Origin of the sequence: Niastella yeongjuensis (assembly GCF_900110245.1) — a bacterium.
Classification (GTDB): domain Bacteria; phylum Bacteroidota; class Bacteroidia; order Chitinophagales; family Chitinophagaceae; genus Niastella; species Niastella yeongjuensis.
The window spans coordinates 115343-173013 of the sequence record NZ_FOCZ01000015.1 but is presented as its reverse complement, the minus strand read 5'-3'; the positions used below and the strand labels follow the sequence as shown (position 1 = coordinate 173013).

Annotated in this window: 53 protein-coding genes and 1 tRNA gene (2 of these 54 running past the window's edge); 27 read left to right on the top strand and 27 right to left on the bottom strand. The window is 45.4% G+C overall.

Going from position 1 to position 57671, the window contains the following annotated elements; all coding sequences use genetic code 11:
* The 4 genes from BMX95_RS29015 to BMX95_RS29000 form a co-directional block, all read right to left on the bottom strand.
* Positions 1–550, bottom strand: partial view of a YhdH/YhfP family quinone oxidoreductase gene (locus tag BMX95_RS29015; RefSeq protein ID WP_081199956.1) — the 5' portion only. It extends 452 nt beyond the left edge of the window; 550 of the gene's 1002 nt are visible here — the first part of the coding sequence; it begins with the start codon at positions 548–550; the stop codon falls past the left edge of the window.
* 338 nt (positions 551–888) lie between these two features.
* Complete coding sequence (locus tag BMX95_RS29010; RefSeq protein ID WP_081199958.1) at positions 889–1413, bottom strand: O-acetyl-ADP-ribose deacetylase; 525 nt, start codon at positions 1411–1413, stop codon at positions 889–891.
* 133 nt (positions 1414–1546) lie between these two features.
* The gene (locus tag BMX95_RS29005; RefSeq protein ID WP_280517384.1) at positions 1547–2035 is read right to left on the bottom strand and encodes a methylated-DNA--[protein]-cysteine S-methyltransferase; all 489 of its coding nucleotides are present in this window, start codon (positions 2033–2035) and stop codon (positions 1547–1549) included.
* A gap of 32 nt (positions 2036–2067) precedes the next feature.
* Positions 2068–2403, bottom strand: coding sequence for a tRNA-binding protein (locus tag BMX95_RS29000; RefSeq protein ID WP_081199962.1), 336 nt, complete (start codon positions 2401–2403; stop codon positions 2068–2070).
* A gap of 37 nt (positions 2404–2440) precedes the next feature.
* On the opposite strand from BMX95_RS29000, the gene BMX95_RS28995 reads away from it, so the two are divergent.
* From BMX95_RS28995 to BMX95_RS28985, 3 genes are all read left to right on the top strand, one after another.
* Positions 2441–2851: an OsmC family protein gene (locus BMX95_RS28995; RefSeq protein WP_081199965.1), complete on the top strand. Its 411-nt coding sequence runs from the start codon at positions 2441–2443 to the stop codon at positions 2849–2851.
* A gap of 173 nt (positions 2852–3024) precedes the next feature.
* Positions 3025–4437: a Gfo/Idh/MocA family protein gene (locus BMX95_RS28990; protein WP_081199967.1), complete on the top strand. Its 1413-nt coding sequence runs from the start codon at positions 3025–3027 to the stop codon at positions 4435–4437.
* A 759-nt stretch (positions 4438–5196) separates the two neighbouring features.
* Positions 5197–6633, top strand: coding sequence for a Gfo/Idh/MocA family protein (locus BMX95_RS28985; protein WP_081199969.1), 1437 nt, complete (start codon positions 5197–5199; stop codon positions 6631–6633).
* Positions 6634–6720: 87 nt separating this feature from the next.
* Here BMX95_RS28985 and BMX95_RS28980 read toward each other — a convergent pair whose 3' ends face one another.
* The 3 genes from BMX95_RS28980 to topA form a co-directional block, all read right to left on the bottom strand.
* Positions 6721–7632: a transglutaminase family protein gene (locus tag BMX95_RS28980; RefSeq protein ID WP_081199971.1), complete on the bottom strand. Its 912-nt coding sequence runs from the start codon at positions 7630–7632 to the stop codon at positions 6721–6723.
* 88 nt (positions 7633–7720) lie between these two features.
* Positions 7721–8269 (bottom strand): YcxB family protein, encoded by a 549-nt coding sequence (locus BMX95_RS28975; protein ID WP_165758901.1) that lies wholly within the window; start codon positions 8267–8269, stop codon positions 7721–7723.
* 137 nt (positions 8270–8406) lie between these two features.
* Entirely contained in the window at positions 8407–11010 is a 2604-nt protein-coding gene (gene topA, locus BMX95_RS28970) for a type I DNA topoisomerase (RefSeq protein WP_081199975.1), read from the bottom strand.
* Positions 11011–11429: 419 nt separating this feature from the next.
* On the opposite strand from topA, the gene pxpB reads away from it, so the two are divergent.
* The 5 genes from pxpB to BMX95_RS28940 all read left to right on the top strand — a co-directional run bounded on the left by pxpB (position 11430) and on the right by BMX95_RS28940 (position 17009).
* Positions 11430–12137, top strand: coding sequence for a 5-oxoprolinase subunit PxpB (gene pxpB / locus BMX95_RS28960; protein WP_081199979.1), 708 nt, complete (start codon positions 11430–11432; stop codon positions 12135–12137).
* Between the two features lie 206 nt (positions 12138–12343).
* Positions 12344–13342: a 5-oxoprolinase subunit C family protein gene (locus BMX95_RS28955; RefSeq protein WP_081199981.1), complete on the top strand. Its 999-nt coding sequence runs from the start codon at positions 12344–12346 to the stop codon at positions 13340–13342.
* The gene (locus BMX95_RS28950; RefSeq protein ID WP_081199983.1) at positions 13329–14087 is read left to right on the top strand and encodes a LamB/YcsF family protein; all 759 of its coding nucleotides are present in this window, start codon (positions 13329–13331) and stop codon (positions 14085–14087) included. The genes BMX95_RS28955 and BMX95_RS28950 overlap by 14 nt, the downstream gene beginning before the upstream one ends.
* Positions 14088–14308: 221 nt before the next feature.
* On the top strand, positions 14309–15502 hold the full coding sequence (locus BMX95_RS28945) for an NRAMP family divalent metal transporter (RefSeq protein ID WP_081199985.1): 1194 nt from the start codon (positions 14309–14311) through the stop codon (positions 15500–15502).
* Between the two features lie 241 nt (positions 15503–15743).
* Positions 15744–17009 carry a DUF4407 domain-containing protein gene (locus BMX95_RS28940; RefSeq protein WP_081199987.1) on the top strand — a complete coding sequence of 422 codons (1266 nt, stop codon included), beginning with the start codon at positions 15744–15746 and terminating at the stop codon, positions 17007–17009.
* Here BMX95_RS28940 and BMX95_RS28935 read toward each other — a convergent pair.
* From BMX95_RS28935 to BMX95_RS28915, 5 genes are all read right to left on the bottom strand, one after another.
* Positions 17001–17492: a hypothetical protein gene (locus tag BMX95_RS28935; RefSeq protein ID WP_081199989.1), complete on the bottom strand. Its 492-nt coding sequence runs from the start codon at positions 17490–17492 to the stop codon at positions 17001–17003. The two genes, BMX95_RS28940 and BMX95_RS28935, sit on opposite strands and share 9 nt — an antisense overlap.
* Positions 17493–17660: 168 nt before the next feature.
* Positions 17661–18278 (bottom strand): SGNH/GDSL hydrolase family protein, encoded by a 618-nt coding sequence (locus BMX95_RS28930; protein ID WP_081199991.1) that lies wholly within the window; start codon positions 18276–18278, stop codon positions 17661–17663.
* Positions 18279–18508: 230 nt separating this feature from the next.
* Positions 18509–21184 carry a TonB-dependent receptor gene (locus tag BMX95_RS28925; RefSeq protein WP_081199993.1) on the bottom strand — a complete coding sequence of 892 codons (2676 nt, stop codon included), beginning with the start codon at positions 21182–21184 and terminating at the stop codon, positions 18509–18511.
* A gap of 217 nt (positions 21185–21401) precedes the next feature.
* On the bottom strand, positions 21402–21965 hold the full coding sequence (locus BMX95_RS28920; RefSeq protein ID WP_081199995.1) for a DUF445 domain-containing protein: 564 nt from the start codon (positions 21963–21965) through the stop codon (positions 21402–21404).
* Positions 21966–22053: 88 nt separating this feature from the next.
* Positions 22054–22127, bottom strand: a tRNA-His gene (locus BMX95_RS28915).
* A gap of 153 nt (positions 22128–22280) precedes the next feature.
* Here BMX95_RS28915 and BMX95_RS28910 point away from each other — a divergent pair.
* From BMX95_RS28910 to BMX95_RS28885, 6 genes are all read left to right on the top strand, one after another.
* On the top strand, positions 22281–24434 hold the full coding sequence (locus tag BMX95_RS28910; protein ID WP_081200213.1) for a carboxy terminal-processing peptidase: 2154 nt from the start codon (positions 22281–22283) through the stop codon (positions 24432–24434).
* Between the two features lie 145 nt (positions 24435–24579).
* Positions 24580–25101 (top strand): KdsC family phosphatase, encoded by a 522-nt coding sequence (locus tag BMX95_RS28905; protein ID WP_081200215.1) that lies wholly within the window; start codon positions 24580–24582, stop codon positions 25099–25101.
* Between the two features lie 75 nt (positions 25102–25176).
* Positions 25177–26121, top strand: coding sequence for a geranylgeranylglycerol-phosphate geranylgeranyltransferase (locus BMX95_RS28900; protein WP_081199997.1), 945 nt, complete (start codon positions 25177–25179; stop codon positions 26119–26121).
* Positions 26122–26718: a Maf family protein gene (locus BMX95_RS28895; protein ID WP_081199999.1), complete on the top strand. Its 597-nt coding sequence runs from the start codon at positions 26122–26124 to the stop codon at positions 26716–26718.
* Positions 26719–26801: 83 nt separating this feature from the next.
* Positions 26802–28091: a DUF2851 family protein gene (locus BMX95_RS28890; RefSeq protein ID WP_081200001.1), complete on the top strand. Its 1290-nt coding sequence runs from the start codon at positions 26802–26804 to the stop codon at positions 28089–28091.
* A gap of 95 nt (positions 28092–28186) precedes the next feature.
* Positions 28187–28936: a glycosyltransferase family 2 protein gene (locus tag BMX95_RS28885; RefSeq protein WP_081200003.1), complete on the top strand. Its 750-nt coding sequence runs from the start codon at positions 28187–28189 to the stop codon at positions 28934–28936.
* A gap of 101 nt (positions 28937–29037) precedes the next feature.
* Here the strand turns inward: BMX95_RS28885 and BMX95_RS28880 are convergent, their stop codons facing one another.
* The 5 genes from BMX95_RS28880 to BMX95_RS28865 all read right to left on the bottom strand — a co-directional run bounded on the left by BMX95_RS28880 (position 29038) and on the right by BMX95_RS28865 (position 34997).
* Positions 29038–30417, bottom strand: coding sequence for a hypothetical protein (locus BMX95_RS28880; RefSeq protein WP_081200005.1), 1380 nt, complete (start codon positions 30415–30417; stop codon positions 29038–29040).
* Positions 30414–31013 (bottom strand): hypothetical protein, encoded by a 600-nt coding sequence (locus BMX95_RS28875; RefSeq protein ID WP_081200007.1) that lies wholly within the window; start codon positions 31011–31013, stop codon positions 30414–30416. Before BMX95_RS28875 ends, BMX95_RS28880 begins: the two co-directional genes overlap by 4 nt.
* A gap of 671 nt (positions 31014–31684) precedes the next feature.
* On the bottom strand, positions 31685–34132 hold the full coding sequence (locus BMX95_RS28870) for a TonB-dependent receptor (protein ID WP_081200009.1): 2448 nt from the start codon (positions 34130–34132) through the stop codon (positions 31685–31687).
* A gap of 137 nt (positions 34133–34269) precedes the next feature.
* On the bottom strand, positions 34270–34599 hold the full coding sequence (locus BMX95_RS34680; protein ID WP_081200011.1) for a hypothetical protein: 330 nt from the start codon (positions 34597–34599) through the stop codon (positions 34270–34272).
* A gap of 53 nt (positions 34600–34652) precedes the next feature.
* Positions 34653–34997, bottom strand: a complete 345-nt coding sequence (locus BMX95_RS28865; RefSeq protein ID WP_081200013.1) for a winged helix-turn-helix transcriptional regulator — start codon at positions 34995–34997, stop codon at positions 34653–34655.
* 91 nt (positions 34998–35088) lie between these two features.
* Between BMX95_RS28865 and BMX95_RS28860 the strand changes: the two genes are divergently transcribed.
* On the top strand, positions 35089–35829 hold the full coding sequence (locus BMX95_RS28860; RefSeq protein ID WP_165758902.1) for an SDR family NAD(P)-dependent oxidoreductase: 741 nt from the start codon (positions 35089–35091) through the stop codon (positions 35827–35829).
* 382 nt (positions 35830–36211) lie between these two features.
* On the opposite strand, the gene BMX95_RS28855 is transcribed toward BMX95_RS28860, so the two are convergent.
* Both BMX95_RS28855 and BMX95_RS28850 read right to left on the bottom strand, forming a co-directional pair.
* Positions 36212–36634, bottom strand: coding sequence for a hypothetical protein (locus tag BMX95_RS28855; protein ID WP_014217921.1), 423 nt, complete (start codon positions 36632–36634; stop codon positions 36212–36214).
* 814 nt (positions 36635–37448) lie between these two features.
* Positions 37449–37706, bottom strand: a complete 258-nt coding sequence (locus BMX95_RS28850; protein ID WP_081200017.1) for a hypothetical protein — start codon at positions 37704–37706, stop codon at positions 37449–37451.
* 74 nt (positions 37707–37780) lie between these two features.
* Between BMX95_RS28850 and BMX95_RS28845 the strand changes: the two genes are divergently transcribed.
* Positions 37781–38575, top strand: coding sequence for a mechanosensitive ion channel family protein (locus BMX95_RS28845; RefSeq protein WP_081200019.1), 795 nt, complete (start codon positions 37781–37783; stop codon positions 38573–38575).
* 2 nt (positions 38576–38577) lie between these two features.
* On the opposite strand, the gene BMX95_RS28840 is transcribed toward BMX95_RS28845, so the two are convergent.
* Positions 38578–39411: an SDR family oxidoreductase gene (locus tag BMX95_RS28840; protein ID WP_081200020.1), complete on the bottom strand. Its 834-nt coding sequence runs from the start codon at positions 39409–39411 to the stop codon at positions 38578–38580.
* A 304-nt stretch (positions 39412–39715) separates the two neighbouring features.
* Between BMX95_RS28840 and BMX95_RS28835 the strand changes: the two genes are divergently transcribed.
* On the top strand, positions 39716–42745 hold the full coding sequence (locus BMX95_RS28835; RefSeq protein WP_081200022.1) for an ATP-binding response regulator: 3030 nt from the start codon (positions 39716–39718) through the stop codon (positions 42743–42745).
* Position 42746: 1 nt separating this feature from the next.
* Here the strand turns inward: BMX95_RS28835 and BMX95_RS28830 are convergent, their stop codons facing one another.
* Positions 42747–43619 carry a ThuA domain-containing protein gene (locus BMX95_RS28830; protein WP_081200023.1) on the bottom strand — a complete coding sequence of 291 codons (873 nt, stop codon included), beginning with the start codon at positions 43617–43619 and terminating at the stop codon, positions 42747–42749.
* Between the two features lie 88 nt (positions 43620–43707).
* On the opposite strand from BMX95_RS28830, the gene BMX95_RS28825 reads away from it, so the two are divergent.
* Together BMX95_RS28825 and BMX95_RS28820 are read left to right on the top strand one after the other, a co-directional pair.
* A complete protein-coding gene (locus tag BMX95_RS28825) occupies positions 43708–44649 on the top strand; it encodes a hypothetical protein (RefSeq protein WP_081200025.1) in 942 nt (313 codons plus the stop codon).
* Between the two features lie 272 nt (positions 44650–44921).
* Positions 44922–45545 carry a hypothetical protein gene (locus BMX95_RS28820; protein ID WP_207631576.1) on the top strand — a complete coding sequence of 208 codons (624 nt, stop codon included), beginning with the start codon at positions 44922–44924 and terminating at the stop codon, positions 45543–45545.
* A gap of 32 nt (positions 45546–45577) precedes the next feature.
* On the opposite strand, the gene BMX95_RS28815 is transcribed toward BMX95_RS28820, so the two are convergent.
* The gene (locus BMX95_RS28815) at positions 45578–46222 is read right to left on the bottom strand and encodes an NAD(P)-dependent oxidoreductase (protein ID WP_081200027.1); all 645 of its coding nucleotides are present in this window, start codon (positions 46220–46222) and stop codon (positions 45578–45580) included.
* 283 nt (positions 46223–46505) lie between these two features.
* Here BMX95_RS28815 and BMX95_RS28810 point away from each other — a divergent pair, with 283 nt between their 5' ends.
* On the top strand, positions 46506–47018 hold the full coding sequence (locus BMX95_RS28810; RefSeq protein ID WP_133053900.1) for a hypothetical protein: 513 nt from the start codon (positions 46506–46508) through the stop codon (positions 47016–47018).
* On the opposite strand, the gene BMX95_RS28805 is transcribed toward BMX95_RS28810, so the two are convergent.
* Both BMX95_RS28805 and BMX95_RS28800 read right to left on the bottom strand, forming a co-directional pair.
* A complete protein-coding gene (locus BMX95_RS28805) occupies positions 47015–47413 on the bottom strand; it encodes a DUF4267 domain-containing protein (RefSeq protein ID WP_081200031.1) in 399 nt (132 codons plus the stop codon). The two genes, BMX95_RS28810 and BMX95_RS28805, sit on opposite strands and share 4 nt — an antisense overlap.
* A gap of 62 nt (positions 47414–47475) precedes the next feature.
* Positions 47476–48048, bottom strand: a complete 573-nt coding sequence (locus BMX95_RS28800; protein ID WP_081200033.1) for a Crp/Fnr family transcriptional regulator — start codon at positions 48046–48048, stop codon at positions 47476–47478.
* An 88-nt stretch (positions 48049–48136) separates the two neighbouring features.
* Here BMX95_RS28800 and BMX95_RS28795 point away from each other — a divergent pair, with 88 nt between their 5' ends.
* From BMX95_RS28795 to BMX95_RS28780, 4 genes are all read left to right on the top strand, one after another.
* Positions 48137–48958, top strand: coding sequence for a helix-turn-helix domain-containing protein (locus tag BMX95_RS28795; RefSeq protein ID WP_081200035.1), 822 nt, complete (start codon positions 48137–48139; stop codon positions 48956–48958).
* Positions 48959–49026: 68 nt separating this feature from the next.
* Positions 49027–49677 carry an HD domain-containing protein gene (locus BMX95_RS28790; RefSeq protein ID WP_081200037.1) on the top strand — a complete coding sequence of 217 codons (651 nt, stop codon included), beginning with the start codon at positions 49027–49029 and terminating at the stop codon, positions 49675–49677.
* A gap of 66 nt (positions 49678–49743) precedes the next feature.
* The gene (locus BMX95_RS28785) at positions 49744–50706 is read left to right on the top strand and encodes an SRPBCC family protein (RefSeq protein ID WP_081200039.1); all 963 of its coding nucleotides are present in this window, start codon (positions 49744–49746) and stop codon (positions 50704–50706) included.
* Between the two features lie 104 nt (positions 50707–50810).
* The gene (locus tag BMX95_RS28780; protein ID WP_081200041.1) at positions 50811–51683 is read left to right on the top strand and encodes a pirin family protein; all 873 of its coding nucleotides are present in this window, start codon (positions 50811–50813) and stop codon (positions 51681–51683) included.
* A gap of 31 nt (positions 51684–51714) precedes the next feature.
* Here the strand turns inward: BMX95_RS28780 and BMX95_RS28775 are convergent, their stop codons facing one another.
* The gene (locus BMX95_RS28775) at positions 51715–52023 is read right to left on the bottom strand and encodes an antibiotic biosynthesis monooxygenase family protein (RefSeq protein ID WP_081200043.1); all 309 of its coding nucleotides are present in this window, start codon (positions 52021–52023) and stop codon (positions 51715–51717) included.
* A 258-nt stretch (positions 52024–52281) separates the two neighbouring features.
* A complete protein-coding gene (gene xth / locus BMX95_RS28770) occupies positions 52282–53073 on the bottom strand; it encodes an exodeoxyribonuclease III (RefSeq protein WP_242673117.1) in 792 nt (263 codons plus the stop codon).
* Between the two features lie 172 nt (positions 53074–53245).
* Between xth and BMX95_RS28765 the strand changes: the two genes are divergently transcribed.
* The 3 genes from BMX95_RS28765 to BMX95_RS28755 all read left to right on the top strand — a co-directional run bounded on the left by BMX95_RS28765 (position 53246) and on the right by BMX95_RS28755 (position 55536).
* Positions 53246–53977, top strand: coding sequence for a hypothetical protein (locus tag BMX95_RS28765; RefSeq protein ID WP_081200045.1), 732 nt, complete (start codon positions 53246–53248; stop codon positions 53975–53977).
* 30 nt (positions 53978–54007) lie between these two features.
* Entirely contained in the window at positions 54008–54469 is a 462-nt protein-coding gene (locus BMX95_RS28760; RefSeq protein WP_081200221.1) for a YbhB/YbcL family Raf kinase inhibitor-like protein, read from the top strand.
* A gap of 62 nt (positions 54470–54531) precedes the next feature.
* Entirely contained in the window at positions 54532–55536 is a 1005-nt protein-coding gene (locus tag BMX95_RS28755) for a metallophosphoesterase (protein WP_081200047.1), read from the top strand.
* 85 nt (positions 55537–55621) lie between these two features.
* Here the strand turns inward: BMX95_RS28755 and BMX95_RS28750 are convergent, their stop codons facing one another.
* On the bottom strand, positions 55622–57671 hold the end of the coding sequence (locus tag BMX95_RS28750; protein ID WP_081200049.1) for a sugar-binding protein. 2102 nt of this gene lie beyond the right edge of the window; 2050 of the gene's 4152 nt are visible here — the last part of the coding sequence; the start codon falls outside the window, past its right edge — the gene reads right to left on this strand; its stop codon occupies positions 55622–55624.

The window sequence follows — 57671 nt, the reverse complement described above, 5'->3', positions numbered from 1 at the left end:
TTTTACCGCTTACGGCAATTACTTCGTACCCTGCCTTTGATAAAATAGAAACGGCTATACTGCCTACGCCACCGGTGGAACCCGTAACTACAATAGGCCCCATGGCCGGGTTCATTTTCATCAATTCCATTTTATACAAAGCACAGGCAGCGGTGAAGCCGGCTGTGCCAATGGTCATGCATTCTTTTAAAGAAAGGTTGGAGGGCCTTTTAACCACCCAGCCTGCCGGCACCCGAATAAACTGGCCATAACCGCCACAGGTGTTCATGCCCAGGTCGTTGCCTGTTACCACTACTTCGTCGCCCACTGCAAATTGTTCGTTGCGACTGATCTCCACCACACCCGCCGCATCGATACCGGGTGTATGCGGATATTTTCGGGTAATGCCTTTATTACCCGTTGCCGAAAGCGCGTCTTTATAATTCAGGGAAGAATAATGCACCCTGATCACGATCTCACCAGCCGGCAGATCATCGATCAACCGTTCAACGATCGTCCGCTCAAAAGTTCCTGTTTCGGTTTCTGTTACCCAAAGCGCTTTAAATGGCATATATAAGTTATTTCGTTTGTAGTTTTAGTAATACTATAGGGCATTCGTGAATAAGAATTCAGTTGAAAGTTCAAAGTTGAAAGTTTTAAGTTATTGGGTTATTGGGTTCTTAGTTCGCGGCCCCTGGCGGAGTCGGGCGCCTGATTTTGGCTTTCCCTTATCAACCTCATCAACTCCGTCAACTTGTTAACCCGTCAACTCCTTTCGGTCCTCCTGCCTTCTGCCCTCTGCTTCGCCCGCCGGCTTTGTGCGCCGAAGCTTTAGCGTAGGCGTAAGCCTTGCCGAAGGATGGCCCACTGCCTACTGCCTACTGCCTACTGCCTACTGCCTACTGCCTTTCATCTCTGCCTTTCTCCGCCCAGCCGTTCTTTATACAGTCCGTAATTCTCGTCATCAAAACAAACAAATATTACCTGCTGAAGGTCATTATCGTTTGCCATAAACTGTTGTACGGTGGTAATGGCGATATCGGCTGCTTCCGGTTTGGGGAAGCGGTAAATGCCGGTACTGATATTGGGAAAAGCAATGGTGGTTACTCCGTTTGCAACCGCCAGTTGTAACGAGTTGCGGTAACAGTTGGCCAGCAGGTTGGGTTCCCCGTTATGACCACCATTCCACACGGGGCCTACCGTATGAATTACATATTTAGCCGGCAGCCGGCCTGCGGTGGTAATCACGGCCTCGCCGGTGTCGCAGCCACCTTGTTTCGCCCTGATGGCCCGGCATTCCTCCAGTATGGCTGGTCCGCCTGCGCGGTGAATAGCGCCATCGACGCCGCCGCCACCCAATAGGGAAGAATTGGCTGCGTTTACAATAGCATCCACTTGCTGTTTGGTAATATCTCCCTGTATTAATGAAATCATAGTCTTATTCTGAAAGTTCAAATTCTATGCCCGGGTACTCTTTCATCCAAATCCCATCATCCTATCCTTCCACAAATCCCATCCTCCCAGTATTCCATATCCCATTCATCCCATAAATCTCAAAGATCCCGGTTCAGAAAAGGGTTTGTACTCCATGTGCTATCTTATTCTCCAGCTGCAATAACCATTTTTTGCGGGGTAATCCGCCGGCATAACCAACCAGTTGGTTGTTGGAACCGATAACCCGGTGGCAGGGCACAATGATGGCCACGTTGTTTTTGCCATTGGCGGCGGCGGCAGCCCTGATCACTTTGGGATCGCCCAACCGGTGCGACAGCTCCAGGTAACTGATGGTTTTGCCATATGGAATGTTCATCAGTTCGGCCCATACTTTTTGTTGAAAAGTGGTACCTTCCTGAGAGATGGGCAATTCAAAAAAGCGGCGTGCGCCATGAAAATATTCTATCAATTGTTCAACTACCTGAATGGCCATCGGGGGCAGGTCGTTGTTATCGGTAGCCGGGGTAATTTTATCAGGTTCATCAATAAATAACACTTCACTGATGTAATGCTCCGTACCTGCTATGTGCAGCAGCCCAACGGGACTTTGGTAATATGTAATAAACGAATTTATATGAACAATTTATTAAATGATCAACCAATTTTCCAGCCGTTTTCAACGGGGCGATCGGGTGTTAGTAAAACTACCTCTTTTTTATCAGTGTAAATGCCCAACACCAGGCATTCGCTGAAAAAATTAGCGATCTGCCTGGGTGGAAAGTTTACAATGGCGATCACCTGTTTGCCAATAAGCGCCGCTTTATCGTATAAATGCGTTATTTGGGCCGATGATCTTTTAATACCCAGCTCACCAAAATCGACCGTAATTTGATAAGCCGGATTTTTGGCTTTGGGAAAATCATTAACTTCCATGATTGTTCCAGCCCGGATATCTATTTTTGCGAAGTCATCCCAGGAGATAGTACTCATAAGCTCTTAATTTTTTTCAAAAATAAATTACAATTAAATGAAACGTACAGCTACTGCCGTTTGGAACGGCTCAGGAAAAGAAGGATCTGGAAATTTAACTACGCAAAGCACTACATTAAACAAAACGCAGTATTCGTACAAGTCAAGATTTGAAGAAGGGGTAGGAACCAATCCCGAAGAACTGATCGCAGCTGCGCATTCAGGTTGTTTCGCCATGAAATTAAGCTTCGTATTAGGCGGCGCTGGTTTCACTGCCGATTCACTGGAAGTAACTTCTACCGTTGCCCTGGAAGATGGCGCCATCACCAGCTCACACCTGGTATTGAAAGCCAGCATTCCTGGCATCAGCGCAGAAAAATTCAAAGAGTGTGCCGACGATGCTAAAGCTAACTGCCCAGTGAGCAAAGTATTGAATTGCGAGATCACTTTAGATGCTTCTTTAGTTTAATTACGAAATCCTGGCAGTGAATTACGAACCATGTATGTTGATGCCAGTCGATTTAAAGTATACGAAGTAAGATGTAAGAAGTAGGTATTTCCTACCTCTTACATCTTACTTCCTGCTTCTGATCTTACGATATGCTGAATGCATTAATCTTCATCCTGACAACTTGCAGCCATATGCCCTCAAAAAAAACATCCCGCCGGAGTTTTCTGCGTAATACCACCCTCGCAGCCGGCAGTTTCTTCATTGTGCCACGCCATGTATTAGGCCGTGGTTTTATTGCGCCCAGCGACAAACTCAATATTGCCGGCATTGGCGCCGGTGGCAAAGCCGAAGTGAATTTACCCTATGCCTGGAACAATGGCGCCGAGAACATAGTAGCCCTTTGCGACGTAGATGACCGCATGGCCGTAAATGCCCGCAAAAGATGGCCCAACGCGCCCTATTACCGCGATTACCGCGAAATGCTGGAAAAAGAGAATAAGAACATCGACGCAGTAATTGTTACCACGCCCGATCATATGCATGCCGTACAGGCCATGGCCGCCATGCAGCTGGGCAAACACGTATATGTAGAAAAACCACTGACCCACGATATTTACGAGGCCCGCATGTTGACCAAAGCGGCGCAGCAATATAAAGTAGTTACACAAATGGGTAACCAGGGCAGCAGCGGCGATGATACCCGCAATGTGGAAACCTGGATCCAGGCCGGCGTAATTGGTGCCGTACACACCGTACACGTTTGGACCAACCGCCCCGTGTGGCCGCAAGGCATTCCTACGCCCACCGGCAGCTTCGACATTCCCAAAGAGGTAGACTGGGACCTATGGCTGGGCACCGCCCCACACCGGGATTTTAACCCCGCTTATTTACCGGCTACCTGGCGCGGCTGGGTCGATTTTGGCTCCGGTTCCCTCGGCGATATGGGCTGTCATTTCATCGATGTGCCGTTCCGCGCACTGAAATTAGGCTACCCCGTATCGGTAGAATGCAGTGTAGGCTCTGTATACACCGGTTTTTTCAAAGAAGTATTTTATACCGATAGTTATCCGCCCTCCTCAAAAATACACATCCAGTTCCCGCAAAGAGGCAGCCTGTCACCCGTAGAAATGATCTGGTACGATGGGGGCATCAAACCCGGCCGCCCCGCCGAACTGTTACCCGATGAACCTTTCGCCGAATGGGACGGAGGCATTTTGTTTGAAGGCACCAAAGGCAAACTGCTGGCCGGTTTGTTTGGCCGCAATCCCACCTTGTTACCAACCGCAAAAATGAAAGATGCCAAACTGCCCAAATCAAAATTCCCCTTTGTTGAAAGAGGCTCCGAAGGCCACCAGACGCAATGGGTACAGGCCTGTAAAAAGGGGTTCGGCACCTATACCAGCTCCTCCTTCGACGTAGCCGGACCATTAACCGAAACCGTTATCATGGGCAACCTGGCCATCAGAAGTTATAATATCAGAGAAGGCAAAGACTTCCCCGGCCGTAAAAAATTGTTATGGGATGGGGCTAATATGCGCATCACCAATTTTGAAGCAGCCAATTCTTTTGTGAAACGGGAATATAGAAATAGTTATAAGTTGTAAGTTTAAAGTTCAAAGTTTTACAGCCGCGTGATAACATTCAACTTAATCAGCCCTGGCGAAGGAGGGTCGTCTGCCTTTGGCTTTAAACTTTCAACTTTAAACTTTCAACTTTAAACTTTCAACTTTGAACTTTCAACTGTTTTCATTTCAGCCTTTCCCTTATCAACCCGTCAACTCTCCACCCACACATACTTACTAAACATACCACGCTAACATACTACAGAGTCTTGTCAGATTCCAGTAAGATATAACCGTGTCTCGTACATGTCTCGTACATATTCCGTACATGTCTCGTATATGTCTCGTCTCTTTATAGATACGAAACATATACGGAACATCCATGGAATTTGGTTAAGTTAAATACGAAAGTAGGATAGATCTGATATAAAGCAGGAATAGCCCCGCTGTGTATCGGTAGTAAGGAAACAGTATAGGAAGGATAAACGAAGCGTGGAGTAAGCTTGTACTGAAGGGGATAACGGTTTGCTGAAAAAGTTTAGCTTCTGCGATAAGTGGATAATGAAATGAAGCTACGATTTTTACGCAGGCAATTCACACAAACTTAATTTATAAACCCTTTGTTTTGCGGCAATTTGCAGGCCATTTATGCGGTGTTGTTGCTATAATTTATTCAGCAAAAAAGCAGCTGCCTCCTTGCAACACTTTATATCGATTGCTCGTCTTCGCTTTTATTAATTTAATTTGCTAAATCGGTTTAAATCTATACATTCAGCATTCTAAAACACAATTGCTTCTTATATGAAGAAAAACAAAAAAACCAACCAGTCACGACGGGACTTCCTAAAAAACACTTCCCTGGCTGCGGCCGGATTCTTCATTGTTCCCCGGCATGTATTGGGCAAAGGTTATGTTGCGCCCAGTGATAAATTAAACATTGCCGGTATTGGTGCTGGTGGAAAAGGCGCCAGCGATCTGGCTGAATTTGCCAAAAGCCCCAAAGTGAATATTGTGGCGTTGGTTGATGTAGACGATCGCCAGTCAGTTAAAACACGCGAAAAGTTCCCCAATGCAAAGTACTACAAGGATTTTCGTGAAATGCTCGACAAAGAGAAGAACAATATTGATGCCTGTTCTGTTTCAACGCCCGATAACTGCCACGCAGTAGCGGCCTTATCGGCTATGCAGCTGGGTAAGCATGTGTATGTTCAGAAACCATTGACCCACGATATTTATGAAGCCCGTATTCTTACCGAAGCGGCTAAACGCTATAAAGTAGTGACCCAAATGGGCAACCAGGGTGGTTCCGGCGACGGCGTTCGTAAAATGAAAGAAATGGTGGATGCCGGTCTGGTAGGTGATGTACACACTGTACATTGCTGGACCAACCGCCCCGTTTGGCCTCAAGGTATTCCCACGCCAACCGGTTCATTCGATATTCCCAAAGAGCTGGATTGGGACCTGTGGCTCGGCCCCGCCAAAAAAATCGATTTCAACCCCGCTTATCTGCCATTTAACTGGCGTGGCTGGTGGGCTTTTGGTACCGGTGCTTTGGGCGATATGGCCTGTCATATCATGGACCCGGTGTTCCGCATTCTGCCCATCGATTACCCAAGTTCAGTGGAGTGCAGCGTAGCCACCATATACAAGGAAATGTGGAACGATAGCATGAACCCTGATGGCTGTCCGCCTTCATCGATCATGCACCTTACTTATCCTAAAAAGAACGGAAAGGGAACTATTAAAGTATCCTGGCACGATGGTGGTCTAACGCCGGAGCGCCCCGAAGAACTGCTGCCCGAAGAACCCATGGGCAACTGGGATGGCGGTGTTATTATGGAAGGCACCAAAGGAAAGATCATGTGTGATTGTTATGGTGCTAACCCCCGGTTACTGCCTACGCACCTGATGCAGGAAAAGAAAATGCCTGCCGAAAGAATCAAACGCGTACCGGAAGGCCACTATATTCAATGGGTAAACGCCTGTATCGATGGGTATGGTAAAGGCGAAACCAGTTCTCCATTTGATTATGCCGGTCCGTTTACAGAAAGCATACTGATGGGTAACCTGGCTATCCGCAGCTTTATGATGAAAAATGCCAGTGCCAAAGGCGACAACAAATATCCCGGCAGAAAACGCCTGTTATGGGATGCAAAAAATATGAAGATCACCAACTTTGATGAAGCCAACCAGTTTGTGAAGAGAGAGTATAGAGATGGTTGGAAGCTGGTTATGTAAGTTCAAAGTTTAAAGTTGAAAGTTCAAAGTTGAAAGTTCAAAGTTTAAGGCGCTTATGTCTTTAAACTTTGAACTTTAAACTTTCAACTATAAATCGTTTTCCGGTTCTGTATTCTCCGGCTTCTCCTCAATAGTAATCAGTTCAGAAAGCGCCAGCAATTCTTTTTGTTTATAGCTGTTCTTTTCATCAGTAAAACATTTACTGAATTCTTCCATCAAAAACTGGATCACACGTTTATTGGAAAGCTGTTTGAAGTAATTGGCAGCCGGCGCTACATTAATGCGCTTGAAGTAATTCTCTACATCTTTGTGGGTGAATACCTGTCCGCTCATGGGGTCAATAAAGAACTCGGTTTTGTACAACGGGTTCTCTACATGGCGGGTAAAGTCGTAATCTGTCTTAAAATAACCTAAAACAAACTGGTGCGGTATATTGATGGCACGAACCGGCACATCGAGCAATTCGCACAATATGAGGTACAGGATGCCATTGGCAATGGTGTTGCCCCGTTTTGCCTCCAGTTGTTTATTGATCAGGAATTCGTCAGGATTCTGATAGCCTATTTCTGCACCCCGTAAATTGAAATAATTATACAAAATACTGGTAACCACATTTACCTGTTCCAGGGGAGTGAGGTAGCTGTTGAGTTCGAGCCAGATGTTGCGACGTAACTTCTCCACTTCCTGGTATACCTGTGCGGGCACCAGATCGGGAAATTGAAAGCGGGCAACGATGAGTGCGCCAGTCAGCAGATCCTGGTGCGAGTTATTATTCCATTGCGTTAGTTCTTCCGTCAGATCGCGGTAATGCAGGCGATGTATCAACATCTCTATTCGTTCCTGCACGTCTTCGCTTACCGTGTTCTCCCATAGGTTTTCGAGATTGGGGATGATCCCTTTCCCGAAATCAATTATGCGTGTTGATACTACATTGAACACTTCTTCATCCGGATCATCAATCAAATGGAACAGTGCCGATATTTCTTTGTTTTCTTCCATTATGTATCTTCAGTTCTTGCCGTTTAACTGAGGTCAATTTCGGAATCTTACAAAAGATATCAATAAAAATCTTATCCACAAAGTTTCTTCACTTTGTGGGGAACTCAGAACTCAGTGGTAAATATTGGTTAAATAACCGTTCCAGCTCCTGTTTATCCTGGGGGGTGGCTATAACCCGGCGAGGTATAACAATGGCATGATAGGAGTTTGTATACAAATAGTAACAGGCTGGGGTTTCGGCTTTTTTCACAATGGCTTCCCAGCTATACTTGCTTTCAGAAGCATTGTCTTTATCTATGATGCCGGTATCGGTAAGCACTACTTCTGCTTCTTCCAGCACATGCTGGTTCTCGGGTTTGCTGAGAATGTTTCTTACCCGGCGTAATATGGATCGTTTAATAAGATAAGGTACCATTAAAAAATAAACGGTGGCAATAACACCAAATATGATAAGGTCGATAAAGATCTGTTCTGACCGGCGGCTGAAAATGTATAAACCTGCCACTGCTGCATACAAGATAAATACACGCAGGTAATACCACACGCGGTAATTCTTTTTATCGGGCGCCGCCCAGGCCGTGTAGTAATTATAATCGAAGTATTCTTCTTCTGTAAGGTGGTATTTCAGGTTAAGCATGGCTAATTGAAAGCTTGTAATGAAATGTAATGGTTTTTCTTTGGTCACCATTCAAAAGAAACCCCGCGACTATAGCGGGGTTTGCCTTTTCATAATATATTTTGACCTTGCATTTTAATCCACATTCCAGTCCTTCGCTATTTAGATTTCTTTTTTGGCGCGGCCTTCTTGGTGGCATCTTTTTTAGCCGCTGCTTTTTTGGCCGGCGCTTTTTTAGCTGCTGCTTTCTTGGTGGCAAATGCATTGGGCACCTGCGCTTCAATCATCTTCTTTATATCCTCCAATGGCACTACACTCAGTTCATCGGCCGTGTATTTGGTGTCATCGGCCTTCTTGCCTACTTTCAGGATCTTCTTGCCAAACTTCAGCACCGGACCCCAACGGGCATTTTCAATCGAAATCTTTTCATCGGGCCAGTTCTGAATATAGCGGTTCTCTTCTTTTTTAACCTTGGCTTCAATCAGTTCATTGATGTCTGACTGGCTAAGCCCTTCAAAATTGTAACGACGGGGTACGTTGATGTACATGTCGTTCCATTTGATGAATGGACCAAAACGGCCGGTGCCTTTTGTAACCGGCTTATCTTCGTAATGCGCAATGGGCGCATCGGCTTTCTGTTTTTCGTGTATCAGTTCCAGCGCTCTTTCAAACGTAAGTCCGAATGGATCTTCCCCGCGGGGCATGGAAATGTTTTGTTCGCCCCATTTGATATAGGGACCAAAACGGCCCAGGTTCACGGAGATCTCCTGACCATTCTGTTCGCCCAGGGTCTTTGGCAGTTCGAACAACTGCATCGCCTCTTCGTACGTAATGGTCTCGATGCTCTGGCCTTTTCTTAACCCGGCAAAACGGGGTTTCTCTTCATCGTTTGCTTCACCGATCTGTACAATGGGGCCAAACCGGGCCATACGGGCCACGATCTTTTTACCACTTTGCGGATCGATACCCAGCTCACGTTCTCCTTTTATGCGTTCTGCCGTTTCAATGGTATTGTCAACGTCTTTTTTGAATGGAATATAAAAGTCGTCGATCATGCTGTTCCACTTCAACTTGCCGGCAGCAACTTCGTCGAACTCATTTTCAATACGGGCAGTAAAGCCGTAATCCATGATGTCGTCGAAATATTGCTTCAGGAAGTCGGTCACTACCAGACCCAGGTCACTGGGGAACAACTTGGCTTTTTCAGCCCCGGTGTTTTCCTGTTCTGTCACCTGTTTGATCTGATCGTTCTTTAAAGTCAGTACGCGGAAATTGCGTTTGATGGCATCTTTATCGCGTTTCTCTACATAGGTCCGTTTTTGAATGGTAGAGATAGTAGGGGCGTAGGTAGAAGGACGGCCAATGCCCAGTTCTTCCAGTTTCTTTACCAGTGAAGCCTCCGTGTAACGGGGCGAAGGCCGGCTGAAACGTTCGGTAGCCTTCATTTCTTTTAAAGGCAATTGCTGACTAACAGCCAGGGGTGGCAACATGCCTTCCTGTTGTTCGTCGTCGTTTATATCCTCATCGTCGCGGTCTTCGCGGTATACTTTCAAAAAGCCATCGAACTTCAGCACTTCACCGGTGGCGGTCAGTTCTTCTTTATTGGTAGAGATGGCAATTTTGGCAATGGTCCTTTCCAGTTCGGCATCTGCCATCTGGCTGGCCATGGTACGCTTCCAGATCAGCTCATACAGGCGGCGGCCGTCGAAATCGGCATCCTCCAGCGTGCTGTTTTCCATATAAGAAGGCCGGATAGCTTCGTGCGCTTCCTGTGCCGATTCATTTCTGTTCTTGTATTTACGGGGCTGGTAATAATTATTGCCGTACTGACCGGTGATCTGTTTGCGGATATCGCCCATGGCGGTATCGCTCAGGTTCACGCTGTCCGTACGCATGTAGGTGATCTTACCGCTTTCGTACAGGGTTTGCGCTACCCGCATGGTGCGGCTAACCGAAAAGCCCAGTTTACGCGATGCTTCCTGTTGCAGGGTAGAGGTGGTGAAAGGTGCTGCCGGTGATTTTTTGGCCGGTTTAACCTGAATATCGTTCACCGTATACTTAGCGCCGAAGCAGGATTGTAAAAAGCGTTCGGCATCTTCTGCGGCATCATATTTTTTGCCTTCTGCAACGAAGGTTACATTTTTACCGGTAGTATCGTTGGCGCTGAAAAAGGCTTCTATTTTAAAGGTGCTGGTGGCGGTAAACGCGTTGATCTCGCGTTCGCGCTCGGCAATGAGGCGTACGGCCACACTTTGTACCCGGCCGGCGCTCAGGTTGTTCTTCATGCTCATCTTCCGCCACAATACCGGGCTCAGCTCAAAACCCACAATGCGGTCGAGCACGCGGCGGGCCTGCTGGGCATTTACCAGGTTCATATCCAGCAAACGTGGAGTAGATACCGCCTGTTGAATAGCAGGCTTGGTAATTTCATGGAAAACAATGCGTTTAGTAGTTGACGGATCCAGGCCTAAGACCTCACACAAATGCCAGCTGATGGCTTCTCCCTCACGGTCCTCATCCGTTGCGAGCCAAACTTCGTCACTTTTACGTGCGAGGCTTTTAAGCTCTGAAACAACCTTTGATTTATCGTCGGGAATTTTATACCGGGGTTGATAACCATTCTTTATGTCAATACCCATTTCCTCCTTTTCCAGGTCGCGGATATGCCCAAAACAACTCTTCACCTCGAAATCCTTACCCAGGATCTTTTCGATGGTTTTGGCTTTCGCAGGAGACTCAACGATCAATAAATTCTTGGCCATAGGTTCAATAAATGGTTTATATGCATTTTTTTACAATCTCTGCCCATGACTGTAAAGTGGTTGAATAACCGGTTCAACCAGATTAAAACTAGCTATTTCATTAAAATTCAATGCGCTTTTTTATTGAATTTTAGCTTTAATGGGGGCAGAAAATAATAGTTGCTGGCGTGCAAGTTTAATGTATAAGTACGAAAACAACAAATTGGTACTTAAATGGCAAAACCGTAACGTGCCTAAATGTCGGTTATTGGCTACTTGTAAAACAGCCTTAAAAGCACCTAATAAAGACTGCATTCCTAACAAAAAAATAAGTGAAAACCAGTACAAATCAGCATAATAAAAATATAATACCGTGATATTTATGACAAAATGTACGGTTTAGTGCTAAAAAAATTAACTTCAATCATTTCCTGTTCGTAGTGACCAACCAGTACAAAATATTTCCACTAGGGGATTCGGCCGTTACTTTTGACATGGGCAACTCCATCAGCGAGGCCCTGAACCAGAAGGCATTGGCCATGCAGCACTGGCTGCTGGCAAATCCGTTTGAAGGACTGAAAGATTGCCTGGTGGCTTACAGTTCGCTCACTGTGCTGTATAATCCGGTTCTTATTAAGAAATATTATAATCCAGCCACCACCGTATTCACCTGGGTGGCTGACTTATTACAACAAGCATTTGATAAATCGGTTCAAACCAAACCCGTTGCCCGCGAGTTGATCAAAATACCCGTGTGTTACGAAGCGGGTTATGGCCCCGACCTGTTGCCCCTGGCCCAATCGGCCCGGCTGACAGAACAGGAAGTGGTAACACTTCACACCGATACTATTTATAATGTATACATGATCGGGTTTCTGCCCGGTTTTTCCTATATGGGTGAGGTAAATGAAAGAATTGCGATGCCCCGAAAGCAAACTCCCACACCCGTTATGGCCGGAAGTGTAGGCATAGCCGGCCCACAAACCGGGATCTATCCGTTGAATAGTCCTGGTGGCTGGCAGATCCTGGGCCGCACACCCCTCCGGTTGTTTGATCCCTTTGCTCCCGAGCCGGTTAAATTACAGGCTGGCGACCGGGTTCAATTTTATGCGATAACTAAAAAGGAATTTGAAGAGTATAGTTCTTAAATAGGTGAATGCCGGTCATTACAGTGAAGTTACCGGTTGCCGGGTTTAGGCTTCCGGTTTTCGGGCAGATTAAGTATAGTCGGCCTGCTGCAATAAAGGCCAGGGAACCGGCGACTGGAAACTGGTAACTGGTAACCGGTAACTGGCAACAGCCCCTCAAAAATTATCAAAGGAACTAACTAACCAAGAATTCCGGAAATAACAGTATGTCTCTAACTATTATCAAACCCGGACTATTAGACACCCTGCAGGACCTGGGCCGGCCCGGATACGGCGGGCTGGGTATTAACCGGGGTGGGGTGATGGACCGTTATGCCGCGCAGGTGGCCAATATGCTGGTAGGCAATGAGGTGCGGGAAGCGGTTATTGAAATACACTTTCCCGGCGCCCAGTTCCTGTTTGAACAAAATACCCTCATCAGCATTACCGGCGGCCACTTTAACGCTATGCTCAACGATGAGCCCATACCGTTGTGGCACCCCATAGTGGTACGCAAGAATGCCGTGCTGCATTTTCCCAAACTACAAAACGGCAACCGGTGTTACCTGGCGGTACATGGCGGGTTTTGTGTTCCCCAATGGCTGAACAGCTACAGCACCCATTTAAAGGCCGGCGCCGGCGGATTCCATGGCCGTAAACTGGAAAAAGGCGATGAAATTCCTTTTAAAGAAAGCAGTATCTATTTTGCCGGACTGCTTAAGCCCGGTAAAGAATTTGAAGCCCTGAAATGGGGCGTGGATACCGGCAGCACTTACCTGCATCCCAACGAGATCTTTTTCATTGAAGGCAATGAATGGGAGCAGCTTACCTACCAGTCGCAAAAAGCCTTCCTGCAGGATAATTTCACGGTCCATCCCTTCTCTGACCGGATGGGGTATCAGTTAAAAGGTGTTGACCTGCACCGGTCTGCCAATACAGAACTGGTGAGCTCGGCCGTTAGTTTTGGTACCATACAATTGCTGCCCAACGGGCAACTGATAGTGCTGATGGCCGATCACCAGACCACAGGCGGTTACCCCCGCATTGGGCATGTGATCTCGGCCCATTTGCCCAAACTGGCGCAGCTGCGGCCAAGCGACGTAATCCATTTTATAAAAACAGATATAACCAACGCCGAGCAACTATTGATTGCCCAGCAACAGGAATTAAATATTTTACAACGCGCCTGCACAGAGCGCCTGAACAGCCTATATGTTAAGCATTGACATTAATTGCGACATGGGAGAGAGCACCCATCTGTGGCCGTATGACCTTGAAAAAGACAAACTGTTATTGTCATATGTAAGCAGTATTAATCTTGCCTGCGGGTATCATGCCGGTGATGCTCACACCATGTATGCACTGGCGGAAGCAGCCGCAGGAACAGGCATTGTTATTGGTGCCCACCCGGGTTACCCCGATCGCGATAATTTTGGCAGAACCGATATGGACCTGTCGCCCTCGGCTGTGTATGAACTGATGATCTACCAGATGGGTGCGCTCGATGCGTTTTTACGGGTACTGCACACCCGCCTGCATCATGTAAAACCGCATGGCGCTTTGTATAACCGGGCAGCAAAAGATGAAACGATAGCGGAAGTTATTTGTAAAGCGGTATATGATTATGATCCGCACCTGGTATTGTATGGATTATCGGGTAGTAAACTGATCCAGGCCGCCACGGCTACCGGACTCAGGACCTGCAGTGAAGTGTTTGCCGATCGTACCTACCAGGATGATGGTCATCTTACGCCCCGTTCGCATCCCCAGGCCTTGTTGACCAGCACCGATCAGGCCTTGCAACAGGTATTGCAAATGGTAACAACGCAAAGCGTAACCAGTTTACACGGGAAAACGGTTCCTTTAGTGGCCGAGACTATTTGTGTGCATGGGGATGGGGTACGTGCTTTGGAGTTTGTGAAGGAGATTAGGATTATGTTAATGGCTAATGGGGTTGAAGTAGGAAGTTGAATGTTTAAAGTTTAAAGTTGGATGTTTAAAGTTGAATGTTTAAAGTTGAAAGGTCCCACGTTCTAAGTTGCAGTTATTGGGTTCGCAGGTTATTAAATTCATAGTTCCTGCAGCATGTATTTGCAGCTTTAAACTTTAAACCTTGAACTTTAAACTTTAAACCTTGAACTTTAAACTTTAAACTGTATTGGGCTGATTCACATAAACCATAAAACTAACTATTGAAAACGTCTACCCGCTCAGTAATCTTAGGTGCAGCCTTCCTGATGGCTACTTCGGCTATTGGTCCGGGGTTTATTACGCAAACAACGGTTTTTACCCAGAAGCTGCTTACGAGTTTTGGTTTTGTAATACTGGTTTCTATTTTATTGGATATAGCTGCGCAGCTGAATGTATGGCGTATTATTGCCGTTGCTGAAATGCGGGCGCAGGACCTGGCCAATACGTTGTTACCCGGCATGGGTTATTTGTTAGCTGTATTAATTGTAGCCGGCGGACTGGTCTTTAATATCGGTAATGTAGCAGGGGCCGGATTGGGTATGAATGTAGTGTATCCTTTCGATGCTAATCTTGAACATCCCGTTATAGGCGCAGGCATCAGTGCCGCCATTGCCTTGTTTATCTTCTGGTTTAAAGAAGCCGGTGTGGCCATGGACTGGTTTGCCAAGATATTGGGTTTTATAATGATCGGTTTAACCCTGTATGTTGCCATCAGTTCACATCCGCCGGTGGCGGAAGCTGTTTATCGGTCGTTTGTACCTGTTACTACGGACACCACCGCCATTGTAACACTGGTTGGTGGAACCGTAGGCGGATATATCAGTTTTGCCGGGGCACACCGTTTGCTGGATGCGGGGATAAAAGGACAGCAACAATTGCCCCAGGTATCGCGCAGCAGTGTAAGTGCCATTCTGATCGCTTCTACTATGCGCATCTTATTATTCCTGGCGGCCCTGGGGGTAGTTACAAGCGGCGGCGTTTTGAACCCTGAAAATCCTGCTGCTTCTGTTTTTCAAATTGCAGCCGGTGAGGTAGGCTATCGCATTTTTGGTATTGTACTATGGAGTGCCGCTATTACTTCTGTGGTTGGTTCTGCCTATACTTCCGTTTCATTTTTACGCACCCTGCATCCCTTCTTTGAAAAATACCAGCGTCTTATTACTTCGTTGTTCATTTTGATCTCCATGGGAGTTTTTACTTTTCTGCAACAGGGCGCGGTGCAAATACTGGTTATTGCCGGTGCACTGAATGGATTGATACTGCCAGTATCGATGGCCTTGTTGTTGACAGCCGTTCTTAAAAAGAAACTCATGGGCGATTACAGGCATCCGGTTTGGTTATCGGTGGCCGGCTGGATAGTAGTCGTGATCATGGGTATAATGGGCGGCCAGGCGATTATAAGCCTCTTCTTTTAGTAGATTTCCGGTGTTTGTGCAGGAATTACCAATGAATGAATGCATATGTGTTAATTATTTTAACACCTGCACCATTGAGTTTTGTTAATGGCGCGCTATTTGACTGGTTTTTACTGTTCGTTTACAACATATACCGATTTTTTTATCGTTATTTGTAATATTCCAACCCACTCAACCCACCTATAAGGTATTAAGGTTTTTTACTCAACAATTATTATCCATTAATTAAACCGTTACGGTTATGGCTGACAATCAGCAAGCGCCTGATAATGGCTTGTATACCTATGATTCATTTACCGGTAGAGGCCCCGGCAAAAAGGCCGACACTAATTTCTTATGGTGGTGTTCCGGTGCTCACCAGGAACTATTAAAACAATTTCCCTCCGAACACAGCAAGTACTGGGGACTGGGTGGTGTAATACTCGCCACTTTTGTACTGGCTGCATTGAGTTCCGGTTATGCTATTTACAGTGTATTCGGCAACTGGATGTGGACCATTTGTTTTGCGATCATCTGGGGGCTTATCATCTTTAACTTCGACCGTTTTCTGGTGGCCACCATGCGTAAGTATGGGGTGAGCCGGCGTAAGCAAATGGCCATGGCATTGCCACGTATGGCGCTGGCCATCCTGATCGGTTTTACCATTGCCCGCCCGCTGGAACTGAAGATCTTTGAAAAGGAGATCAACACCAAGGTGATCGAGAACACGCACAAAAAAATTCAGTTGAACGACAGTTTGCTGCAGGCGGAGAATACCGCATTAATGCAAAACACCGAAGCTGAACGGAACCGGTTATTTGAGCGGAAGAAGGCGATTGAAGATGATTTGAGCCGCCTGCAACAATCGTATGTACAGGAGGCAGATGGTACCGCCGGTTCGGGCATGCGCGGCGTTGAAAAGATCGCCAAACTGAAAAGGGATGCCTACAATTCTTCTGTATTGCAGTCGGCACCTGAGTTGTTATCACTCACCAATAGCATTCATGTGCAGGACAGCATTCTGGCCAATGCCAAAAACAACATGGAAGCCAAACGCGCCAAATACGAATTAAGCGCCCTGGAGAATGTTGGTTTCCTGGAACGCAACAAAGCACTGACCGATCTTTCAGCCGAAGAGGACAGTGTTTACTGGACCAGCTTTTTATTATCCCTGCTCATTATCCTGATCGAAGTAGGGCCCATCATTTCAAAACTCATTATGCCGGTAGGTCCGTATGATATTGCACTGGCAAAAGAAGAGCTGACCAGCATGGCTGCCTCGGAAAATGACATGCGGGCAAACAAGGAAATGTTCATCGATAAAAAGAACAACCTGTACAAAGCGCAAAAAGAATTCTCTGAACAACTGGTTGAAAAAATGACCACCCTGCAACAAAAACACATCGACCAGGAATTGGACAAATGGGAGCGGGGCGAATGGAACCCACGCGATCACCGTGCATCCATGGACGAAGTGATGCGCAAAATAAAGGAACGTTACCAGTTCAATGGGGAAGACCTATTGTAAGAAAAAATAAGCGCCGCCAAGGCCAATAAATAACAGCAGGGTTAGGAAAGCAATGCCTTTACTAACCCTGTACTTTTGCCGGGCAGAAGGTAACAGTAAAAAGATGCTCGCCAATGCCACCAGAAAAATGCCGATGCCATAGCCGGTAAAAGAGTTGTCAAATTTCTTCAGCTTCAAAGCCGATTCAACCGTCATGGTGCCTATCACCAGTGTAATGAATAACAGAATGGGCAGGCCGAGCATCCAACCCAGCCGTTTGCCTTTTAACAAACACCAGCCGGCAATAATACCCGCCAGAATGAGGGAGTAGGCTTTCAGGTCTGATAAAAATTCATTCTTATTAATGACAAGGGAGCCGTTTTGTATGGCATAAGGATGTGAGGTATTGGAGAGCAACGAAGCCAGCTGCATGATCAGGTAAATAATGGTGATCACCAACACCAGGATGCCGGCGTACTTTTCGCGCCATGAAAGTTTTTCCATAGGGAATCTATTTAGTAGTTGTAAGGTGCTGTTTCAGGTTGCAAGATACATGTTCCAGGTTTCATGTTCCAGATTTCAAAGCCTCTATTGCCAGGTTTGCGACTTTTCTTTAAAACCCTGTAACCTGCAACTGTAACCTGTAATTGTCTCTTTGTTCCCGGAATACTGTTATTTAGATAATACATTCTTAATACTGGCTGCCAGCTTCTCTGCCCACAGGCCATATTCTTTTCCCGACGGATGCAATTGATCGGCGGCCAGCAACGACGCGTCATTGGCAGCCAGCCGGGTACCGGGTGTTATGTCGATATAATGTACGGAATACTTTTCTGCCTGCGATTTGTTCACTGCATTGAAGGCATCGATTTCATGGGCTACTACTGCTGCGTTTTTACCGTTGTTAACGGCGTAGGGGGTGACGCCCCAATCGGGAATAGATATTACAAAAACATGACTGGCCCGGTTACCGGCAAACCGGATGGCCTGTTTTAATAACGATTCAAATTGTTGGGTATACTCGTGCAAACTTCTGCCCCGGTACTGGTTATTCACGCCAATAAGCAGGGAAACCACATCGTATGTGTTCAAAAAATGGCGACCGTCAATTCCTGCCTGTAATTCGTCGGTTGTCCAGCCGGTTTTGGCAACTATTTCAGCTGCATATAATGCGTAACCTGCTTTGCGTAAACGCTGTACGGTTTGATAAGGAAAATTCTCATATACGGGAACGCCTTCACCGATGGTATAGCTATCGCCTAAGGCTAAATAAGAATATGTTGTTGACATGGATGCAAAATACAAAATACAAGTTACAGGGTTTACAGGTTTCAGGTTACAGGGGCTGTTACCGGTTGCCAGTTACCGGTTACCGGGTTCAGAATTTTGATCATTTCTACAAATAGCCAGCCTCGCCGAAGTTTATTGCCCGGAAACCGGGAACTGGTGCCTGGTAACTAAAAAAGGGGCTGATCACTCAGCCCCCGCAACATAATCATGTAGTTATTCTAATGTTGCTTTTATTGTTGCATACCCTGCATTCCGTTTTGCATACCTTCCTGGTCGCCTTTGGTGTTTTTTCTTTTGAAGAGTGCTGCGTCGAATTTACCAAAGCGGTAACTGAAGTTTACGCGAACCACCTGTGGGTCTCTTCTGCGCCAGTCGTCCTGTACAAAACCGATTGCCTCGGAGTGTACAAAATACTTGCGGGTTCTGAAGACATCCTGCCAGTTTACAGAAATGCTGGCGGTATTCTTTTTGATCTGGAAATCTTTGCGTAAGCCCATATCAACACCATAGTAAGGGTTGATGTAACCCTGGGTTGTTGTAGTTTGGCCACCGCCAAAACCGCCACCACCACGGCCACCGCCGCCGCCGCCACCAAAACCACCGCCTCCACCGCCACTGCCACCGTTGCTGGTACTTACTGGTAAGGCGCTTTTAGCCGTGTAGTCGCCACTGAGCTGTACACTCCAGCCTTTATTGAATTTAAAGTTGTGGTTCATTTTAGCCGACCAGCTGGTGCGCTCATTTTCCAGGTTGGCCACCACATTACCGCCATTGATCTTTGAGTAATATATATTGGCACTGGTGGTAACATCCCACCATTTAGTAAAGTTATTGCGGAAGATCAACTCCAAACCACTGGCATAAGCTGATGATGCATTTACATAAGTAGCTATGTAGACCGAATCGGGATAATTACCCAGTTTACCCAGGTATTGATAACGGGAAATAAGATTGGTGGTATATTTCCCAAACAGCGTTGCCAGGAACGTATTGCCTTTTTTACCATAGGTTTTCTGATACGACAATTCCAGCGAATGCGTAAACTCAGGTTTTAAATTCGGATTACCGGTTTGGTAATTAAAGGGGTCCGAATAATCAGTGTTGGGCATTAACTGGAAAAAGTTAGGCCGGTTGATACGGCGGGTATAGTTCAACTGCAGGTCCTGTTTGTGTTCGAGCTGTTTGCTTAAAAATACACTGGGGAACAAACTGATGGGATAGTCAATGTTAAACACAGTATCCTTGCCTATTTGTTTGCCATCGTACCCGCTGCTTTCGGCACGTAAACCCAGTTGAAAACTAAAGGTTTCTTTTACTTTTTGTGAGTAGGTCACATAACCAGCATATACGTGATCGGTATATTCAAATTCATTACTGAGGGCTGGTGCAAATATGTTATTCAGAAAATTATTCTGAAAGCTTTCAAACTTCCGTACCTGGGCCCGCAAACCGGCTTCCCATTTTATATTATCGGTAACCGGATTTACATAATCTGTTTGGGCTATCAGGAACCTGTTCTTGCCACCACTATATATGTTAACCAATGAGTCGTTGCCATATTGGTTTAACTTTTCGGCGTCGAAGAAGTTTTGGATCAGGATGTTGCTGTTACTGGTATTCTTGCTTTGATTGAAGTTTACATCAGCCGTCCATTCCGCACCGGCATGGGCAAACAGGTGTTTGAAGCTTAATTGGGTACCATAGTTCCGGAAATTACTTTTACCTCCGGTATTCCGCGATTGGTATGAAAAGCCCTTACTGGTTGTATCGTAAAAAACGTCGGTCCCGTTATTGGGTTTGAAATCCCCATTCACTATTGACTGTGAAATGGAAATGGTATTGCGGTTGTCTATGAAATAATCCAGTCCGAACCGGCCAAAGGCAAAAGCGCCATTTAATACGCTTTTGTTGTATTGGGAAGAAAAAACATCATCGGTGCCATTGGAAAGCCGGTCTGTTTGGCCCCAGCCTTTTGATTTACGCTGGTTGTACATGGCATTGGCAAATACGTTCACCTTGCCCTGGCGAACATTGATATCACCACCGCCATTGAACTTGCCGCGTGAATCAACCCCGGCGCGTACACTACCATTGTAACCCGTTTTGCGGTTCTTCTTTAATATAATATTTAAAATGCCCGACTGTCCGCCGCTGGCATCGTACTTGGCTGATGGATTGGTGATGATCTCCACGCTTTGAATGGCATCGGCGGGGATCTGGTCCATGGAAAGGGTAGTAGGCCGGCCATCTACAAAGATCTGGGGCGCAGAATTCCGCAAAGAAACGTTCCCGTCTATGTCGACGTTGATAGATGGTACATTACGCATTACGTCGATGGCGGTACCGCCGGCTGAAGTAATGCTTTTTTCCACGTTGAAGATCTTGCGGTCAACGCCCATTTGTATCATGGGTTTGGAACCGGTAACGGTTACGTCCTGCAGCATGGTGGCATCCTGCTCCATTTTTATATTGCCCAGGTCTTTGTCGACCTGGTTCAGGAGCTGTGACCTGTCCATCCCCGGACTCATTTTTATATCAAAGGAGGCTTTTTGTTCTATGGATTTATAGCCGATAGCAGTAATTACGAGTTTGAACTGGCCAAAAACAGGCAGGTTTTCGAGGCTGAAATCGCCGTTGCGGCTGGTAAGCATACCGCCTATCACTACGTCCACTCTTTTTTTGCTTACCGTATCGAGTTTGTTTTGGATTAATTGAACAGAAGCGGCGTCGAGTCCTTTATTGGTTGCTTTGTCGATAATACGGCCATAAAAGTGGCCCATATTCAATTGCTGACCACCACCGGGTCTGCCACCGGGGCCGCGGCCGGCGCCACCACCAGGGTACTGGGCCAGGGTAATTTGATGAAAGCTAACAAGGAGTACAAAGAGCCATGTAAAATTTTTCATGTGCTGGTGTTACTATGGTTGAGTACGATTAGACGCAAAATTGCCGGAGAACTTGTGGAAAGCGAATTAATTGTGATGAGCGGTGAAAAAGTTGAAAGTTGTAAGTTTTAAGTTTAAAGTTCCGGTTGTGAGGTTATTATGTTATTGGGTTCTTAGGTTTGCAGGTAGAACTTAGAACTCAGGAACTTTCAACTTAAAACTTTAAACCGGGAACTAATTAAGCGAAAGCCATAATTATAGTTACCTGTACCAATCCAACTACAAAGCCTATCCCTGCTCCTAACAAAGCTGCTTTGCGTAATTCGGGGGCGGCGTGTTGGTAAATGGTCGTTTTGATTTTTTGGGCGTTCAGGTTGGCTATTTTGTTGGTGATGGTTTGTTCGAGGTTCAGGTCCTGTTCCAGGTTTTGCATATACTCTTTCATGATTACCGGGAAAATGGATTCCAGTTCCTTCATGAAGATCTCTTTAAGGGTGTTCAGGGTTCTGTCGCCCACCATGGTGATCATGGGAAAGCCTTCCTTTAGTTTATTACGCAGGAAATCGTCCATGTGCACTTCAGCCACCGGCATAATTTTTTTTATACTTTCCGGGTTGGTGATCTTTTCTTCCAGTTTACTGAATGAGGCAAATTCCCGGGCAAGGAGTGGTGCCAGGGTTTGGGCCAGTTGTGTTTGTCGTTTTGAGAAAGCGCGGAAGGCCATTTTGATCACGAGCTGATTGCTTAGCCAGCCAACAAAGGCAGATGAGAGCGGGAGAAAGATCAATAACCACCAGTTCATAAAGGAAACTTTATTAATGTATGAAAACTTTCAAGGGTTTTTCAAATAAAAAACCCCCCGACGTAATTGTCGGGGGGCGATATCTGAGGGAGGATGAAGGGTTTCGAACCCTCGACCTCTAGAACCACAATCTAGCGCTCTAACCAACTGAGCTACAACCTCCGTGTTCAGGTTGCAAATGTAGGGAAAAAATGGATTTCGAAACAAAACTTTCTTAAAACCTTTCATCAAAATGGCTTGTTAATTATCATATTAGTACAACAACCCATCTTTTTTATCGTTATTTTTGAATTGATGCCTAAAGTTTTAAAATATATGCTACAACGAAAAAATTTACCCATAGTTCTGCTGTTGTTCGGTGCGGGTTTATTTCTTGCGTTCCGCTCGCTGGGTTTCGGACTGGGTAATGGTAATCCACCCACGAAATATGAAAAGATACTTCATAACGTGGGGGAGATGCTTGCTGAGATCCATTACAGTCCCAAAAAGATCGACGATAACTTTTCCAAAGAGATTTTTAAGAAATACCTGGGTGAGAAGATAGATGACCAGAAAAATGTGCTGTTGCAAACAGACATCCAGGCATTGAAGAAATATGAAACCAAGATAGATGACGAGATCCTGGGCGGTCCCGTACAATTTGTGCCTGCCGTTTCTGAGATCTATAAAAAACGTTTGCCTGAAACCGAGGACATCTATAAAGAAATACTTTCCAAGCCCTTCGATTTTTCAAAAGACGAATCAGCCAACTTCAACGATGAGAAGCTGGATTATCCCAAAAACGAAGCTGACAGAAAAGAGGCCTGGCGGAAACGGTTAAAATATATGGCGCTTGAGCGTTATTACGACCTGACCGAAGACCGGGAGAAAAATAAAGGCAAAGAAAATTTTGTTGTAAAAACTGATGAGCAGCTGGAACAGGAAGCCCGTGACCAGGTGTTGAAAATATTGAACAGGAATTATGAGCGCCTGAAATTAAAAGTGAGCGATGATGACCGGTTTAATGAGTTTGTGAAAACCATCACCGAATCGATGGACCCGCACACTACGTTCATGCCGCCTGTTGACAAACGTTATTTCGATGAAGAAATGAGTGGCCGTTTCTATGGTATCGGTGCTTCTTTACGTGAAGAAGACGGTAATATCAAGATCGGTTCTGTACTGGCAGGAAGCCCTGCTTTGAAATCTGGTGAAATTGGTGTGGGTGATGCGATCATTAAAGTGGCCCAGGGTGCTGCTGACCCCGTAGACCTTAGCGGTTACACCGTTCAGGATGCCGTGAAACTGATCCGTGGTAAAAAAGGCACCGAAGTGCGTCTCACTATAAAGAAAACCGACGGTTCGGTAAAAACTGTTACCCTCATCCGCGATGAGATCATCCAGGATGAAACTTTTGCCCGCAGCGCAGTGATCAACACGCCAAAAGGTAAACTGGGTTTCATTTACCTGCCTGAGTTCTATGCCGATTTCGACAATCCAAAAGGCGCCCGTTGCTCTGAGGATGTGAAGAAAGAGATCATCAAATTAAAAGAACAGAAAGTAGACGGTATCATTATGGACCTGCGCAACAATGGCGGTGGTTCCTTATATGATGTGGTGCAAATGGTTGGTCTGTTCATTGAAGGTGGTCCAATTGTACAGGTAAAAGACCGTGAAGGTAAACCCCAGGTTTACTACGATCGCGATAAATCAGTTTTATACGACGGTCCGCTGGCTGTTATGGTAAATGAGTTCAGTGCTTCGGCTTCTGAGATCTTTGCCGCGGCTATTCAGGATTATGACCGTGGTGTTATCATCGGCAGCACTTCTACCTATGGTAAGGGTACTGTACAACGTAACATTGGTCTTGATAAAACAATGGGCTTCCTGGATCCTAACAGCGAACTGGGTACCATTAAGCTGACCCTGCAGAAGTTCTATCGCATCAATGGCGGTTCAACCCAATTACGTGGTGTGGCGTCTGATGTAAACATCCCCGATATTTTCGAGTACACGAAGATCCGCGAAAAGGATAATCCGGATGCGCTGGCCTGGGATGAAATTCAAAAAGCTGATTATACCCGCTGGAAATATGGTCTTGATCTGAGCCCGATCAGAAAAGCCAGTGCAGAACGCTTAAAGAGCAATCCTTTGTTCACCACCATTCATAACAATGCAGAATGGCTGGCTAAACAAAGCGATAAAACGGTTTCATTAAGCCTGAAAAAATACCAGGAAGAACAGAAAAAGAACAAAGCGATCGCTAAACAGATCGAAGGCCAGAATAAATTACCCCATGAGCTGAATGTTGATCCCCTGATTGAAGATATGAAGCGGGTGGAAGCTACGGGTGATGTTGGCAAACTGGACCGTTTCAAGAAATGGCTGCAGATCCTGCGTAATGATCCTTACCTGGATGAGGCTACCAATGTGTTAAATGACATGGTGACCCAAACGAACCTGGTGTATGCCAATGTAAACAAGAATTAAGCACAACAGTCGATTCTTTGTATATATAAGAAAAAGCCGCTCTGTCAACAGAACGGCTTTTTTGTTTATACGTGTGCTGATTTCTTTACTTTGATCGCTGGTATAAGATTGATTTTCCGCTTATTTTTGCAACCATCCGATGAACATGAATATATTAGACCAATTCAAGCAGATAACTACTTTCGTCTTTGATGTGGACGGCGTACTGACTGATGGTACGCTGTTTGTTTTTGACGACGGACAATTTGTGCGCCGCATGAACATTAAAGACGGATTTGCCCTGCAACTGGCGATAAAGAAGGGGTACCGGGTGGCGGTGATCTCCGGCGGAGCAAGCGATGCCGTTATTCAACGCCTGAACCGGTTGGGTATACACGATGTGTTTATGCAGGTTACCGATAAAAAAGGGAAATTGACGGAGTATGCACAACAACATGGTTTAAAATGGAACGAAGTGTTGTTTATGGGTGACGATATTCCCGATTATGAGGTGATGAAACAGGTAGGGCTGCCCTGTGCACCAGCCGATGCGGCCACTGAAATAAAGCAGATAGCGAAGTATATTGCCCAGCAACCGGGCGGGCAAGGCTGTGTTCGCGAAGTGATTGAAAAAGTGCTGAAGCTGAATAACAACTGGGAATTACATACTGATGTAGCCAGTAAGTGAGCAATAAGCTGTAAGCCTAAAGCCGAAAGGTTAAATCCAAATCCCGGAAATCCCCAAAATCCCACTTTAGCAGTCATGAAATTATTGGCAGCATTTATACGCCTTATACGTTCAGTGAACCTGCTGTTCATTGCCATTACCCAATTGCTGTTTCAGTATTGCATAGTTGGACCGGTTTTTTACCATGCCCAGGCTACTCCTGTACTTACCATACCTGTTTTTATAACACTCATTGCCGCCTCTGTTCTTATTGCCGCTGCAGGTTATATTATTAATGATTATTTCGATTTAAATATAGACCTGGTAAACAAACCGAATAAGCTGGTGGTGGAAAAGATCATCAAACGCCGGTGGGCCATCATCTGGCACCTGGTGTTATCGGGATTGGGCGTGTTGTGCAGCGGGTATGTAGCCTGGAAAACCAGGTGCTGGTGGTTGATACCCGCCAATATCGGTTGCGTTGGTGCCCTTTGGTTTTACAGCACCATATTTAAAAAGAAACTGCTAAGCGGCAATGTGATCATCTCGCTGCTTACGGCCTGGGTGATTCTGGTTATTGGTTTTATTACACATTATGTGGTCATAAAAAGACCTGATCTGTATGCGCAGGTGGAAGCTTCCAAATTGATGCGCCGTACTTTTCTGTACGCCGGTTTTGCGTTTATCATTTCCCTGATCAGGGAAGTTGTGAAAGATATGGAAGATATGAATGGCGATGCCCGCTATGGTTGTCGTACCATGCCCATTGTTTGGGGAATAAACGCTTCCAAAGTATTTGCTGCCACCTGGTTAATGGTATTAGTGGCCGGCGTGGTGGTGATGCAGGCCTATGTGCTGCCATTCAAGTGGTGGTGGGCAGCGGGGTATAGCGTTGTATTTATTCTCATACCCCTGCTGATATTGATCCGCAAACTGGTGAAAGCCATAACCCCAGCTGATTTTCATACTATAAGTACATGGTTGAAGTTGATCATGTTGAGCGGCATATTATCTATGTTGTTCTTTAAATTATATACCTAAATGAACGGTCACCATATCATACTGGCTTCCCAATCGCCCCGGCGTAAACAATTGCTGGAATGGGCCGAAATTCCTTTTGAAATACTGGTGCAGTCTACCGCCGAAACGTATCCGCCCGACATGCCGGTGCCGGAAGTGCCCGTACATATTGCACGCGAGAAAGCCATCGCCGTACGGCAAAAACATGAATCGCTCCACGATACCGGTAATATTATTATTGCGGCCGACACAGTGGTAGTATTGGGAAATACCATCATTGGGAAACCCAAAGACCGGGAAGATGCACTGGATATCCTTAGCCGGCTTTCGGGCAACAAACACCAGGTAATAACCGGGGTGGTGCTGTTGAAAGGCGGGCAGGAAATAGCCTTTGCCGATACCACCGATGTTTGGTTTCACCCGCTTACCCGGGAGCAGATCGCGTTTTATGTAGATAAGTACCAGCCTTATGATAAGGCGGGGGCTTATGCTATACAGGAGTGGATTGGCGTAGTGGGGATAAAATCTATACAGGGTGATTTCTATAATGTTATGGGCTTACCGGTTAGCAGGGTGGTAACGGAACTGAATAAGTTGATGGGAAACCGGGAAAAGTGAAGTATCTTTAGGTAGATAAGGACTGGGTGTAGCGATAGGTAAGCTCTGATAGTGGCAGCATTCTTCATCTCAAAATTCGTACTATGAACGAGAGGCTGCTGCAATACCTTTGGCAATTCCAGTATTATAACAAACAAAGCTCCATTCTGGATAATGGAGATACCTTCCAGGTTATTCATCCGGGACGTTTTAATACCAACCAGGGTCCCGATTTTCTTGAAGCTAAAATTAGAATTGAAGACACTTTATGGGTAGGCCATGTAGAAGTGCATGTAAAAACATCTGACTGGTTCAGGCATGCGCACCAGTTCGACCGTAACTACGACAACGTGGTGTTGCATGTAGTATGGGAACACGACCTGCCCGAAAGAGACACCCGGATACCGGTTTTTTCCATGCAATCGAAGGTGCCTCTGTTGTTACTGGAGCAATACCGGTACTGGATGAACAGCGCAGGTTTTATTGCCTGCGGAAACCAGGTGCGGGAGGTGTCGGCCATCACCTGGATCTCCTGGCGGGATCGGCTGCTGGCTGAACGCATACAGCGCAAATCGACATTGGTGTTTTCGTTTCTGTTGCAAACCAACCAGCATTGGGAAGAAACCTTCTGGTGGCTGCTGGCCCGTAATTTTGGGGCCGTCCTGAACTTTGAACCGTTTGAGGCCATGGCTAAAACCTTACCGGTAACCGTGCTTGCCCGTTGCAGGAATCAATTGCCGGTGCTGGAAGCCCTGTTGTTTGGTCAATGCGGTTTGCTGGAAGGGGAATTTGAGGAGGAGTATCCGCTACTGCTGCAACGGGAATACCTGCATGCAAAAAACAAGTACCAGTTGCAACCAGTGAGGCAATCCCTGCATTTCCTGCGTACCCGGCCGGTAAACTTCCCTACTATCCGGCTGGCGCAACTGGCCACGCTGCTGTACCAGTCGAGCCACCTTTTTGCATTTATCAAGGATACAGAACAACTCAGCGACGTAAAGCAATGGCTTTCTGTTACGGCCAGTGAATTCTGGGACAGTCATTACACGCTCCAAAAAACTTCCTGTAACCGGCCTAAGAGACTGGGTAATCAAATGATTGACACACTTATCATTAATACAGTAATTCCGGTTTTATTTGCATATGGTTTATTGCATAACGAAGAGCAATATAAGAACCGCGCCCTGAATTGGTTAGATGAACTGGAACCTGAAATGAACGCCATTACCCATTGTTTTTCAGAGCTGGGCATTGTAAACAAAAGTGCCTGCGATTCGCAGGCCCTGCTCGAATTAAAAGGGCATTATTGCGACGCTAAAAAATGCCTCGATTGCGCCATCGGCAATGCTTTGTTGAAAAGATCAGTGACGGTTTATATGGAAACATACGCCTGATGCCTTGAAAAAGTGCCATAAATGCTTTATTATTGCCGGATTATCCCGCCGGGTGCGGGATTACCCTTTATATTTGACAGTTTGTATATATAAGTATGATTAAAGGACAAAAAGTAGTGGTAGTGTTGCCGGCATACAATGCAGCCAAAACACTCCGCCCAACCTATGATGAAATCGACAGATCAGTTGTAGATGATGTGATCCTTGTTGATGACGCCAGTAAAGACGATACCATCGCAGTTGCCCGCGAAATTGGTATTCAGCATATTATACGGCATGAGAAAAATAAAGGTTACGGTGGTAACCAAAAATCCTGCTATAATAAGGCATTGGAAATTGGCGCTGACATTATTGTAATGCTGCACCCCGATTACCAGTATACGCCTGCATTGATCGTGCCCATGGTTTCCCTGATCGCCAATAATGTGTACCCCGTTGTGCTGGGTTCACGCATTTTAGGCAAAGGCGCTTTAAAAGGCGGCATGCCCAAGTACAAATACCTGTTCAACCGCATGTTGACCATGACGCAGAATATTCTGATGAATCAGAAATTGTCTGAGTACCATACCGGTTACCGGGCATATCATAAAGATGTCCTGCTGTCGATCCCGTTCAATGACAACTCAGACGACTTTGTATTTGACAATGAACTGCTGGGCCAGATCTTCTACAAAGGTTACGAAATAGCCGAGATCACTTGTCCTACCAAGTATTTCGACGAAGCGTCTTCCATTAACTTCAAACGGAGTTCTATTTATGGGATGGGTGTTTTGCGGGTAAGTTTTCAATACTTCTTTAATAAGATGGGACTGGCGAAGAGTAAGTTGTTTAAAGGTCTCAAATAGTTTAAAGTTTAAGGTTTAAAGTTTTAAGGTCGTTGGATTTTAAAGTTCAAAAACAATAGCGATCTTTAAAACTCAGCGACCTTAAAACTTTCAACTTTAAACTATTTGCTTTCCCACTTCGTGATGCGTTGTGACCAGCTTACCAGCAGGCTGTTATTGGCCATATATAACAACATCAACGGGAATATTTTAAACAATCCTCTTTTGGTTGAATTATTCAGATCGAGCAGAGGCAACAAATAACTCATCAATGGAAACCCGATGTATATTACCAGTACGGCATACAGCCAGTTGCGGGTGGTACTGCTCAGCTTGCGTTTGATCAACACTTCCAGCAGCAGCAGCAAAATAAAGAAGTAAATGAAGTAACCATAATAGCCAACGCCCAGGTCGCTAAAGATCAGTTTGTTGTTGATGTCTGAAAAGCGGGTAAAGAAGGGCGACAGATCACCCAGGTTCTTGTTTACCAGTCCTTCAATATTGTATTTCGCTGGCAGGTACCGGTTAATATAAATGGTGATTGAGATTATATAGGCAAATAGGGAAGGCCCTACGAAAAATGCACTGCTTATCAGTCCTTTTACAATACCTGTTTTATTCTTCCAGTGATGCCAGACAATAGCCGGCACCATTAAGCAGGCCAGTATAAGGGTTTCGGAACGAATATAGGTGGCGATGGCCATAATCAATCCGGCAAAAGCCAGGTAATTGCGTTGCTGGTTCTGAAAGAACTGGTACAGGAACCAGACCCCCAAAAAGAAGAACACAGCATTGCTATAGTCGAACAACACCATAAAGGTATAGGCAAACATCTCGGGAATGGCCATAAAAAACAACACCAGCAACCCGGCAAAGATCCGGTGAATACTTAAGGTGAGCGCCTGGTATAAAAAGATGAGGAAACAGGCCACAATGGTGCTGAGCCATACCTGCCCGAATTCAAACCCTGCATATTTATAAATGATCTGTAAACAGGTTATATAAGGTGGTTTGAATATGTTGTTGGTTGATTCGAGGTTAACGCTGAAAACCGAGTTGATCATGGTTTTTTCGCGGATGGCGTATTCTGCAATTACCTCGGCCCCTGATGTAAGGTCGCGTGGTGTAGGGGGGAAGTAAAAACAACGCCAGGCACTTACAAACACAATGAAGGCGATCATTATCACAAAGGGGATCTCGTACAGCCTGATCCGGATGTGGAGATTGGCCCTCAATTCCTTTAAACGGGCAATACCTGATTTGAATTTGAGGTTTAAAAGTACGCAGGCTGCCAATATAGAAATGAAGACGTTCGTTGAGGTGAGTGGAATGTAGGCCAGCTGTAAAATAAAGGGCATGATGGAAAATACCGCCACCCCTAATAATATTGCCAGGGAGATAAGCATGCCGGGTTTCAGCTGGATATTAAATAAGTTGATAATGCCAAACCCTGCTATAAACTGTATGATCGTTAATAATAAAATGATCACTATGCCGCTCATAAGGAAATTTTGTATTTGTTAAAGGAAGCGATCGTATCCTGTAAAGCCTGTTGATTGGTAACGGAGTCAAATACCAGTCCGCCATCGCGGGCGGTGATGTACCAATTGGCTTTGCTGGCTTCCGGGCTGTTGGCCCAAATGGTTTTTAAACCGCTGAAGTAATAGAATACGGCTGGTTCGGGTACGTGGATCTGTAACCCATGTGCATTGAAGTAATCGGTGGAGGGAACCAGCACCAGTGTTTTACCGGCAGTGCCTCTTTTTTCAAAAAAGGCGGCTACGTTCCGGGCGAAAATATAATCTGTCTGGTAACGGGCCATTTTACGTTCTTCCAGATCGAGGTTCAGTTTTTGTTCTTTATAATCTTCCCAATAGGGCATGATCCGTTGATCGAGCCACATTTTATTGGGTTCCAAACCAAAAAATATAAGCAGGCCAACGACAGCGGCTACCAATAAAATGAATGCTTTAAAACCATTAGTGGCAGGGGGAGCTGGCTGTTTAGCAGCTGTTGCCGGAGCCGGTGGTGGTTGAACCGGTTGGGCGCTCTTTTGGGGTGTACCATCCGCCTGCGGTACGTTTTTATTTTTTTTCATCTAAACGGTTTTATATTGTTCAATGGCAACATAATGGCCATTGCTCAAAATCCTGGTTAACGCTCTGATTCTGCAAATATTATATCTTTTTACGGGGCTTACAAAAAGAAAAAAGAGGCGTCCGCATGGCGGGTGCCTCTTTACCAGTGAACATAAGACATTGGTGGCTTATTCCGGAATTTTGGAGAATGCTCCCGTTTTACCGGTTGCTATGGTTTTCCAAAGTGTATTTCTGAACTAGAACAAATACAATATCATTATCGTGCGGTGCACGAATTCAAATGCTATCAGCGATATGTAGTGGAACTCTGCTACTGAAAGATGGTCGCACAGTGCCTTTGCAATCTCAATGTTGTAAGGAAAGGTAATGGCTGGATTTATGAATCACCACTAAAATCATTCCTATCTCCTGATTTCGAGAAAAAAATGTATATGATCAATTTAATGGCTGCCTTTAACAACAAGCATTATGCCATCCTTATTTTCTATTATAGCTATTTCGCATACTCAATAAATTGAATTGTATTTGTTTAGTGTTGAATGTCCGATGCAGTGGCTAAAATGCCAGATGAGGGCACTCCCGCCTCTTATGAACGCTTAACAGCTAAAGCCGTCATCACAATGGATCACGGTACCGGTGAGGTGCTGGTTGTTTTTTACCCATGATCTTATTAATTCCAGATAAAGTCGAGGGGTACATTCAGTTTGATGCCGAAGTTGCGGCCCATATTGAATACGCCCATTCGGCCGGTAACATTATTTACTGCGGTGTATTTTAACCGGCTTAAATGATTTTGATAGGCTACATCGCCCAGGTTATAAGCCGTGAAACGAAGGCTGAAAAGAGTTTTCCCGTTGCTTACAAAATCGCCGCCAATGCCTGCATTGATCAGCCAGTAATCAGGAGTGCCAGTCTCAGTATTGAAACCGGTAAAGGGATGGTTTTGTTTAAAGGTATAATCACTTTCCAGGTTCATATGCAGGTTGCGGAGGGTTTTTCCCTTGGGTAAAATGGTAACGGCCAGATCGGTAAACAACCGGGCTGCGGGAATAAAGGGTATGTCTTTTGTTCCATCCACTTCATTTACGAACTGCGCGCGGGTGTACGAAAATGCGTTTCGGAAGTGCAGCCAGTCAAGCGGGTGGGGGTGGATGTCGAGGGCCAGTTCGGCGCCATATAAATTGGCATTGTTCTGGTCAAAGCGGTATACATTCAGTTCATTGCCTGAATTGGGATCGGTGAGAATGGAATCTGTTCCTGCACTACCCTGCACTTTTTCGTAAAAGATAAAATTGCTGAGGTGATTATAGAATAAACTTGTTTCGAGGGATACGTGTTGCGAGTTCAATTCAAAACCGCCATCTACCTGTAAACTGGTTTCCGATTTCAGGTCATTGGCGCCCACTTCATAGCGGTTGGTGCCTTCATGCGCGCCATTGCTGGCCAGTTCGGCCAGGTTGGGCGCCCTGAAACCCCGGGCTACATTGAATTTAAGTGTAACCAGGTCGCTGGTGGCATAACTCAGGCCTGCACTACCCGATACGTTTGAAAAGTTACGGGTAAAACCGGTGAACTTAAGCTGGTTGTCTACATCCATCGGTTTGCCGTTTACATGACGGCTATCGAACCGGATGCCCCCATTGAGCGACAATTTGTTTTTATGGTACTGGGTAAACACAAAACCGCCCAAATCGAACAGGCTGTAATCTGGAATGATCACTTCTTCGGCTTCATTGGTATTGCTTTGCGACATGCCGGTAAGACCAATGGTTGTTTTCCAGTTTTGGGTAGCCGGCAGGTGCCAGCGCAGGGCATAGTTTATTGTTTTCAAATTGAACCAGGCATCTGGTGTATTTACTTCATCGGCATTGCCAAATTCCTGCCGCTGGTTTTGCTGGTAACCGATGGTAACATCGAGGTTACTTTTGCCTATTACAAAGTTGTTGTCTGAGGCAACTTTAAAATGGCGGATGTGCTGGTAAGGGATCTCCGGTGTAATGGATTTAAAGTCTTCATGGGTGGCTATGCTTTCATCACCGCCGGGCAGGGCTTTTATAAAAGAACCGGTGGCACTGTCGCGATCGCCTTCGATCATGCCTATGTGCTGGTCAAAATTACTAACCAGTAGATGGCTGTAACCCCAGGTGCCGGTATAACCCAGCATGCCGCCAAAGTTTTTGTTATAGAATTTTGAGTTGAACACCCGGCCGTCGTATTTGTTTTTGTAATCTTCTGCCCCTTTGTAAGAACCGTATACATTCCAGCTAAAGCCATTTTTGGTGCCTGCTGCATCGCCATAAAACCCACGCAGTGCGTTGTTGGACTGGTATTCACCCAACACGTTTGCGGTAATGTGTCCTTCGGCTACCGGCCGTTGTGTAATGATATTGATAACACCGGCCAGGGCATCGCTGCCATACATTAAAGAAGCGGGCCCCTTCAATACTTCAACGCGCTGAATGCTGTAATCGTCAATTTCAATTCCATGTTCATCGCCCCATTGCTGGCCTTCCTGGCGAATGCCATCATTGATGGTAACAACCCGGTTATAACCCAGGCCCCTGATGAAGGGTTTTGAAATGGCCGGACCGGTTGACAACCCATTTACGCCAGGCACTGTTTTAGCCAGGGCATCGATGGCATTGGTGGCTGATACATTAAAGAGCTGTTCTCTCTTTAACACTTCAACCGGCTGGGGCGATTGCCTGATGCGGGTTGCGGAAGAAACGCCGGTTACGGTTACTTCTTCATTTTCTACAACGGCTTCCTTCATCGCAAAATCTTTTTGGGTTTCCCCATTTACGGTTACGGTTTCTATAATGGTTGAATAACCACGGTAAGTGATCTCAACCAGGTATTTACCTGCATTTAAATTGGTGATGCGGTATATGCCTTTATCGTTGGAGATGGTCCCTTTTTTCAGATCGTGTACGTAAATGCTGGCGCCGGGTAATGACTCACCTGTTTGGGCGTCGGTTATTATGCCGGTGAGTACACCGGGCACGGGGGCGGCAGCAGGAGTGGTTGAATGAGCAGCCGGTGCAATTTCCTGCTGGCTATAGGCAAATAAACCAAGTAAACTAAATATATATGTAAGAAAAGCACTTACCAGTTTCATAAATGAATGAGTTTGAACAGTCCGCAAAAGACCCTGTCTGGATTAAATTAGCTGAATTGTTTCCGGGATGTAATTGAATGCATACAATGACTTTAATGCAGCTGCATAAAAGGCGATGGTAGCCGGGGAAGAATAAATTAAGCTGTTACAACCGGAGGACCGCGAAGGGAATGGAAATGTTTGAAGACAGCCGGGATGGTGAAGACGGGAATTATGTGCGATTGTTCAACGATGGTTACCGGTACTTCAATTGAAGGAACGATGGTCTCTGTAAAAGGTAGATTGAAATCGTTGATGCAACCGCAGGCAAACTGTATTTCCTGGCCTGAAACAGGTTTTGATGACGTTGCGTGTTGTATGGAAGCGTGTAACCAGTTGTGCAGGTATAAGCCCACACCCATCTTCTGGCTGAACACCAGAATTAGTAGTATGGTGGTGAGCTTGGTTATGATCCGCTTTCCCGTCATCCCGACAAAAGTAGAAAAACTTGCAACATTATTACAGATTTTCTCTGCTAATTCTAATCCCTGTTTTTAGCGCCCCATTCTGACAGGCTTTTCAGGATCGGTTTCAGGGAGTTACCCTTTTCAGTTAATTGATATTCAACGCGGGGTGGAACTTCAGCATATACGATGCGTTTTACCAGGCCGTCTTTTTCCAGTTCACGCAGTTGTAAAACCAGCATGCGCTCGGTTACGCTGGGAATGGAATCGCGCAATTCGCTGTACCGCATTTTTCCCCGGAGCAATCTGAACAGGATAGCCGGTTTCCACCTGCCGCCAATGGTATTAAGGGTGTACGACATGCCACAGTCCTTATCCATTTGCTGTTTATTGAGGGTATTGGTGGAGTTTTCTTTTCGCATTACTTACATTTTTGATAGTACCTAACAACATTATATGTACCGGCAAATGTACAATGCAGCCTATAGTTTTGCAAGCAATAAAAAGAATTCTATGAAGCGTTTTACAAACAAGGTTGTGTTTATTACCGGTGGAAGCAGGGGCATGGGCGCAGGTATTGCTAAGCGTATGGCTGCAGAAGGCGCCAACGTGGTGATCACGTATGTTCATGCTGCGGATCTGGCAAACCAGGTGGTTGCTGCTATTAATAAATCGGGGCAGCAGGCACTGGCCATTCAGGCTGATAATGCTTCGCCTACTGCCATTAATGATGCTATTGAAAAAACGGTGGCTACGTTTGGTGGCATCGATATTTTGGTGAATAATGCCGGTATGTATGTAGGCAAACCACTGGCTGAATATACCCTGGCCGATTTTGACAAAACGATGTCAGTGAACGTACGGGCTGTTTTCCTGGCTTCACAAAAAGCAGCGCAGTATATGAAGGCAGGCGGCCGCATTATAACCATTGGCAGCAATATGGCTGAACGGGTTACATTCCCCACCGGCACTTTATATGCCATGAGTAAATCGGCGTTGATCGGTTTAACAAAGGGTATGGCCCGCGACCTGGGCAGCCAGGGCATAACCGTTAACCTGATACAACCAGGAGCGACTGATACCGACATGAACCCTGCCAATACTGCGTTGGCAGATGTACTACGGAGCGCAATGGCCATTCCTAAATATGGCGAACCGGAAGATATAGCCGAACTGGTAGCCTACCTGGCCAGTGAAGAAAGCCGTTTTATGACGGGCGCCTCGCTGACCATCGATGGTGGATTTAATATTTAAGGGAGTAGTTAAAAAACAGGGGCATGCATATACTGCACGCCTCTGTTTTTATTAGTCAGTTATTTATTGAACGGTTATTTTATGAACGTACTTTGTTTTGTTTATGTGGATGGTAACCAGGTAAAGTCCTTTTTGCAAACCGGGCAGCCACAGTGGTGTGTATAAGTGCGCAGGCATTTACCGGCAGGCATTAAAAAACCCTCACTCCGAGTGGAACGAGGGTTTTGTATTGACATGTTTGGTGAGGCAGAAAGATTACAATGAAACATTTCAGACGAGGGATTACAAAGACGAAAATGTACCTGTATCCTGCTCCCTGTTGGGCTTCACATCAAAATAACTTACTCCATTGGACACACTTTTTTTATACCAGTTACGCTTATTAAACGCTTTCCCACATGGTATTTTCGGTGGCTATCACCTGCATGGTTCCGTTAGAGGATAATGTTACATTTTTTAATGTGTACAAGCCGGGCTTGCAGTTTCCTGGAACTGTAAGTCCATCAATGATTGCTTCGGCCGGTAAGCTGCCTCCGTCACCGGCATTAACCTTTTCAGTGATCTCGATTGATTGCATTGGGCAGAAATAAAGCACCATTTTGCCAAAGTTGCTTTCCAATCTAACCGGTGAAATGTTAGCTGTCACTGTTTCGCCATGCGACAGTTTTTCTTCTTTCATTCTTTGCTGCAGTACATGCGGTTGAGAATAAGAAGTAATTACCACCGGAGTTGATTTTTCTGACTCTGTGGGTTTGCCCTTTGCACCAAAGAGATTGCTGAAAAGGGAGGTGTGTTCTTTTTTCATATCTCTTAAATTTTTAGTTACAAAAAACAATACTAAAAAAGAGGTCATCTTATACGAGCGTATAATCTGGCTAATAACTTATTGTTCCGATCTGATCAGTAAATAGGATACAGAGCATTGTACAATTCGTCTTTCTTCGGATTTGTTAGCGGTGTTATAAAGGTTCCATCCATATTATCGGCTAGTAGGGCGGAGCTAAAAAGAGGATAATATGATTCAATTAATACTTCTGAATTAGACAGCGCTTACCTGCAATCTGCTGCTTTAAATGTATTGGTGATATGCATGCAAAAGGTATGCTGTTATTAGCTATGCTTTCGTTCCGGATAGTTCCCAAAATGGTGGTGGTCAAAATTGTGTTTCCTTAATTCATCAATCGTTCCGGTACCTGTAATGAAGTTGTTGAAATGCTTTTCCCCCACTTTGCAAACGCACTCGTTGTGTGCATACTACCAATTTAAAAAGAACAAAAATTATGCCGGGCGAACTATTCCTTCCTGCTACAATAATTCCATGCTTCTTTTGAGAGATCCTTTATTTGGTGTTGTTATTCTTTGGCCAAAGGCAGATGGTTATTTGGTCTTTCACTTCTTACCTATACGTTGAATTGCTGTGCTGCGTTGGCAGTGATAACTCGTTTGCACGGTGAAAGAAGTGTTAATACATGCCGGTACTTAATCGCATGTATCAAAAAGACCTTAACAATAACAGCTGCCGAAAGCGATACCACTCATCCTTTCTATTGTAAGCAACCGGAAGTTTTACGCTAACCTAATTTACTTCTTTTTTCTGGTTTACAAATGCACCTGCCACATTAAAATTTATAGGGGCAGTTAATTCCAACAAATTTGAATGTAACTGTTAGGTCAGTAAGCACTACAATGTCTGATGTAATGCCGGCCGGGATCAGAGTACTGGCCTGTTTGTTAAAATGAGGCTGTTTACCATCGGGTCTTTTGGCAAAGTCACCGAGGTTATAATTGCCGGATTTGGGCCGTTTGGCCAAAAGCGCCAAACTGTTAATCTCCGGGGTAGGTTTTCCCCAAAGCGCCAATTGTTCTGCACGTTTCAACAGGCTGGTTTGTTAACCTGGGTTGGCATTGATTTATAGGGATAAGTGTTGATATGTATCAAATGTTGTCCGTTATGGAAAAATGGTTCGAACTGGTAAAACAAAAGTTGGAGTCCTGGTTAGTGCTGTTGATAAAAATGCTGCCTAACCTGCTATTGGCCATTATCGTATTTACGGTTTTCTTTTTTGTAGCTAAATTCCTGCGGAAGATAGTGAACAAACTGTTGATAAGGGTATCTCACAAACCTACCATCAGCGGGTTGTTTTCCTCCATATTTTTTATAGTGGTGCTAGTGGTTGGCCTGTTTATCAGTTTGCAGTTGCTGCATCTTGAAAAAACCATTGCTTCCCTGCTGGCAGGTGCTGGTATTATTGGGCTTGCCCTGGGGTTTGCATTCCAGGACCTCACCGCCAATTTCATTTCGGGGGTGTTTATCATTTTCAGAAAACCTTTCGATGTTGGGAATATTGTAGATACAAACGGTTTTACCGGAATTGTGGAAGAGATACAATTGCGGTCTACTACCATCCGCACTTTTGATGGCCTGCACATTATGTTGCCGAATAAGGAAATATTCCAGAAACCAATTACCAATTACTCATTGAGTGGCAAACGGCGCATCGATGTGGTGCTGACCCTGTCTGGTAAACTGGACCTGCAGGCCATTGAGCAACAAATAAGAGACGCATTGGCAAAAGTGCCAGAGGTAAAAGATGATAAAGTACAAATACTGTTTACCGACTATAATGGCGATACGGTTAAAATGGAAGTGCATTGCTGGATTGACAATACCATCGGGATGGGCTACAATAATACCCGCGACAAGGTGTTGCGGCAAATACATGCTGCCGTTACTGCTCATTTATAATGTTATCCATTTATGATGGAACCACCGTTGGGGTGCAGTACCTGTCCGGTCATATAGGAAGCATCTTTCGATGCCAGGAAAAGATAACTGGGGGCAACTTCAACCGGTTCGCCTGCCCTTTGTAAAGGGGTGTTTTCGCCATGGTGTTTGTTGCCTTCTTTGTCATTGGTAGCAGTGGCGAGGGGTGTCCAGATGGGGCCAGGGGCCACGCCATTCACCCTGATCTCTTTATTGATGAGGCTGGCCGAGAGGCTGCGGGTAAATGCGACAATGGCGCCTTTTGTGGCACTGTAATCCAACAGTAGGGCATTGCCCTGGTAGGCAGTTACTGACGTGGTATTGATGATGGCACTGCCTTTGGGCATATGGGGCAAGGCCGACTGCGTGATCCAGATCATGGCAAATACATTCACCTGAAAGGTATGGATCAGGTTTTCGGTGGTGATGTCTTCCAGGCTTTGCGTTTGGTGCTGGGTGCCGGCATTGTTAACGAGGATATCTATGCGGCCAAAATGTTTTACCGTTTTTTCAACCAGCTGCCGGCAAAATGTTTCGTTACTGATGTCGCCGGGTATCAGCAATGCTTCCCCGCCATATTTTTCTATGAGTGTTTTTGTTGATTGGGCGTCTTCATGTTCGTTCAGGTAATTGATGACCACTTTTGCGCCTTCCTTGGCAAACAGAATAGCTACCGATTTACCGATGCCGCTGTCGCCGCCGGTGATGAGGGCAATCTTGTTTTTTAGTTTACCTGCGGGCTGATGGGTTATATCATCCACTATAGGTTTATGGTCCATTTGCTTTTCGCTGCCGGGTAGTGTCTGGATCGGTTTCATGACCATGTATTTCCAGATACAGGAAAAAAACTGTGCCTGCGTGTACCCGTGTTCAAACCCGGCCGTGTCGTTTATGACGTCTTTGTCGGACTATTAAGAAATAGGCGGCTGGTCAATGGCATATCATTTGAAAGTGTAACACCAAAGACAAAGCGTTTTGTTGCAAATGCTTACTATGAATGGATTGAATGAGTAGACCGGTTCTATTGACAGTAGGCGTTTTTGCCTTTTGCTGGGTAACATATTACTCATCCTGAGGTAGCAATGCAATACAAAATATGCTTGTACCAAGGCATACAGCAACATGGAAAAGAATATATCTATAAACAATCAATTGGATTTTCTATCAGGTGGTGGTGGCATGGGGGAACGGATCCGCAATTTCGACTGGGGAAGCACACCATTGGGAGACCCGGAAACCTGGGATCAGGGTTTAAAGACCTGCGTTCGTATTATTCTTACCTCGGCACAACCCATGTTTGTTTGGTGGGGACCTTCTCTTATCAATATATATAATGATCAATATGCGCATTTTTTGGGGGTAAAACATCCAACCGCGCTGGGCGCCAAAGCAGAGGATGTATGGACTGAGGTTTGGGACCTGCTGCTTCCCAAGATAAAAAGCGTAGAGCAAAATGAAGGTACTTATGACGATTCTATGTTGTTTATTATGGAGCGTAAAGGATACCAGGAAGAAGTGTATGTATCGTTTTGTTATAGCCCCGTACCGGGTGATGGCGGCACCATGAAAGGCCTGTTCTGTGTTTGTGCCGACAATACCGAACGGATCATTAATGAACGGTCGTTACAAACCTTACGTGACCTGGGCGCCATTGTATTTGATGAAAAATCATTACAGGTTATTTACCGGAACTTAGGCGAAGTATTAGGGAAAAACAATAGGGACTTTCCTTTTGCCATGGTATACAAACTAGATGGGAATGGCAATACGGCTACCCTCACCGCTTCAGCCGGCACGAACAATGAGCGATACCTGCTGCCTGCAGTCATTGACCTGGATGTTCCCACAACGGAAACGCAGGAATTTTGCCACGCTTATGCCGCTAATAAATTAACGGTTTCTGAAATAAATACATTCAACCAGGAAATTCCAAAGGGGGAGTGGAAAGCAGCTGCCACAAAATTTGTTTATATACCTATTTCGGCCGTAGGCAGCAACCATCCCTATGCTATCATTTTTGCTGCGTTGAACCCTTACCGCCTCTTTGATAATAATTTCAAACAATTTTGTGAGCTGATCGGTGAACGGGTTTCCCTGGAGATCAATAAATTGCTGGCCATTGAAGAAGAAAGAAAACGGGCAGAAGAACTGAAACAGATAGATAAAGCAAAAACTGTTTTCTTTAGTAACATCAGCCATGAGTTCAGAACACCACTTACCCTTATACTGAACCCGCTGGAAGAATTACTCAACCAGCCTGTGAGCAATTTGTCGGTTACTGAGAAACATAGTGTGGAAACTACCCACCGGAATGCGCTTCGGTTACTCAAGCTGGTAAATACCTTACTCGATTTCAGCCGGATTGAATCGGGAAGGCAACAGGCCAGTTATACACTTACCGACCTGGTTGACCTGACTGGCAATCTTGCTGCCAATTTCAGGGCCGTTATCGAGAAGGCCGGTATGCAACTCATTATTAAAGCCGATGCTATTATTCAACCGGTATACGTTGACCGGCAGATGTGGGAGAAGATTGTTTTTAATCTGTTGTCCAATGCTTTCAAGTATACCCTTACGGGCAGTATTACAGTGGAGCTGGCGGAAGCAGGCGGGTATGCGGTGCTTAAGATCATTGATACCGGTATTGGTATTCCCGAAGCAGAACTGCCACATATGTTCGAACGTTTTCACCGCGTGCAACAGGTAACGGGCCGCACTTTTGAGGGCACTGGTATAGGTCTGTCATTAATTAAAGAATTTGTGTTGCTGCATAAAGGAGAAATCTGCGTTGAAAGTGAGTTAGGGAAAGGCAGTACATTTACCGTTCGGATGCCATTGGGTAAGGAACACCTGCCACAACAGCAAATAACGTCGGTTGACCTCGATTACCACAATGGTATGCCGGCTTCCAGGATGTATGTGGAAGAAGCCGGTACGTTGCTGGTAAAGAACAACACCTTACATGAAGTAGAAGTCGCTGACAGCAACGGTTTGCCAATGGTGCTGGTAGTGGATGATAATGCCGATATGCGTGATCACCTGCAGGCTGTACTAAGGACTCGTTTTAAGGTGATCACTGCCGGTAATGGCCAGGAGGCATTGGAGAAAATACAACAACAGCAACCGGCGCTTATTTTAAGTGATATCATGATGCCGATATTGGATGGTATCGGATTGTTGCAGGAAGTAAAAGCAAACAAAACCACCGCACATATCCCTGTTATTTTGTTAACTGCCCGTGCAGGTGAAGAATCGAAGATCGTAGGGTGGGAAACCGGTGCGGATGATTACCTGACCAAACCATTTTCTTCAAAAGAACTGATCTCCCGCATTGCCTCCCAGATAAAAACACAACAGATAAGAACCGAAGCATTGATGGATATTGCCGAACAGAAGAAGTATGCTAAAAAGCTGGAAGAAATGAACCGCGAGCTTACCAAAATGAACGAAGAGCTTACTTCATTTGCTTATGTAAGCAGCCATGATCTGCAGGAACCTTTGCGCAAGATCCAGATGTTCAGCAAGCGCATTTTGGAAAAAGAAATAAATTCGCTGAGCGAGGAAGGGAAAAACTACTTTTACCGAATGGATAATGCTGCCAGCAGAATGCAGCTGCTGATAAACGATCTGCTGACGTATTCCCGCACCGATACTTCGCAAAAGCATTTTGATAAGACCGATCTCAAACTGCTGCTGGCAGAAGTGAAGCAGGAGTTGTTGGAGAAAATAACAGCCACCGGTACGGTTATCGACTGCGGGCCATTGCCTGTGTTATCTATTATACCTTTCCAGTTTAAACAATTATTCACCAACCTCTTTACCAATTCCATCAAGTTTGCGCGGCCAGGCGTGCCACCACATATTACCATAAAAAGCGAGGTGGTGGATAGTCAAAAGATCGACAAACCAAATGTTAATGCGGACAGGAAATACTGGCATATTACCATCGCCGATAATGGCACCGGGTTTGATCCTAAATTCAGCGAGCAGATATTTGGTTTGTTCCAGCGTTTGCATGGCCGCAAAGATTATGAAGGCACCGGTATAGGCCTGGCCATCGCCAAAAAAGTAGTAGAGAACCATAATGGCCTTATTGCAGCTGAAGGAATGGAAAACGAAGGCGCTACCATTCACCTCTACCTGCCTGCATAAACTACCTGGCAACCGTATACAAGGTACCTTTTCCTGTTTTCTTGCCTGCCAGCCAAAACAGGCCATCGATGATCAGCTGGCAATAATCCTTGTTGTCAAACTGAAAGGACAATTCCTTATTGGTTTTATTGTCGTAATCTATATCATTATGCCCCATGTTCACGTACAACAGTTTGTATTTCCTGTTCGTCCATACTACGGGGTAATATCCTGAATGCCAGATCTCGTGTTGTTTAGGGCCTGTGCCCAGGGGAAAGCTGGTTGAATCGATGGACAGCAATATTTCGATATCCGGGTTTTTCCGCAGGTCATGCTCCCATTTATACCATTCGTTCGGTGCAGATTTAAAGGTTACAGGCAGGTGCCGGGTTACAGGATGTTTGCTGTTTTCAACCCGTAAGACAGCAGGCGTTGGGTGCCAGGTATTACCGCTGTATTGGCCCGCGCCCAGCAGGGTATTGTGGTACCAGTCCCAGTTTTGCGGATAAGTAGAAGGTGTTAAGGCAAAACCGGCAAAATGGAAACTCAGCAAACCGCCGCCCCGCTGCATATAATTTTCCAGGGTGGCTCGTTGGGTACTGTCATCCGGACGCGTATCCAGGAAAATAACCACCTGGTATTTGGCAAGATTATTCGTGTTCAGCAGGCTCCAGTCATTGGTAGAATCGTATTGGAAATGATACGGGGCTGCCTGTTGGGCGAACCATTTATTGGCTTCATGTACAAAACTGATGTGCGCCAGGTCATGTTTGGCGGTGTAAAAAGCCAACACATTAAATGTTGCTTTTTGCTGACTGAGGGCATGGGGAATTCCTGATATATGAAGAAAACTTACAATGATCAGAATACGAACTAAGGTCTGTTTGGCTTGCATCGTTACCGGAAGTTTGTCTTTTTTAAAATGCAGTTCTAAAGTACGTTTTTTACACCAACTGAATGCGGGTTAATGATTAATCTTGCATATGGAACAATCCATAGGAAAAATAATTGCCCAACGCACGGGAAACGAGCAGCTGATCAGTATACTGGCCGATGAACTATCGGGCACTGACCTGACCTCCCTGTTGCTGGAGGTTTTTGCGCGCCGGGCACAGCAGCTTACGGCGCCCGAGCTGCTGAAGCAGTATGAACAGAACCGTTTTGTGCAACCGGCGGAAACAGACTTTATTCATTTGCTGGAAAAATCGGTACAAACATTAAAATGCCTGGCTGGCCATCAGTTTAAGCCATTGCAGGTATCGCCGCTCAGCCAGCTGGGTACCTGTTCGGTGGTGGCAACAGTTGACCAGGATAAAGTGGTTTCGGCTTTACGCAACTGTGAGGTACTGTCCGATGCAACCAATGCACTGGCGATGTATATCAGCAGTCAAAAGAAAAAGCAACAAAGCAATGATGGCGGTGGCCACATAAAATACTGTACTACGCAGCGGCATGTGCGGTCGCAGCCTTTTCAAATAAAAGGATTCTCTCCGCATTTTACCATCGGCTGCCTGGTATCATCAGGTGCCGATACCGGGAATTTTGCTTTCGAAAAGAAAGCGATCGCCGAACATTTTGCAGCGCTGGGAGATGTGCTGACCAATGTCTTTGATTGTGGCCCGGTCAGGTTCAGGTTGCAGCAACGGGAAGGCTACCCGGATACTTTTATCCCTGCCATTTTGGAGCATCTTCATCAACAATTTCCAGCACTGGAAGTTACCCGGGATGAAACCCCCGGTTCTAACAATTATTACAAAGGGCTTCAGTTCAAAGCAGTGATCACCCTGCAGCAGCGTGACTTTGAAATTGCTGACGGCGGCCTGGTTACCTGGACCCAACAATTGCTCAATAATAAAAAAGAACGCTTCTTTATTTCAGGGTTCGGTCTTGAGTTACTGAATAAACTGGAAGAAGGACTGATGTAATTCTAAAATAACAAGAGCCCCGATTGAAATCGGGGCTCAATTGTATTTATACGTCTCCCTATTTAACTAGTTATAAATTTTTCAGTGATGGAGTGCAAACTTATCCTGCACGCACGCTGAAAAATCTGCCATGTATGTCAACGACCGTTTTTTGTATGTAAATGACAAAAACGGCCTGTATGAATGCCACCGGTCACTGCGAATAACCAGCAATAACAAGGGTTACCTGTTGCGAGGGCAAATGCCTTAACTTTTACAACAACACCCTTACTATGAAATACACCATCACATTCCTGTTAACCATTGCCACGCAAATGGTGCTGGCCCAACAATCGGAACTGACTACAGACAGCTCCGTTGCCATTCCGCCTGTACAATTTGACGCAAAAGGCGCCCTGATAGTAACCGCCTCGGCTACTTCTGCCAATAATGATTTTGATTTCCTGGCCGGTAAATGGAAAATGTATCACCGCCGGCTGAACAAACGGCTGGTAAACTGCCACGACTGGACGGAGTTTGTTTCCTGGGACGAAAACGAGCCCATTCTGGCCGGGAAAGGAAACGTGGATACGTACCGTACCACCGAAATGCCCGGGATGGAAGGGCAGGCATTTGAAGGCTTTACGCTGCGTACTTTTGATCCTAAAACCAGGTTATGGAGTTTGTATTGGGTTGCCAGTAATGTGGGGGTGTTGGATCCGCCGATGGTAGGTTCCTTCGAAAACAATATTGGTCATTTCTTTTGTAAAGACACCTACAATGGAAAACCAATTCTGGTGGTGTTTCGCTGGGATGCGCGCAATAAAGAACGCCCCATCTGGAGTCAGGCATTTTCAACCGATAAGGGTAAAACCTGGGAATGGAACTGGTACAACGTATCTGAAAGGGTAAAATAACAGTGAGCCCTTGCAGACCCACTGTTTCAAATTTATACATTGGCGATGAACGGGCTCTTTTTTACACAGGTTGTAGCAAAGAGTTGTTCAATAAGAAAATTCGCCAGGTTACCTGCATGTATGGCATCACCCGGGCAATCCGTTAAGCTCACCGCAATTCCGCTGCGTTCAGCTGTTAACCCGATCATCGGAAGCCGTACGAGTGTCCAGTCAACCGAACTACTCGCCAGCAGTTCATATTCCAGTTGTTTATTGGCCGTAGAAACCGGGTAGGTGTTTTTCATCCAATCGGTGGCCAGGGCTGTTTTACCGGTTTTATTGTCAAAAGGCGTGTCAACATTCAATCCCGTGGTAACGATATACCGCTGAATTCCCCAGGCCTGCATAGCGCGTAGCACATGAGTAGTTGACAAGCTGAAAATGGTGGGCTCGCTGGCCGGAATACCCAGCCCCAGCATGCTTATAACCGCCTGACAGCCTTCCAGCAGTTTGTTTACAGCGGCGTAATCAGTAACATTACCGGGAACAACTTCAACCAGTGGTTCGGTAGTTTGAAATGAAGCGGGGTTTCGAAGGAGCAGCCTAAGGGGAAAGCCTTGTGTAATTAATTCCTGAACAAGAAATTTGCCTGATTTACCTGTACCGCCAATTACGGCGATCTTTATTTTATGGTCCATAATCTCAATGAATAAAAATTGATAAATAAATAACCATTCCCACTTTTCAGTAAGAAAAGCCGGACAAATGAGCCTATCAATATTTTATCAGGAGATTTTAATGCTGCGAATATACATCCCATTTTGGCAATCAACAATTATTAAAAATATCGTATACTAGCAGAAATTTAGGTGCATATTGGTAAGGCTGGTAACGATCATACTTATTTGCTTTGTCTGGACCCGGGCGCATTCGCAGGACACGGTCTTTTTAAAAGTGCATTTTCTTTATGGTTCCAAACCCTTGAAAAAGTATAAGGAAACAGAACGGAAATGGTTTGGTGGTGTTTTAGGAGGGCATGTAGGCATTGAAGGCGATAGTGACCGAATTGTAAACTTCCTGAAAAAAGGGAAGCTGCATTGGTTTGCAAAAAAGAAAAACAGGCACAGCCGGTATGGCGTTCATACGGAAAAACAATTCTATTCCCTGTTTCGATACAATCCCGATAGTGTAAAAAAAGCAGTTGTTTACATTCACATAACCCACCAGCAGAAACAGCAATTCGACAGCATTACGGCCGCTTATTTAAAGGAAACGCCCTACGACTATGCGTTTATAGGAATGCGTTGCGGCGCGGCTGCATACGATATTCTGGGCCAGTTGAACATTTTACCCCGCTATAGTTATGGCAAAACTTACCGGAAGATCTTTTATCCCAAAAAATTAAGAAAACGCGTGTTAAAAAAAGCAGCCAGCAATGGCTGGCTGGTGGTTCGGCAAAACGGGTCAACAACACGTAAATGGGAAAGGGATTAAACCTTTTTTTCAACTTTTACCCGTATATAATAAATCCCAAGCAGGATGGCTATGATCACTGCAGAAAGGTGGGGGTAGAGGGCAGCCGTTTGAACAGTGGGTTGTAAAGCTACTATGCTCATATCAGTGGCGGGGATTATGACCGCACACAACGACAGGATACCTAATGCGCGGTATTGACGGGCAAGCAGCAACGCGGTCAATATCAATCCTGAGAAGATATCACGTATACCCTTGATATAATGGAAAGAGAAATTGCTGCCGGTATTAACCTGAATGCCAAAGGCGTGTTCTGCTGCTACAGGGACGAAGAAGAAACGGGCGCCGATAAAAATAAGACCAAGGCCGGTCAATAAACAGATCCAGTACGCGATAGTGTGGGTGATTTTTTTCATTGCATTATGTTTATACTGCAAATGTCATCTCCCGTTTAAACTTTTTCGTGCACCCAGGTTAATTAACGCAGGGAAAGCCTTTTTCTGATCCGGCTGAGCGACTGCGGTTTCACTCCAACACAGGATGCTATATAATACTGGGGAATACGTTGTTGCAGATCGGGATGGGTCTGCAGCAGTTTTTCGTAACGTTGTTCGGGGGTATCTGAGTAAAAAGAATTGAGGTTTTGCAAAGCCTGTACAAAAACCTGTTCCATGATCAACCGGCCCATGCGCTCCCCATTGGCCATAGTGGCATACAGGCGGTTCAGGTTATCGTAAGAGATCACATAGGCTGTTGTATCTTCCAGCGCTTCTATGCTTTTAAGTGAAGGTATTTGCGGTACAAAACTTTCGTAATTGCTCACAAACTCGTATTCCCTGGCAAAATAGAAGGTTTTTTCTTCGCCGTCCCGGGTTAGGAAATAGCGCATCAGGCCTTTACTAATGAAACCTACCTGCCGGCAAACTTTTCCTTCCAGTAAAAAGGGTTCTCCTTTTTTAAACTGTTTTTCAGTAAAAAGCGTGGCAATGATTTCCTTTTCAGGTTCTCCAACCGGAACAAAAAAGGCAAGGCTGTTGAACAGAGCTTCCATAGGGTTAAAGATAATAAATGGAAGGCATTATATGGAAAAGTGTAATGTCGGTCGAAGATTGTAGCTTTATCGGGTAAAACTACTTTCCATGCAGATCAGGGATGTATTTACCATTGAACAATTCCGGGACAAATGTTTTGAACCCAAAGAACTAACCGGGGAACATTTTAACAAAATACTGGTTATTGAAAAGGGAAGGGGCGAACTGGAACTGGCCAATGCGCCTTATACCATGTCAAAAGGCATGGTGTACCTGATCTGTAAGGATAAGTCCGTTGTATTTGGAGAGAATGTTATCAGTGGTTATTTAGTTCAATTTGATGAATCGTTCTGGCAAAAGACCCCGCTCAGTGCCAACAACTGCAAGGAAGTACTGTTCAACAGAAGCCTGGATAGTTATACCCTTCATCCCGATAAACAACACTTCGATCACCTGCTCGAATTGCTGGAGCTCACCGTTAGTGATTTTGAATTGCCCGACTATTCCAATAAACCCGATGTGCTGGCAGCCTACCTGAAAGTGATCATCATAAAAATGGCCAATATTCATTTTTTGCTTAAGGCCGATACCCCTTCCTATGACAGCAAATTGTTTGAACGGTTTGTGGCCCTCATCAATGAAAAGGGTAACAGCATTCATAAAGTAGACGACTATGCCGAGGCATTGGGTGTTACTACCCGCAAACTCTCTGACCTGTGTAAGGGCAGGGGTAAGAATGCCAAAAAAATGATCCTGCAACACCTGGTTAATGAAGCAAAAAAAGACCTGCAGTTTACTTCCCGCTCCATCAAGGAGATCGCCGGTCAGCTGCATTTTTCGAATCCTTACCAGTTCAGTAATTTTTTCAAAAATCAAACGGGATATAGTCCCAATCAGTACCGCGACCAGTTTGTAAAAATTGGTATCTGATATGTAATTTCTGGTATTTTCCAACTACACGCTGCCGAATAGCTTTGTATAAAATAAAAGCAAAGTATATGTCAGTAAACAGACCAAAGGCAGTAGCGGGTATTACCATTCCCGACAGTGCTATTGCAAAACAAGCCACCGAGCTTTTGCTGGAACATGGCACTGAATTCATTTACAACCACTCGTTAAGGGTATTTGTATTTGCCTCTTTAAATGGCCGGAACAGAAAGTTGCCATTCGATCCGGAGTTGTTGTATGTGAGTGCCATTTTTCATGACCTGGGGCTTACCCCGCATTACAGCAGTGCCGATAAAAGATTTGAAGTAGATGGCGCCAATGCGGCCCGTGCCTTTTTGAAAGAACAGGGATTGCCCGCATCGACACAGCAGCTGGTTTGGGATTCCATTGCGCTGCATACTACTATTGGGGTGGCAGAATATAAAGAACCGGAAGTTGCGTTGCTGTATTCCGGCGTTGGTTTGGATGTAATGGGTGAAGGATATGAGGATCTGTCTGCGGAGAACCGGGAAGCCATTATCAAACAATTCCCCCGTGATGGTTTTAAAAAGAACATCATTCCTACTTTCTTTGATGGGTTTAAACATAAAACGGATACTACTTTTGGTAATATCAAGGCGGATGTGTGTGCGTTTATGATCCCTGGTTTTCAACGGAAAAACTTTTGTGATTGTATTTTGCAATCACCCTGGAGTGAGTAGGGCAGGCACTAAATAAATTTTCGAAAAAGAGTACTTTCGTGTTCACTCATACGTTAATTTATTACTATGAGAACAGTGGTACTCTTTTTTACAAGAAGCCTGGGCGTTATTGCCGGGACCATATACGCGCTGGTACTTCGACTGGTTTTTAATATCAATGGAGAAGATGCGCCTTTTAGCCTTTTTACGGTAACCTTTATTTGGGTAACACCCGTTGTGATAGGGATCATCCCTTTGTTTTTTGCATCGAAAGAGCTGCTTCAAAAAAGTTATGTTTTTCGCATAGGCAGCCCCATCCTGACTGTTACTGTGTTTTTCCTCTTGTGTTTTCTAACAAGGATAGAAGACATCATCTGTCTTTGGATCATCCTGATCCCCTATGTTGTAGCTGCAGCGTTTGCCGGTTTTATTGCAGGGGAAATAATAGTTAAAATAAAAGACAAAAAGAGCACCTTATATTCCATTGTATTGCTGCCTTTTATTGTTTCACCCATTGAACAACAATTCAAAACCACGGTTGAAAATTATAAGGTTGTTACCAAAGTGATCATCCGGGCAAGTCCGGAGGTTATCTGGAATAATATTATCCGGGTGTCCCAAATTAAAGAATCAGAGTACACCCGGGGTTTTTTCAACTATGCTGGTATTCCCCGGCCGCTTTATGCAGAACTGAACAAAGATACCCTGGGAGGTACCCGGGTGGGACATTTTGAGGGCGGATTGCAATTCGTTGAAAAGGTAATAAGCTGGGACCGGAACAGGCATATAGGATTCAATATTTCAGTGGTACCATCCACCATCAGAAAAACTGTTTTTGACCAGCATATTTTAAAAGGTAATTACTTTAAATTCCTTCAGGCAGATTATAATTTAACCGTTTTACCAGATGGGAGAACCGAGCTGGCATTGAGCTCATCTTATCAGTTGAACAGCCACCTCAATTGGTATGGTTCCTACTATGGTAACCAGCTTTTAACCGACTTTCAGGAGAGATTATTACAGGTTATTAAAAACAGGTGTGACCGGTAATATGCCCGCTCCGCCATCACTTCCTTTTAGTATAGCGCTGCGTAAAGCGACAAATTACTTGCGTAAATTTGTGTAGTATTTAATACTTCATAAAATTACAGGTTATGGCAATTGTAAGAGAATTGTTAAGAATAGAAAACCCCGAAGGTGAGCCTGGTTTTCTGGGTGCAGGACATATTGCGCGGCCGTTGATGAATGGTGATTACTCACAAACTGATCCGTTCATTTTACTGATGGACGATTTTCTGAATAAGAAAGATACTACTCCGGCAGGCGGTCCCCATCCCCATGCGGGTTTTGAAACCGTAACGCTCGTTTTGGATGGCGAGTTAGGTGCTGACGATCATAAATTGAAAAGCGGTGACTTTCAGCTCATGACAGCCGGCAGTGGGGTAGTACATACCGAGGTGATTGATAAACCCGGTAGTATGCGCATTCTGCAGTTATGGTTCAATCTTGGCCGGGAAAACCGCAAGGCCGAGCCCCGGTTGCAGGACCTTCCCCTGGCGCATGTACCAGTTGTTAATGAAAACGGAACGCAGATAAAATTGTACAGCGGAACACTCGCGGGCGTTACATCGCCGGTTCAAAACTACGTGCCCCTGATCATTGCTGATATTGTCATGAAGCAGGGGGCAACGACTGTACAACAGTTACCTGCTAACTATAATACATTCCTGTATGTACTGGAAGGTTCAGTACAGGTAGGTGAAAATAAAACCCGGCTGTACAAAGACCAGGTAGGCTGGTTGAATCTTTTTGATCAGGAAGGGGAAAGCGAATTGCGGTTAACGACAGACGATGAGAACACGCGGTTTGTTCTATATGCAGGAAAGCCCTTGCATGAGCACATTGTTTCCCATGGTCCTTTTATTGCCGACAACTCCGAGGAAATTGTGCAACTGTATAGGGAATACCGGCAGGGTAAAATGAAAGATATCTCAACGGTGCCGGAAGCACAGCATTATAAATGGTAAAAGTAAAAAGGGCCCGCGGGCCCTTTTTACTTTAATGCGCGTGTTCAAGAATGCTTTCAGTTGTGTATACTTTCAATACTGGTTTTTTAGCAAAGTCTTTTTTTATCTTCTCTACAAGTTCCTTGTATTTACCACTGCTTTCATAGGCATCCGAATCTGCTTTGGTTTCCCAGGTTGTCATTGAAATATACTCATCCGAATTGTCCATAGGTTCAAGCAATCTGCAATCGAGATTACCTTTTTGAACTTTTACAACAGGCACTACTTCTTCGCGGTAAATTTTTTTAGCCTGATCTACATTTTCTTTCGTGAAACTGATGTAGGTGAGTCGGACAATCATAAAACCTCCTGTTTTTTAAGATGAATAAAAATGAATTACCAGGTTAGATTCCAGACTGTGCGGATTGGTTAAGGACGCGTGTAAAAGGAAGTGATCGAAGATTTAAGTTACAACTAAAATTTATATGATGGCGTAGACACCAGGGGAAACTTTGCTTAGTTTCATCAATTCCCCCTGATCTCCAGGCTTGTTATTGCAAAGAACAGCAAATCGCAATGGCCAAAATAGCGTATTGAGATGCTTATTCTTCTCACTGAGTTAGTCTTTGAGTTCGATCCATACGGGTGCATGGTCGCTTGATTTTTCCCAACCTCGTACATCGCGGTCAACCCCTGCAGAATGCAGTCGTTTTTCTATTGCAGGATTTAATAAAAAATGATCGATGCGAAGACCCGCGTTTCGTTCGTAGGCATTCCGGAAATAATCCCAGAACGTATAGATGGTATCGTTAGGGTATAATTTTCGGATGGCGTCGGTCCAGCCCTGGTCAACGAGTTTTTTAAAGGCTGCGCGGGTTTCGGGGCGGAAAAGCGCGTCGTTTACCCAGCGTTCGGGTTTATATACGTCCTTTTCCGTGGGCATTACGTTATAATCGCCGGTAAGGATAACAGGCTTCTTTGATTTTAACAGTCCGGCGGCATAAGTGGTAAGGCGTTCAAACCAGGCCAGTTTATAATCGAACTTGGGACCGGGCGCGGGGTTGCCATTGGGTAAATACAGGCAACCAAGGGTAATGTCGTTCACTGTAGCTTCAATATAGCGGCTGTGTACATCGTCCGGGTCGCCGGGGAGGCCTCTTTGCGTTTCAACGGGTAGCCCGTACTTAGATAGGATAGCTACGCCATTCCAGCTTTTTTGCCCGTGCCAGATGGCATGATACCCTGCCTCTGAGATGGCTTTTTCAGGAAATTTCTCCTGCGGCGCCTTCAATTCCTGCAAACAAACCACGTCCGGCGAACTTTCATGCAGCCAACGGAGCAGCACAGGCAGGCGCCCGTTTACCCCGTTCACATTATAGGTAGCTATTTTCATGCTGTTATTCCTTTGCATCGAAATTAAGGATTGTAAAGAAATTCATAATAGTTTGGGCTGCCTTATCAATAAAAATTTGGGGCATAAAACTTGTGTCTACTTCCGTGCATGATGTTGTGTACTGTACCCCGGCAATGTTCATAAAGACCTTTTGGCCCAACCGATTCGCTCATTTGTTAAAAATTATTTTATGGATATTCCTCAAGGGAAGTCACGGCCATTTCCCGCAGTAGCCATTGTGCTGGTATTACTTGTTCTTTGTGTTATTCCCGGTCAGTTATTAGTGGCCAAACAATTTCCCAACATTGCCGGACGTGTTCAAATCAGTCCAAGCGTTGTATTCCTGGATATTCCGGTTCGCATTCCGCTCGACATCGATATGATCATAGTTCCCGCATTGTTTTTTCTTATCTATCCATTGGTGATTGCATTTTCTCCTTCCCGGCGCCAGGTATTGCAACGGATAAGAGCAGCGTTTTCCGGATTGTTTATTTTATTGGTTTGTATACTGGCCGGCGGACTGATCTATTACCTGGTGCAGGACCGGCTCACTAAACAGGTGCTAACTGGCATCAACTCCTTTGGATTAAATGCAGACATCCATCTTCCATACCCCGGTTATGAGACCATTCATTTACGGGGAAGCCTGATCGTATTTGTATGTTGTTTGATCGGGCTGTTTATTTTCCTTCGCAAAATAAGAAAAACGCCCGTGGAGGGGCTTACCCGGGAACAACGTATGACGCCGTATGAACGGATGTTGCGCGACCGCCGCATGCCGGTGAAACAACCGCAGCAGCGTACAATAATTGAAACATCCCCAATAACTATTCAGACAAATTCAAACAGGCAGTCGGGTTTATGTTATTGCCAGCCGGTTATCCGGTTAAAACCGGAAGCGTTGTATTATATGCCGGTATAAAAATTGATGCGTTTAAGGAAAGTGACCATTATGGCAACAACAGCAATCCGGCAGCTTGAGGTCTCAAGCCCTGCTTTCAAAGCAGATGGAGACATTCCTGCCAAATATACCTGCGACGGAGAAAGCATCAATCCGCCGCTGCAAATCAATAATATACCTGAGAATACGCAGTCACTCGCCCTGATAGTGGAAGACCCCGATGCGCCAAAAGGTACGTACGATCATTGGGTGGTATGGAATATAAAACCCGCAGTACACATTCATGAACATTCAAACCCCGGTATTTCGGGCAATAACTCTGCAGGCAAAACCGGTTATCATCCGCCTTGTCCGCCCAATGGCTCCCATCGTTATTATTTCCATGTGTATGCCCTGGACCGGGAACTCGATCTAATGCATGGGGATTCTAAAGAAAACTTATTACAAGCCATGAAACCGCATCTGCTTGCAGAAGGGACCATTATGGGCAGGTATGAGCGGCAGGCGAAATAACACTGTTGGGGATTATTAAGTATTATTTCTATCTTGGCTGCAATTGATAGAATGATACACCTATGAGAAAATTTATTGTTGGCGATATTCATGGCTGTTATGATGAATTGATGGAGCTGGTAGAAAAGATTGGTTTAACGGATGATGACCTGCTTGTTTCTTTGGGCGATATTGTTGACCGGGGAAATAAATCAAAGGAAGTATATGAGTACTTTTTGAACCGGCCCAATAGCGTGGTGCTAATGGGAAACCATGAAAGAAAACACCAGAACGGGGTGCTGAGTTATGCGCAGGAAATTGTAAAGGTTCAGCTGGGTAATGCCTATGAAGGATTTTTACAGTGGCTGAATGGACTTGCTTATTATTATGAAACCGGGGAAGCCCTTATTATTCACGCCTTTTTTGAACACGATCAGGAACTTACAAAACAGAAACAGGAAGTACTGAGCGGTTCAACCGCAGGCGATAGATACCTGGAAAAGAAATATCCCGAAGGTTCCTCCTGGACAGATTTTTATACAGGTGTAAAACCCATCATTTACGGACATCGGGTAGTAGGGGACCAGCCCAAAGTTACCAATAACACTTATGGCATCGATACCGGCGCCTGTCATGGAAATTATTTAACCGCTATTGAATTGCCCGGTTTTATAATTCACCAGGTAAAAGCAGCAACCGATTACTGGAAGGAACAACAAAAGACCTGGCAGATCCCCGTATTAAAAGCAAAGAACTGGCAGGAAATGCCATTTGCCGATATCGACAAACAACTGGAAAAGCTGGCTTATATAGAAGATAGGGAGATCGTAAATTACCTGGATGGCATCAGGAACTGGAAAAACGGGTTGCTGGATGCCTACGTGCCAATCAAAGCGCAAATCGATCAATTTACCAAAGGGCTGTTGGAAGCACATCCCGGGAATTTTAGTCAGGAAGCCAACAAGCATCTTTTCAAAACCTATTTATTTAAAAGCAGGTCGAACAACCTCACTATTGAAGACCTGCAAAAGGGGTTGAATACGCCTAATAAAGTAACAGCAATAAAGAAGGCATTAAATATGGGCTGATGAAAGGCGCCGAGTTGCAGTAATGATGATAATAAAACAGCGTCCCGATTTACCGGGACGCTGTTGCGTTTTATACCTGTAGTATTTATTTTATCAATAACTTTTTATTGATCAGGCGGGAATCTGATTCAAACCTGACCATATACAATCCTTTGGGCAGGGTTTGCAAATACAGCGGTATGCGTAACTGGCCTTTGGTAGAATATACCAGGTGACCGGCCAGATCGAATACCCTGATGGTGCCTGTTTCACTTCCACCGGAGATGATGGCGGTTGCGTTTCCGTTGCTAACGGGGTTGGGCACTATCTGCAGGTGGTTGTCATTGGCAATACGCAGGTTTTGTTCAACCAGGTTATTTACCAGGGCAGCTGCTGTGCTTTCCAGTGTAAGGGTGCCGAAAGGAGCCGTATTCTGGTAATTGTTGATGGTGCCCATCCATACAGCCTGGGCATCGCGGTCGCCGCCATTGTCGTCGTCGTCATTGGCAATGTCGAATCCTATTTGTTTGCCAGCAGTGGGGGTAATACCCAGTTGCGACCAGGGAATACTCATTTCAATCGCATAGCCGCCACTGATGGCTGCCCAGGCGTGTTGCACGCCGGTAACTCCCGTTTTGCTGAACAGCGAACCATTGTTCCAGGCTTTTATAAACTGGTTATCGAAGCCATCGTACGTAGTGAGTTTATTGTTATTGGCATCGATGAATATTTCAATGGCATCGTTGTTCCAGGGATCGGGTGAATCATTGCTGAGAGTATTGTCGAGCACTTTGGCTGCTATGTACAGGTTGTTATTGTCCCACAAGGCACCAAAGGTGACAGTGTTATTCGGGGTGCCGATCACAGTTTTGCCGGCACTGTTATTCAACATCCAGGCTGCTTCGTTGATTACGCCATCGATGGTAATAGTGCCGCCTGCAGGATAGCTGTGTACCACGTTTACTGAGGCCCCTACTGAAACCGACACATTATCACTGGCTGTTAAAGTACCATCGCTTACTGTTAACTGGAATACATAGGTATTGCCATCTGCCAGTGCTGATACAGCTATATTGGCGGTATTGGCGCCGGAGAGGGTAGCTGTGGGGCCACTTACCTGTGTCCAGCTGTAGGTTACTGTATTGCCTTCGGGGTCGGTACCTGTTCCATGCAGGGTAACACTTGTAGTACCTGCATTCAGGTTGGTATCGGCGCCTGCATTGGCAACGGGCGGCTGGTTGCCGCTTCCGCTGCAACTGGTCATGTATACGGTACCAAACACTGCAGGGTTTTGAAAAGCAGTAGTGTTGGTGGCAAAGGTGGTTGTTTGTGCATCGCGGGTGCCACCATTGTCGTCATCGTCTATCTGCACATCGAGGCCAATGGCTTTTCCAATGGCCGGAGTAGTGCCGATGGTTGTCCAGGGGATGGCTATTTCAGCGGTATAACCGGAACCGGTGGCATACATCCTGAAGTTGATACCAGTAGTATTCGTTACTGAATTACCACCCGTATGTACAGTATTGTCATTCCAGCGGAAGCCATACTGAAAGTCGTTGGCACCATCGTACGTTGTTCCCTTGCTGTTGTTGCCATCGATAAAGATCTCCACTACATCATCTTCCCACCAGCTGGGACCGGAATCGCTCATGCGGGTAGCATCGTTTACTTCTACCAGCAGGTACAGGTTGTTGTTATCATACAACGCCCGCCATTTCCCGCTATAATCTGCCGGCCGGCTTCCCAGTACTACCTGGTTTATATTGGCAACTGGCACCGCGGCCCAGGCCGCTTCTATGTTTTGATCGATCACGGGTGCAGTACCATTGACCAGTCCGATAACCGGCGCAGTACAGGGTGGGTTGTCGTTATCATTGATGCTGATCACAGCTACTGTATCCGGCCCCAGTTTGTAGCCAGTGCCAGGCAACAGGGTGAGCCTGATAGTTTCTGTACCCTCAAACTGGGTATCATCAACCGGTGTGATCGTGATTGTCTGCGAAAGCTGCGAAGGGGTGAGCGTAATAGTTCCGCTCAGGGCCGGGTTGGCGATATAGTCGCCTGCGGTGGCGGTGCCACTAATGGCATAGTGTATGGTAGCTGACTGGGTAATGCCGGCAGTACTAATAGTAAAAGAACCGGTATTGCCGCCTTCA

Coding starts and splice junctions, on each gene's coding strand:
- BMX95_RS29010 (WP_081199958.1), bottom strand. CDS start 1,413: ATGATTTCATTAATACAGGGAGATATTACCAAACAGCAAGTGGATGCT.
- BMX95_RS29000 (WP_081199962.1), bottom strand. CDS start 2,403: ATGAGTACTATCTCCTGGGATGACTTCGCAAAAATAGATATCCGGGCT.
- BMX95_RS28995 (WP_081199965.1), top strand. CDS start 2,441: ATGAAACGTACAGCTACTGCCGTTTGGAACGGCTCAGGAAAAGAAGGA.
- BMX95_RS28990 (WP_081199967.1), top strand. CDS start 3,025: ATGCCCTCAAAAAAAACATCCCGCCGGAGTTTTCTGCGTAATACCACC.
- BMX95_RS28985 (WP_081199969.1), top strand. CDS start 5,197: ATGAAGAAAAACAAAAAAACCAACCAGTCACGACGGGACTTCCTAAAA.
- BMX95_RS28980 (WP_081199971.1), bottom strand. CDS start 7,632: ATGGAAGAAAACAAAGAAATATCGGCACTGTTCCATTTGATTGATGAT.
- BMX95_RS28975 (WP_165758901.1), bottom strand. CDS start 8,269: ATGCTTAACCTGAAATACCACCTTACAGAAGAAGAATACTTCGATTAT.
- topA (WP_081199975.1), bottom strand. CDS start 11,010: ATGGCCAAGAATTTATTGATCGTTGAGTCTCCTGCGAAAGCCAAAACC.
- BMX95_RS28955 (WP_081199981.1), top strand. CDS start 12,344: ATGTCTCTAACTATTATCAAACCCGGACTATTAGACACCCTGCAGGAC.
- BMX95_RS28950 (WP_081199983.1), top strand. CDS start 13,329: ATGTTAAGCATTGACATTAATTGCGACATGGGAGAGAGCACCCATCTG.
- BMX95_RS28940 (WP_081199987.1), top strand. CDS start 15,744: ATGGCTGACAATCAGCAAGCGCCTGATAATGGCTTGTATACCTATGAT.
- BMX95_RS28935 (WP_081199989.1), bottom strand. CDS start 17,492: ATGGAAAAACTTTCATGGCGCGAAAAGTACGCCGGCATCCTGGTGTTG.
- BMX95_RS28930 (WP_081199991.1), bottom strand. CDS start 18,278: ATGTCAACAACATATTCTTATTTAGCCTTAGGCGATAGCTATACCATC.
- BMX95_RS28925 (WP_081199993.1), bottom strand. CDS start 21,184: ATGAAAAATTTTACATGGCTCTTTGTACTCCTTGTTAGCTTTCATCAA.
- BMX95_RS28920 (WP_081199995.1), bottom strand. CDS start 21,965: ATGAACTGGTGGTTATTGATCTTTCTCCCGCTCTCATCTGCCTTTGTT.
- BMX95_RS28910 (WP_081200213.1), top strand. CDS start 22,281: ATGCTACAACGAAAAAATTTACCCATAGTTCTGCTGTTGTTCGGTGCG.
- BMX95_RS28905 (WP_081200215.1), top strand. CDS start 24,580: ATGAATATATTAGACCAATTCAAGCAGATAACTACTTTCGTCTTTGAT.
- BMX95_RS28900 (WP_081199997.1), top strand. CDS start 25,177: ATGAAATTATTGGCAGCATTTATACGCCTTATACGTTCAGTGAACCTG.
- BMX95_RS28895 (WP_081199999.1), top strand. CDS start 26,122: ATGAACGGTCACCATATCATACTGGCTTCCCAATCGCCCCGGCGTAAA.
- BMX95_RS28890 (WP_081200001.1), top strand. CDS start 26,802: ATGAACGAGAGGCTGCTGCAATACCTTTGGCAATTCCAGTATTATAAC.
- BMX95_RS28885 (WP_081200003.1), top strand. CDS start 28,187: ATGATTAAAGGACAAAAAGTAGTGGTAGTGTTGCCGGCATACAATGCA.
- BMX95_RS28880 (WP_081200005.1), bottom strand. CDS start 30,417: ATGAGCGGCATAGTGATCATTTTATTATTAACGATCATACAGTTTATA.
- BMX95_RS28875 (WP_081200007.1), bottom strand. CDS start 31,013: ATGAAAAAAAATAAAAACGTACCGCAGGCGGATGGTACACCCCAAAAG.
- BMX95_RS28870 (WP_081200009.1), bottom strand. CDS start 34,132: ATGAAACTGGTAAGTGCTTTTCTTACATATATATTTAGTTTACTTGGT.
- BMX95_RS34680 (WP_081200011.1), bottom strand. CDS start 34,599: ATGACGGGAAAGCGGATCATAACCAAGCTCACCACCATACTACTAATT.
- BMX95_RS28865 (WP_081200013.1), bottom strand. CDS start 34,997: ATGCGAAAAGAAAACTCCACCAATACCCTCAATAAACAGCAAATGGAT.
- BMX95_RS28860 (WP_165758902.1), top strand. CDS start 35,089: ATGAAGCGTTTTACAAACAAGGTTGTGTTTATTACCGGTGGAAGCAGG.
- BMX95_RS28855 (WP_014217921.1), bottom strand. CDS start 36,634: ATGAAAAAAGAACACACCTCCCTTTTCAGCAATCTCTTTGGTGCAAAG.
- BMX95_RS28845 (WP_081200019.1), top strand. CDS start 37,781: ATGGAAAAATGGTTCGAACTGGTAAAACAAAAGTTGGAGTCCTGGTTA.
- BMX95_RS28840 (WP_081200020.1), bottom strand. CDS start 39,411: ATGAAACCGATCCAGACACTACCCGGCAGCGAAAAGCAAATGGACCAT.
- BMX95_RS28835 (WP_081200022.1), top strand. CDS start 39,716: ATGGAAAAGAATATATCTATAAACAATCAATTGGATTTTCTATCAGGT.
- BMX95_RS28830 (WP_081200023.1), bottom strand. CDS start 43,619: ATGCAAGCCAAACAGACCTTAGTTCGTATTCTGATCATTGTAAGTTTT.
- BMX95_RS28825 (WP_081200025.1), top strand. CDS start 43,708: ATGGAACAATCCATAGGAAAAATAATTGCCCAACGCACGGGAAACGAG.
- BMX95_RS28820 (WP_207631576.1), top strand. CDS start 44,922: ATGAAATACACCATCACATTCCTGTTAACCATTGCCACGCAAATGGTG.
- BMX95_RS28815 (WP_081200027.1), bottom strand. CDS start 46,222: ATGGACCATAAAATAAAGATCGCCGTAATTGGCGGTACAGGTAAATCA.
- BMX95_RS28805 (WP_081200031.1), bottom strand. CDS start 47,413: ATGAAAAAAATCACCCACACTATCGCGTACTGGATCTGTTTATTGACC.
- BMX95_RS28800 (WP_081200033.1), bottom strand. CDS start 48,048: ATGGAAGCTCTGTTCAACAGCCTTGCCTTTTTTGTTCCGGTTGGAGAA.
- BMX95_RS28795 (WP_081200035.1), top strand. CDS start 48,137: ATGCAGATCAGGGATGTATTTACCATTGAACAATTCCGGGACAAATGT.
- BMX95_RS28790 (WP_081200037.1), top strand. CDS start 49,027: ATGTCAGTAAACAGACCAAAGGCAGTAGCGGGTATTACCATTCCCGAC.
- BMX95_RS28785 (WP_081200039.1), top strand. CDS start 49,744: ATGAGAACAGTGGTACTCTTTTTTACAAGAAGCCTGGGCGTTATTGCC.
- BMX95_RS28780 (WP_081200041.1), top strand. CDS start 50,811: ATGGCAATTGTAAGAGAATTGTTAAGAATAGAAAACCCCGAAGGTGAG.
- BMX95_RS28775 (WP_081200043.1), bottom strand. CDS start 52,023: ATGATTGTCCGACTCACCTACATCAGTTTCACGAAAGAAAATGTAGAT.
- xth (WP_242673117.1), bottom strand. CDS start 53,073: ATGCAAAGGAATAACAGCATGAAAATAGCTACCTATAATGTGAACGGG.
- BMX95_RS28765 (WP_081200045.1), top strand. CDS start 53,246: ATGGATATTCCTCAAGGGAAGTCACGGCCATTTCCCGCAGTAGCCATT.
- BMX95_RS28760 (WP_081200221.1), top strand. CDS start 54,008: ATGGCAACAACAGCAATCCGGCAGCTTGAGGTCTCAAGCCCTGCTTTC.
- BMX95_RS28755 (WP_081200047.1), top strand. CDS start 54,532: ATGAGAAAATTTATTGTTGGCGATATTCATGGCTGTTATGATGAATTG.